48 protein-coding genes, 7 tRNA genes and 1 pseudogene are annotated in these 53,833 nt (G+C 40.2%); 39 read left to right on the forward strand and 17 right to left on the reverse strand.

What is annotated here, in order from left to right; all coding sequences use genetic code 11:
* Positions 1-835: 835 nt before the first annotated feature.
* Positions 836-1,066: a YdcH family protein gene (locus tag I6852_RS05400; protein WP_021173158.1), complete on the reverse strand. Its 231-nt coding sequence runs from the start codon at positions 1,064-1,066 to the stop codon at positions 836-838.
* A 119-nt stretch (positions 1,067-1,185) separates the two neighbouring features.
* On the opposite strand from I6852_RS05400, the gene alaS reads away from it, so the two are divergent.
* From alaS to I6852_RS05420, 4 genes are all read left to right on the forward strand, one after another.
* Positions 1,186-3,729 carry an alanine--tRNA ligase gene (alaS, locus tag I6852_RS05405; RefSeq protein WP_197292038.1) on the forward strand — a complete coding sequence of 848 codons (2,544 nt, stop codon included), beginning with the start codon at positions 1,186-1,188 and terminating at the stop codon, positions 3,727-3,729.
* 1 nt (position 3,730) lies between these two features.
* Positions 3,731-4,303, forward strand: a complete 573-nt coding sequence (gene maf / locus I6852_RS05410; protein WP_197292037.1) for a septum formation inhibitor Maf — start codon at positions 3,731-3,733, stop codon at positions 4,301-4,303.
* A gap of 113 nt (positions 4,304-4,416) precedes the next feature.
* On the forward strand, positions 4,417-4,893 hold the full coding sequence (locus I6852_RS05415; protein ID WP_000929921.1) for a hypothetical protein: 477 nt from the start codon (positions 4,417-4,419) through the stop codon (positions 4,891-4,893).
* Positions 4,894-5,038: 145 nt separating this feature from the next.
* Positions 5,039-5,296, forward strand: coding sequence for a hypothetical protein (locus tag I6852_RS05420; protein ID WP_197292036.1), 258 nt, complete (start codon positions 5,039-5,041; stop codon positions 5,294-5,296).
* A 78-nt stretch (positions 5,297-5,374) separates the two neighbouring features.
* Here the strand turns inward: I6852_RS05420 and I6852_RS05425 are convergent, their stop codons facing one another.
* The 6 genes and pseudogenes from I6852_RS05425 to I6852_RS08005 all read right to left on the reverse strand — a co-directional run bounded on the left by I6852_RS05425 (position 5,375) and on the right by I6852_RS08005 (position 10,724).
* On the reverse strand, positions 5,375-6,379 hold the full coding sequence (locus I6852_RS05425; RefSeq protein WP_000534792.1) for a formamidase: 1,005 nt from the start codon (positions 6,377-6,379) through the stop codon (positions 5,375-5,377).
* 164 nt (positions 6,380-6,543) lie between these two features.
* Entirely contained in the window at positions 6,544-7,671 is a 1,128-nt protein-coding gene (carA, locus tag I6852_RS05430; RefSeq protein ID WP_197292035.1) for a glutamine-hydrolyzing carbamoyl-phosphate synthase small subunit, read from the reverse strand.
* Positions 7,671-8,222, reverse strand: coding sequence for a DUF507 family protein (locus I6852_RS05435; RefSeq protein WP_001237438.1), 552 nt, complete (start codon positions 8,220-8,222; stop codon positions 7,671-7,673). Before I6852_RS05435 ends, carA begins: the two co-directional genes overlap by 1 nt.
* Positions 8,223-8,300: 78 nt before the next feature.
* Complete coding sequence (locus I6852_RS05440) at positions 8,301-9,548, reverse strand: glycosyltransferase family 39 protein (protein ID WP_197292034.1); 1,248 nt, start codon at positions 9,546-9,548, stop codon at positions 8,301-8,303.
* A gap of 3 nt (positions 9,549-9,551) precedes the next feature.
* Complete coding sequence (locus tag I6852_RS05445) at positions 9,552-10,448, reverse strand: DMT family transporter (RefSeq protein WP_197292033.1); 897 nt, start codon at positions 10,446-10,448, stop codon at positions 9,552-9,554.
* A gap of 55 nt (positions 10,449-10,503) precedes the next feature.
* Positions 10,504-10,724: pseudogene (locus I6852_RS08005) on the reverse strand (hypothetical protein).
* 122 nt (positions 10,725-10,846) lie between these two features.
* On the opposite strand from I6852_RS08005, the gene I6852_RS05450 reads away from it, so the two are divergent.
* The gene (locus I6852_RS05450; protein ID WP_139543756.1) at positions 10,847-11,308 is read left to right on the forward strand and encodes a hypothetical protein; all 462 of its coding nucleotides are present in this window, start codon (positions 10,847-10,849) and stop codon (positions 11,306-11,308) included.
* Positions 11,309-11,335: 27 nt separating this feature from the next.
* On the opposite strand, the gene folP is transcribed toward I6852_RS05450, so the two are convergent.
* From folP to I6852_RS05480, 6 genes are all read right to left on the reverse strand, one after another.
* On the reverse strand, positions 11,336-12,478 hold the full coding sequence (gene folP / locus I6852_RS05455) for a dihydropteroate synthase (RefSeq protein ID WP_197292032.1): 1,143 nt from the start codon (positions 12,476-12,478) through the stop codon (positions 11,336-11,338).
* Positions 12,475-13,131: a DNA polymerase III subunit delta' gene (locus I6852_RS05460; protein ID WP_079357580.1), complete on the reverse strand. Its 657-nt coding sequence runs from the start codon at positions 13,129-13,131 to the stop codon at positions 12,475-12,477. Before I6852_RS05460 ends, folP begins: the two co-directional genes overlap by 4 nt.
* Positions 13,128-13,670, reverse strand: coding sequence for a HobA family DNA replication regulator (locus I6852_RS05465; protein WP_000788233.1), 543 nt, complete (start codon positions 13,668-13,670; stop codon positions 13,128-13,130). Before I6852_RS05465 ends, I6852_RS05460 begins: the two co-directional genes overlap by 4 nt.
* Positions 13,667-14,884 (reverse strand): aspartate kinase, encoded by a 1,218-nt coding sequence (locus I6852_RS05470; protein ID WP_197292031.1) that lies wholly within the window; start codon positions 14,882-14,884, stop codon positions 13,667-13,669. The genes I6852_RS05465 and I6852_RS05470 overlap by 4 nt, the downstream gene beginning before the upstream one ends.
* Before the next feature lies 1 nt (position 14,885).
* Positions 14,886-15,353, reverse strand: coding sequence for an RNA pyrophosphohydrolase (locus I6852_RS05475; protein WP_000902569.1), 468 nt, complete (start codon positions 15,351-15,353; stop codon positions 14,886-14,888).
* 160 nt (positions 15,354-15,513) lie between these two features.
* The gene (locus tag I6852_RS05480) at positions 15,514-15,804 is read right to left on the reverse strand and encodes a c-type cytochrome (protein WP_127961171.1); all 291 of its coding nucleotides are present in this window, start codon (positions 15,802-15,804) and stop codon (positions 15,514-15,516) included.
* 94 nt (positions 15,805-15,898) lie between these two features.
* Here I6852_RS05480 and hemW point away from each other — a divergent pair, with 94 nt between their 5' ends.
* Entirely contained in the window at positions 15,899-16,936 is a 1,038-nt protein-coding gene (gene hemW, locus I6852_RS05485; RefSeq protein ID WP_197292039.1) for a radical SAM family heme chaperone HemW, read from the forward strand.
* A gap of 45 nt (positions 16,937-16,981) precedes the next feature.
* Here hemW and crcB read toward each other — a convergent pair whose 3' ends face one another.
* The 3 genes from crcB to I6852_RS05500 are packed head-to-tail and all read right to left on the reverse strand — an operon-like array spanning position 16,982 to position 18,442.
* Positions 16,982-17,374, reverse strand: a complete 393-nt coding sequence (crcB, locus tag I6852_RS05490; RefSeq protein ID WP_197292030.1) for a fluoride efflux transporter CrcB — start codon at positions 17,372-17,374, stop codon at positions 16,982-16,984.
* A gap of 46 nt (positions 17,375-17,420) precedes the next feature.
* Entirely contained in the window at positions 17,421-18,101 is a 681-nt protein-coding gene (locus I6852_RS05495; RefSeq protein WP_197292029.1) for a uroporphyrinogen-III synthase, read from the reverse strand.
* Between the two features lie 2 nt (positions 18,102-18,103).
* Positions 18,104-18,442, reverse strand: a complete 339-nt coding sequence (locus I6852_RS05500; protein ID WP_079297608.1) for a rhodanese-like domain-containing protein — start codon at positions 18,440-18,442, stop codon at positions 18,104-18,106.
* Between the two features lie 71 nt (positions 18,443-18,513).
* On the opposite strand from I6852_RS05500, the gene I6852_RS05505 reads away from it, so the two are divergent.
* The 15 genes from I6852_RS05505 to I6852_RS05575 all read left to right on the forward strand — a co-directional run bounded on the left by I6852_RS05505 (position 18,514) and on the right by I6852_RS05575 (position 34,061).
* Positions 18,514-21,354 carry an FAD-binding and (Fe-S)-binding domain-containing protein gene (locus tag I6852_RS05505; protein WP_197292028.1) on the forward strand — a complete coding sequence of 947 codons (2,841 nt, stop codon included), beginning with the start codon at positions 18,514-18,516 and terminating at the stop codon, positions 21,352-21,354.
* Between the two features lie 39 nt (positions 21,355-21,393).
* The gene (locus tag I6852_RS05510) at positions 21,394-22,098 is read left to right on the forward strand and encodes a di-trans,poly-cis-decaprenylcistransferase (RefSeq protein ID WP_197292027.1); all 705 of its coding nucleotides are present in this window, start codon (positions 21,394-21,396) and stop codon (positions 22,096-22,098) included.
* Entirely contained in the window at positions 22,092-22,778 is a 687-nt protein-coding gene (locus tag I6852_RS05515; protein WP_079355360.1) for an ABC transporter ATP-binding protein, read from the forward strand. Before I6852_RS05510 ends, I6852_RS05515 begins: the two co-directional genes overlap by 7 nt.
* Before the next feature lie 313 nt (positions 22,779-23,091).
* A complete protein-coding gene (gene purD, locus I6852_RS05520; RefSeq protein ID WP_197292074.1) occupies positions 23,092-24,366 on the forward strand; it encodes a phosphoribosylamine--glycine ligase in 1,275 nt (424 codons plus the stop codon).
* Between the two features lie 48 nt (positions 24,367-24,414).
* Entirely contained in the window at positions 24,415-24,894 is a 480-nt protein-coding gene (locus I6852_RS05525) for an RDD family protein (RefSeq protein WP_001257439.1), read from the forward strand.
* Position 24,895: 1 nt separating this feature from the next.
* On the forward strand, positions 24,896-27,157 hold the full coding sequence (locus I6852_RS05530; protein WP_197292975.1) for an LPS-assembly protein LptD: 2,262 nt from the start codon (positions 24,896-24,898) through the stop codon (positions 27,155-27,157).
* A 14-nt stretch (positions 27,158-27,171) separates the two neighbouring features.
* Complete coding sequence (locus I6852_RS05535) at positions 27,172-27,876, forward strand: phosphoribosyltransferase (protein ID WP_197292012.1); 705 nt, start codon at positions 27,172-27,174, stop codon at positions 27,874-27,876.
* A gap of 2 nt (positions 27,877-27,878) precedes the next feature.
* Positions 27,879-29,945 carry a polyribonucleotide nucleotidyltransferase gene (locus tag I6852_RS05540; protein ID WP_197292011.1) on the forward strand — a complete coding sequence of 689 codons (2,067 nt, stop codon included), beginning with the start codon at positions 27,879-27,881 and terminating at the stop codon, positions 29,943-29,945.
* Positions 29,946-30,077: 132 nt separating this feature from the next.
* Positions 30,078-30,395 carry a F0F1 ATP synthase subunit C gene (locus I6852_RS05545; protein ID WP_000669961.1) on the forward strand — a complete coding sequence of 106 codons (318 nt, stop codon included), beginning with the start codon at positions 30,078-30,080 and terminating at the stop codon, positions 30,393-30,395.
* Positions 30,396-30,468: 73 nt separating this feature from the next.
* A tRNA-Leu gene (locus I6852_RS05550) sits at positions 30,469-30,555 on the forward strand.
* 53 nt (positions 30,556-30,608) lie between these two features.
* Positions 30,609-30,695, forward strand: a tRNA-Leu gene (locus I6852_RS05555).
* 288 nt (positions 30,696-30,983) lie between these two features.
* Positions 30,984-31,499 carry a serine O-acetyltransferase gene (cysE, locus tag I6852_RS05560; protein WP_000886351.1) on the forward strand — a complete coding sequence of 172 codons (516 nt, stop codon included), beginning with the start codon at positions 30,984-30,986 and terminating at the stop codon, positions 31,497-31,499.
* A 91-nt stretch (positions 31,500-31,590) separates the two neighbouring features.
* On the forward strand, positions 31,591-32,292 hold the full coding sequence (locus I6852_RS05565) for an HNH endonuclease (protein WP_197292010.1): 702 nt from the start codon (positions 31,591-31,593) through the stop codon (positions 32,290-32,292).
* A gap of 8 nt (positions 32,293-32,300) precedes the next feature.
* The gene (locus I6852_RS05570; RefSeq protein ID WP_197292009.1) at positions 32,301-33,290 is read left to right on the forward strand and encodes a DNA adenine methylase; all 990 of its coding nucleotides are present in this window, start codon (positions 32,301-32,303) and stop codon (positions 33,288-33,290) included.
* Between the two features lie 102 nt (positions 33,291-33,392).
* Positions 33,393-34,061 (forward strand): HAD family hydrolase, encoded by a 669-nt coding sequence (locus I6852_RS05575; RefSeq protein ID WP_197292008.1) that lies wholly within the window; start codon positions 33,393-33,395, stop codon positions 34,059-34,061.
* Between the two features lie 10 nt (positions 34,062-34,071).
* Here I6852_RS05575 and I6852_RS05580 read toward each other — a convergent pair whose 3' ends face one another.
* The gene (locus I6852_RS05580) at positions 34,072-35,808 is read right to left on the reverse strand and encodes an ABC transporter ATP-binding protein/permease (RefSeq protein WP_197292007.1); all 1,737 of its coding nucleotides are present in this window, start codon (positions 35,806-35,808) and stop codon (positions 34,072-34,074) included.
* A 186-nt stretch (positions 35,809-35,994) separates the two neighbouring features.
* Here I6852_RS05580 and I6852_RS05585 point away from each other — a divergent pair.
* The 18 genes from I6852_RS05585 to I6852_RS05670 form a co-directional block, all read left to right on the forward strand.
* A tRNA-Thr gene (locus I6852_RS05585) sits at positions 35,995-36,070 on the forward strand.
* Between the two features lie 27 nt (positions 36,071-36,097).
* Positions 36,098-36,182 (forward strand) — tRNA-Tyr (locus I6852_RS05590).
* A 16-nt stretch (positions 36,183-36,198) separates the two neighbouring features.
* Positions 36,199-36,275: transfer RNA gene (locus I6852_RS05595), tRNA-Gly, on the forward strand.
* Between the two features lie 30 nt (positions 36,276-36,305).
* A tRNA-Thr gene (locus I6852_RS05600) sits at positions 36,306-36,380 on the forward strand.
* Between the two features lie 126 nt (positions 36,381-36,506).
* Positions 36,507-37,706, forward strand: coding sequence for an elongation factor Tu (gene tuf, locus I6852_RS05605; protein WP_001040574.1), 1,200 nt, complete (start codon positions 36,507-36,509; stop codon positions 37,704-37,706).
* 33 nt (positions 37,707-37,739) lie between these two features.
* Positions 37,740-37,898: a 50S ribosomal protein L33 gene (gene rpmG / locus I6852_RS05610; protein WP_000865159.1), complete on the forward strand. Its 159-nt coding sequence runs from the start codon at positions 37,740-37,742 to the stop codon at positions 37,896-37,898.
* A 39-nt stretch (positions 37,899-37,937) separates the two neighbouring features.
* Positions 37,938-38,013, forward strand: a tRNA-Trp gene (locus I6852_RS05615).
* Positions 38,014-38,153: 140 nt separating this feature from the next.
* Positions 38,154-38,333, forward strand: a complete 180-nt coding sequence (gene secE / locus I6852_RS05620) for a preprotein translocase subunit SecE (protein WP_000362130.1) — start codon at positions 38,154-38,156, stop codon at positions 38,331-38,333.
* Between the two features lie 29 nt (positions 38,334-38,362).
* A complete protein-coding gene (gene nusG, locus I6852_RS05625; protein ID WP_000384125.1) occupies positions 38,363-38,890 on the forward strand; it encodes a transcription termination/antitermination protein NusG in 528 nt (175 codons plus the stop codon).
* A gap of 17 nt (positions 38,891-38,907) precedes the next feature.
* Positions 38,908-39,333 (forward strand): 50S ribosomal protein L11, encoded by a 426-nt coding sequence (rplK, locus tag I6852_RS05630; RefSeq protein ID WP_001085997.1) that lies wholly within the window; start codon positions 38,908-38,910, stop codon positions 39,331-39,333.
* Positions 39,334-39,377: 44 nt separating this feature from the next.
* Positions 39,378-40,082 (forward strand): 50S ribosomal protein L1, encoded by a 705-nt coding sequence (gene rplA, locus I6852_RS05635; RefSeq protein WP_001085847.1) that lies wholly within the window; start codon positions 39,378-39,380, stop codon positions 40,080-40,082.
* A 110-nt stretch (positions 40,083-40,192) separates the two neighbouring features.
* Entirely contained in the window at positions 40,193-40,687 is a 495-nt protein-coding gene (gene rplJ / locus I6852_RS05640) for a 50S ribosomal protein L10 (protein ID WP_001171774.1), read from the forward strand.
* Positions 40,688-40,731: 44 nt separating this feature from the next.
* Positions 40,732-41,109 (forward strand): 50S ribosomal protein L7/L12, encoded by a 378-nt coding sequence (gene rplL / locus I6852_RS05645; RefSeq protein ID WP_001018228.1) that lies wholly within the window; start codon positions 40,732-40,734, stop codon positions 41,107-41,109.
* Between the two features lie 218 nt (positions 41,110-41,327).
* Positions 41,328-50,000, forward strand: coding sequence for a DNA-directed RNA polymerase subunit beta/beta' (locus tag I6852_RS05650; RefSeq protein ID WP_197292006.1), 8,673 nt, complete (start codon positions 41,328-41,330; stop codon positions 49,998-50,000).
* Between the two features lie 88 nt (positions 50,001-50,088).
* Positions 50,089-50,496: a 30S ribosomal protein S12 gene (gene rpsL / locus I6852_RS05655; RefSeq protein WP_001142321.1), complete on the forward strand. Its 408-nt coding sequence runs from the start codon at positions 50,089-50,091 to the stop codon at positions 50,494-50,496.
* A 15-nt stretch (positions 50,497-50,511) separates the two neighbouring features.
* On the forward strand, positions 50,512-50,979 hold the full coding sequence (gene rpsG, locus I6852_RS05660) for a 30S ribosomal protein S7 (RefSeq protein WP_001254355.1): 468 nt from the start codon (positions 50,512-50,514) through the stop codon (positions 50,977-50,979).
* Between the two features lie 11 nt (positions 50,980-50,990).
* Complete coding sequence (gene fusA, locus I6852_RS05665; protein WP_000101828.1) at positions 50,991-53,069, forward strand: elongation factor G; 2,079 nt, start codon at positions 50,991-50,993, stop codon at positions 53,067-53,069.
* Positions 53,070-53,610: 541 nt separating this feature from the next.
* On the forward strand, positions 53,611-53,833 hold a 223-nt coding region (locus I6852_RS05670; protein ID WP_180415472.1), incomplete at its 3' end, for a flagellar protein.

Here is a 53,833-nt window from a genome sequence, read left to right on the forward strand (position 1 = left end):
TACCGCAGGCTTTATAGCGTGTATTTGAATTACGTGTTCGCTTATTGACGTTTAGCTCTTTGTGAAACTTCTTTTTTTAACCCTCTTTTTTGGGGGTTTGTTTTAAACTCTTTTTTTGGAGGGGTTTAATTTTTTTGAAGCCTTTGTTTTTGAATTCTCTTTTTAATGGGTTTCTTTTTTAAACTCTTTCTTTTTTAAACTCTTTTTTTTTAAACTCCTTTTTTCTTTGAACCCCCTTTGTTTTTTAAACTCCCTTTTTAAACTCTCTTTGTTTTGAAACTCCCTTTTTTTGGGGGTTTGATGAAAAATCCTTTTTCTTTTGAACCCCCTCTCTTAAATCCTCTTTTTTTTAGGGGGGTTGATGAAAAATCTTTTTTAGTATTTTTTATAACCAATGATAAAAGAGCTTGCCAAAAGCAAGCGATAATTTTAAAAATGAAAAAATCCTTTTAGCGTTTTTAGTGATTATTTAGTAGAAAACTTGACGCTACTTTAAGCGATAATCTCTTAAAAAGCGCTTCTTTAGGGGGGTTTAGTGGGGTTAAAAGGGTGAGAATGGTTTCAAATACTCCCTATCCATTTAATAAAATAAAATAAAACTTTAATAAAATAAGTTTTACAACAAAATGAGAGCTAAAACGATAAAACAAAGTTTCAAAACCCCATTTTTAAAATGATGTAAAGAACATTAAAATTAATAAAGCTTATGGTGGGAACGAAGCTGAAAACAACCTACCGCTTCAATTCAAAACCAAAGCGTTAAGTGCTAACCAAGCGACAAGTTAAAATACTCTTTAAAAGCGTTTTAGCGTGTTTTCACAAAGATGACTAAACCTTAAGCACGTTCAGATTTTTGCTTTTCTCTATACTCTATGATCATGCCGTGGATTTCATCTTTTAATTTTAATTTTTGTTTTTTCATGTGGCTGACTTCAGCGTCGCTAGCGTTTTGTTGCTCGGCGGTTTTGATGTCGTCATCAAGCTGGTTGTGTTTCTCAAAAATCTTATCAAAATGCGGATTATTCGCTTTTAACACGCTGATTTCGTCTCTAAATTCATGGAACATGGTTTTCTCCTTTAAGTTTGGATGTTTAAAGTATAATAAACTATCTTTTTAAAAAAATAACTTAAAAGAGCTATAAAATAGCCTTAAAATGCACGATAAAACAACAAAAGGGAATACCCATGGACATTCGCAACGAATTTTTACAATTTTTTAAAAATAAAGGGCATGAGATTTATCCCAGCATGCCTTTAGTGCCTAATGACGCCACCTTGCTTTTTACCAATGCCGGCATGGTGCAATTTAAAGATATTTTTACCGGTATAGTGCCGCGCCCTAGCATCCCTAGAGCGACAAGCTCGCAATTGTGCATGCGCGCAGGCGGCAAGCATAACGATTTAGAAAATGTCGGCTATACCGCAAGGCACCACACGCTTTTTGAAATGCTAGGGAATTTCTCTTTTGGGGATTATTTCAAAGAAGAAGCGATCTTGTTTGCGTGGGAATTTGTAACCAAAAATTTAGGGTTTAAGCCTAAAGATTTATACATCAGCGTGCATGAAAAAGACGATGAAGCCGTTAAGCTATGGGAAAAGTTTGTGCCTGTTGACAGGATTAAAAAAATGGGCGATAAAGATAATTTCTGGCAAATGGGCGATAGCGGGCCTTGCGGGCCTTGCAGCGAAATCTACATTGATCAAGGCGAAAAGCACTTTAAGGGGAGCGAGGATTATTTTGGGGGCGAGGGCGATAGGTTTTTAGAAATTTGGAATTTGGTGTTCATGCAATACGAACGCTCTAGTAATGGCGTTTTATCCCCCTTGCCAAAGCCTAGCATTGATACAGGCATGGGATTAGAAAGGGTGCAAGCGCTATTAGAACATAAGCTCAATAATTTTGATTCTTCATTATTTGCGCCTTTAATGGCAGAAATCAGCGATCTTACAAGCTTAGATTATGCGAGCGAATTTAAACCAAGCTTTAGGGTAGTGGCCGATCACGCAAGGGCGGTGGCGTTCTTGCTCGCTCAAGGGGTGCATTTCAATAAGGAAGGTCGTGGCTATGTTCTAAGGCGCATTTTAAGGCGAGCCTTAAGGCATGGGTATTTAATGGGCTTGAAAGAAGCGTTTTTATACAAAGTCGTGGGCGTGGTGTGCGAGCAATTTTCTAACACGCATGCGTATTTGAAAGAGTCTAAAGAAATGGTAATGAAAGAGTGCTTTGAAGAAGAAGAGCGCTTTTTAGAGACTTTGGAATCTGGCATGGAATTGTTTAACTTGTCTTTAAAGCATTTGAATGAAAATAAGATTTTTGATGGCAAGATCGCTTTCAAGCTTTATGACACCTTTGGTTTTCCTTTGGATTTAACAAACGACATGTTAAGAAGTCATGGGGCGTGCGCGGATATGCAAGGCTTTGAAAATTGCATGCAAGAGCAAGTGAAACGCTCTAAAGCTTCATGGAAAGGCAAACAAAATAACGCCGATTTTAGCGCTATTTTAAACGCTTATGCGCCTAATGAATTTGTGGGGCATGAAACGACGGAATGTCCTGCTAAAGTTTTAGGGTTTTTTGATAGCGATTTTAAAGAAATAACAGAAGCAAACCCTAACCAAGAAATCTGGGTGTTGCTAGAAAAAACCCCTTTTTATGCAGAAGGTGGGGGGGCTATAGGCGATAGGGGCGCGCTTTTAAAAGATAATGAAGAAGCGGCTTTGGTGCTAGATACAAAAAACTTTTTTGGGCTTAATTTTTCGCTCCTTGAAATCAAAAAAGCGCTAAAAAAAGGCGATCAAGTGATCGCACAAGTGAGCGATGAACGCTTAGAAATCGCCAAACACCATAGCGCGACGCATTTATTGCAGAGCGCTTTAAGAGAAGTTTTAGGCTCGCATGTGAGTCAAGCAGGGAGTTTGGTGGAATCCAAACGATTGCGCTTTGATTTCTCGCACCCTAAAGCGCTCAATGATGAAGAGCTAGAAAAAGTAGAAGATTTGGTTAATGCTCAAATTTTCAAGCACCTAAATAGCCAGGTGGAGCATATGCCTTTAAATCAGGCCAAAGATAAGGGAGCGTTAGCGTTATTTAGTGAAAAATACGCTGAAAATGTGCGGGTGGTGAGCTTTAAAGAAGCGTCCATTGAATTGTGTGGGGGCATTCATGTGGAAAATACTGGGCTTATTGGGGGGTTTAGGATCCTTAAAGAAAGCGGGGTGAGTAGTGGGGTCAGACGCATTGAAGCGGTGTGCGGGAAGGCCTTTTACCAACTGGCTAAAGAAGAAAGTAAAGAGCTTAAAAACGCTAAGATTTTATTGAAAAATAACGATGTCATAGCCGGCATCAACAAACTTAAAGAGAGCGCGAAAAACAGCCAAAAAGCCCCCGTTTCTATGGATTTACCGGTTGAAAAAATCCATGGCGTGAGTTTGGTGGTGGGCGTCGTGGAGCAAGGCGACATTAAAGAAATGATTGACCGATTGAAAAGTAAGCATGAAAGATTGCTCGCTATGGTGTTTAAACAAGAAAACGAGCGAATCACTCTCGCATGCGGGGTGAAAAACGCCCCCATAAAAGCGAACGCATGGGCTAATGAAGTGGCGCAAATTTTAGGGGGCAAAGGGGGCGGGAGAGATGATTTTGCGAGCGCTGGGGGCAAGGATATTGAAAATTTGCAAGCGGCGCTCAATTTAGCGAAAAATACCGCTCTTAAAGCTTTAGAGGGATAGCATGGAGCTTATTTTAGGCTCTCAATCCAGCGCTAGGGCGAATCTTTTAAAAGAGCATGGGATTAAGTTTGAACAAAAAGCGCTCTATTTTGATGAAGAAAGCCTAAAAACCACAGACCCTAGGGAGTTTGTCTATTTGGCGTGCAAGGGGAAATTGGAAAAAGCTAAAGAGTTACTTGCGAATAATTGCGTTATCGTGGTGGCTGATAGCGTGGTGAGCGTGGGTAATCGCATGCAACGAAAAGCTCAAAACAAGCGAGAAGCCCTTGAATTTTTAAAACGCCAAAATGGCAATGAAATAGAGGTTTTAACCTGCTCGGCATTGATTTCTCCTAAACTAGAATGGTTGGATCTATCGGTTTTTAGAGCGCGTTTAAAGGCGTTTGATCCTAGCGAGGTAGAAAAATATTTAGAGAGCGGCTTGTGGCAAGAAAGCGCGGGCTGTGTGCGTTTAGAGGACTTTCATAAGCCCTATATTAAAAACTCAAGCGAGAATTTAAGCGTGGGGTTGGGGCTGAATGTGGAAGGCTTGTTAGGGGCACTAAAATTAGGGGCTAAAATTGCATCGTTATAAACGCTATTATTTTATTTTAAAACACTCAACAATACTATTTTCTAGCCAACCCCCCCTTGACAAACAAAAAAAACGATACACTCCAGCATTTGATGTTTAAAGGGTTTCTCGCATTGGCGCATTTTATTTTTTCTGTTGCGGTGGTGCTTTTATGGTTGGTTGCGTGGGGAATATATCTCTTTTCTGGGAAGAGCTTCAAAAGAGAGATGGAAGAGATAGAAAATTCTGATCCCAATCAAAACAATCCTTTCATTACTGCTGCTATGGGTATTGGAGGTGCGGCTATCAGTATTTTTTTCCCAGATACCAAACCAATCGTTGATGGCGTCAAGCCGTTGGCTGAGAAAGGTTTGCAAGAGGCGTTTAGAAAAGACAAGCTCACAGAAGGGCAAAAAATTTCAATCTCTAGCTTAAGATTTTTGTCGTTATTTTGCATCGTTGTTGAAGCAATGATAGGCTTGTGTCTCATTTGGGGTTTCAATGGGCGGTCTTTTTGGAAAGTAACGGGTTATTTTCTTCTTTATGTGTTTTTTTGCTCCGCTTCAACATTTCCAAGTATACCTATTAATGGTATATTAGATGACCGATAATTGGCTTATGATAAAAAGCAATGTTTTTAGGCTTATCACTAAAAGATAAGCGTTAAAAACACTCTATCTAACTGATAAACCCCCTTGACAAACAAAAAAAGCGATATAATACAACATTTGATGTTTAAGGAGTTGTCATGGGGTCTTGGTCTCGTATTCTTTTATCAATCTTGGTGGTTGTTTTGGGATTAGCGCTTACTACCATGCTCATAAATTGGCATGTTTAGCGGGAATGATCTATTGTGGCTATGGCATTATTACAGATTTTAGCACTCTATCAGCCGCAATGGGGTGGTGGTCTTTATCAAAAATAACATGGTTTTGCATAGGTTATATCGCTTTATGGGGGCTTACGCTTTTTATGGGTTTTTTTACATGTTCTACAATGGAAGACTATTCGTAAAAATTGATTGAAAAAATTAAAATAGGGGGACGCTAGAACCTTTAAAAACAGGTTCTAGCAAAAATACAAGGTTAGGGATTATTTCCCAAAACGCCCACCGGTGGTAGGGTAGCCATAAATAGAGCCATCTTTGATTTTCATGTGATCTTCCCAAGGCAATTTGTATTTACCGGCGGCTAAGTCTTTGATGTAGGTTAAGCCTGCATCATGTTCTCCGCCCGGTTTAGCCACATACCCTCTATGGCCTAGGTTGTAAATGTTGTTTTCTAAGCCCCAACTTAAGCGAGCGTTGTCTGCCATTTTAGGATAGATTTCCCCGGTTACAATCTCCCAAGGGTTGCGGTGCCCTTGAACGAGAGTCGTGCCATCAAAGTTACAGATTTGCCCCTCACCAAAGTAGTAAAAGACATTGTCATAGCCGGCTAAATTCACGCTCACGGTATACATCAAATTGTGCCACGCGTTGGAGCGGTTGGTCAAAATCCATTGATCATTGACTTGAGTGCTATAGCCTGAAATGCGGATATACACATTGCACCCTTTATAGGCCGCTTCTCTAGCGAGCTCTGGAATCATGCCGTCATGGCAAATGCACACGGCTAATTTTGATCCGCCCGGACCCTCGCACACAGGCATTCCTAAATCCCCAGGATACCATGGCTCAATAGGATTCCATGGGAATAGCTTGCGGTATTTTAAAATGATTTTACCTTGCGGATCAATGATAATGGCAGTGTTGTAGGGGTTTTTGTTAGAATCAGGATTGCGTTCCATGATTGAAAAAACACCATAAACTTTCGCCTCTTTACACGCTTGAGCGTATAGCTCTGTCTCTTTACCCGGGACATCTAATAAAAACTCTTCGCTAAGCCACTTAGCGGTATTCAAACCTTGCGTGCTATACTCAGGGAAAATGATAAGCTCCACTCCCGGATACCCCGCTTTAGTCGCATGCAAGGTTCTGATAATGCTTTCAATATTGTGATCAATATCCTTACGGCTATTGACAATTGGCACAGGAAACTGAATGGCTGCCACTAAAAACCCTTCAATAGGTTTGCCCATACTACCGATACTTCCCATAATAACTCCTTCTAAAAAGTTTTGTCGCAATAACAATAACAATTATTGCGAGAGAATACTATTGCAAGAGAACTAATTTAGAGTAAATGCGAGATTTTTTGATAAAAAGATTTAAATCTATTTTTAAAGCGCTTTTCAGCCTCTATAGATGTTGCTTTAAACCCTTAAAAATCCTTTAACAATTCCACAAATTCTTTAAAAATATAATGGCTCTCTTTGGGGCCGGGGCTGCTTTCTGGGTGGTGCTGGACAGAAATAATGGGAGCGTTTTTATAGCGCACGCCCTCAATGGTGTTGTCAAAAAGGTTGCGGTGCGTGATGATAGCGATTTCTTCAATTTCTTCAGGGACGCAATAGTTGTGGTTTTGTGCAGTGATTTCCACGGCGTTTGTTTTTAGGTTTTTAACCGGGTGGTTGCTCCCATGATGGCCAAATTTGAGTTTGTAAGTGGGGTAGCCTTGCGCGATAGAGAGCAATTGATGCCCTAAGCAAATGCCAAACATGGGGATTTTAGCGTCAATGAGTTGTTTGATCTCGCCAATTTCTTGCTGCAAACTCAAAGGATCGCCCGGCCCGTTAGAGAGAAAAATCCCGCTAATTTCTTTTTTTTCATAGGCCTTAATCAGATCGTTAGCCTTAGTGTGGTGCGGGTAAATAAGGGCTTTTAACCCCACATTTTGAAGCTCGTTTAAAATATTGCCCTTAGCTCCAAAGTCTAACACAGCGATAATTTTATGGGAGGTTTTTTCATCAAAAGGCTTGTAATCTAGGGTTTTGAAATCAAAAGTAGCACGTTGGTGCGTGATGATTTTTGGCGTGGAAACGCTAGACACTAAGGGGGAGTGAGAAATTTTAGGGGCGTTTTTTAAAATTTTTTCAAGCTTGTTTTTGTCATGCTCTATCGTGGAAGCTATTATCATCAAGCACCCATGGTGTCGTAAGGTTTTAATCAAACTCCTGGTATCAACGCCACAAATCCCTAAAACGCCGCGCTCTTTCAAATAAGCACTCAAGCTAGAATCCGCCCTTGAGTTAGAAAAAAATTCGTTGTAATGGCGCGCTAAAACCCCTGCGCATGAAAAAAAGGATTCATCATCTTTAGAATTAGCGCCCACAACCCCAATTTCAGGCATGCTAAAAACCACAAATTGCCCCTTATAGCTAGGGTCGCTGATGACTTCTTGATAGCCGCTCATAGAAGTGTTAAAAACAAGCTCGCCCACTTGCGTGCCGCTAGCCCCAAAACTTTGAGCCTGTAAAAAAAGCCCGTTTTCTAAATAAAGAGAGACCATTATAAAAAGCCCTTGCGCCTTAATTCTTCTTCATAGAGCCTTTCAAACACCAACTCGTATTCATCGCTCCCTACGGGCAGTTTGCGTTTGTAATGCTTGATTTTTTCATGCACTTCATTTTCAATGCTTTCATACGCTTTAGAATAGGTGTCAATGGATTTGTAAATCAAATTTCTTATCAAATTTTCAGACACGCTAAACATGATCAAATCTTCATCTAAGATTTTATTCAAAATCTGGTGCGACAAATCGTTGCACCTTTCTTCCCAAAACAAATGAAAGCCCTCTTTTTGAGCGATCTGTCTTTTAATCATCCAAAAAAGCTGCCTTTCATCCATCCGCATGAATTCTATCTCATCGGTGTTTTCTTCTAAAAGCTCTCTGGCTTGCTCATCTATGGCGTTTTCTTTTTTAACGCTTTTTTCCAAAATCCCCTCTATCAATTCGCACAATAATTCTCTAGGGGCTTTTAATTCTAATAGTTTTGAATGGATAAAGTCGTTGGCAATCTTATGGCTTATGTGGGTGATATGGGTTAGTTTGAGTCTCATGATTTTTCTCGCGTATTTTATTTATTTTTAGAGTGTATTTTATCGTTTTTTAGATAAAACGCTTTTTAAAGAATTAATTTAATGGCGCACCAAACTATAGGATTGTAGAATTTTATCAGCGTAGATGATTGTAATATCCGGGCGTTTTTTAGAAATTTTAGTGTTAATGAGCCTTAACCTCCCCCCCTCTTTAATGCCATAGAATTGGAGCCTTAAAGCGAGTTGTTTATCGTTAGTGCGGATTTGATGGATTCCCCTTAATTGCAAGGCTGTAGCGACTTCTTTGGCTAAGAAATGCCGATTCAATAATTTTTCATTAGCACCAGAAATTTTACTCCCCCATAAAAAAAGCGTTTCAGTGAGCATTAAAAGATACAAACTAAAAACGCGCAAATAATACTGCCCCCTGAATTCCTTTAAACGCACCCTAAGGCTATTTAAAACGCTTTTAACAAACAAAGGCAAACCGATTAACGCTAAGGGGGCGAAAGTTCTTAAATCTATCTCTTGGCGCATGCTCAAAAGCAAAGGGAAAAGCCAACCGCTCGCGCTCATAAAGGCTAGTAACGATGGCTTTTTATCCAAAAGGGCTTTATAGAGCGTATAAGGGTAGTAGAGGAACAATAAGGGCGAATACAAAAGCATGAGTTCTAAGCAAGTGTCTATAAAATACCCGCTAGGCAAGCCTTTATTAAAATCCCCACTAAAAAGAGCGGTATTCACAATTAAAACCACCAAAGCAAAGATCGCGCTCTTAAAACAGTGTTTTCTTAAAGCGTAGGCAAAAACCCCTAGTAAAAGCGGGATAAACGCGCCGTCTAAAAACGCGCAAGCGCTAAGGGTGAAATAAGGGATTCTTTGGGTTTTGATATACAAATAGCTAACCAAAAGCCCAAGGCTTAACACCAACACGCTTTTAGCCAATAAAATCGCAAAGAGATTCACTCCAGGCAATAAAGCGTAAGTCAATACCACATAAAGGGCGTCTTTAGGCTTTTTTAAGATCTTTCGCCCTATAAAATAAAATAAAAACATGTTAATGAGATGAGCGATCAAAAAAGGCAATCTCAAAGCCAAATCGTTTTGGCCTAAAATAGCGGTGCTTTTTTGAGCGATTTGAACAAACCATGCGCTGCTATAAAAAAAGTCTTTCGCTTCATTGTAGCTGATAGAAATTTCTTTACTCATCAACAGCCCCAAAGCCAGGACTAAAAAAACCATGATGATAAAGACTAAATCGCTTAAATCAAAGCTCCTTGTTTTTTTCTCTGGATAAATAAAATAGCGGAAATATAACAGAGCGCTTTGTAAGGGGCTTAGTTGCATGGCTTAAATTTTTTTTAATTCTTTTAAAAGAGCGGGCAAGGCAATGAGTAAGCCTGAACATAAAATCAAAGCCACCCCTAAAGAGCTTTTAAGATCCAAAAATTTATCGCCTAAATACAGCCCAAACAACAGCCCCCAAACAATGCGGGTGTATTCAATGGGGGCAATGATCCCAGCAGGAGCGTTCATGTAAGCATAAGTTAAGAAATACTGCCCTAAAGTCCCGCTAATCCCTATTAAAGAAATCCACAAAATGTCTTCTTTTCTAGGAATATGAATGCCTGTGGATAAAAAAGGAATATCAATGAACATGCCTATTAATCCAAGAAGGCTCATGCCAAAAGCGAACGCTAAAATCACGGCTTGCTTGTCGTAATATTCCCTCAAATCCCTTAAAGTGATATACGCCAAAGACACAAAGATCCCGCTCAATATTCCCATAATAATTTCAACCGGCCCCACATTTTCCACGCTAGGATCGGAGATCAGCACCACCCCCACTAGCCCGATGCATGCAGAAATTAACGCGCTTCTTTTGAGCTTTTCTTTCAAAAGAAAAGGGGAAAGAAGCACCGTATAAATAGGCGCGCATTGCGAAAAAGCCGTCGCTGTAGCGAGTGAAATTTTTTCAATATTATAAAAAAACGCTAGCATGGCTAAGCCCCCCACAACGACCCTAAAAGCGAGCTTTTTAAAACCGCCTTGTTTGTAACTCTTCAAGCGGTAGGGTTTGAAAGGATAAATAAATAAGAGTAAGAGCGTCATGGTAATGGAGCGGTAAAACACGTTTTCCATAGGGGAAAAATAATCCGCTGTGATTTTAACAAACGCGCTCATGATCCCAAAGCATAAATTCGCCAAGAGTATCATTGAAACGCCAAACAAAATGGTATTACGCATGCCTTTTACCCATTAGATTAAAGATTTTTAGGGTAGTTTAACCTAAAATCTCTAATTAAGACTTAAAGTTTTTAAGCTCTAAAAGCATAAAAGTTGCATTGATTGATAAAATCATGCTATAACAATGTTCTAGGAGTTTTACCTTTTGTTTTATCTAGAATCATTCTAGAAGCTTCAGCATTTCAAACTCCTTATAGAAATATGAAAACATAAAAACACGAATCCTTTTTGAAAATAAACTCCTAGACCCTTTTTAAAGGGTTTGAACGCCACTATTAGAAAACTCTTTTAAGCTTTTTAAATCCCTTGTTTTGTTAAAACCCCATGCTAGAGGATTATCTCATTAGGGAATGAATTTTGCTTAATATCAGCGTAAAATTCAATTATAGGAAATTCGCATGGCTGTTTCTTCTATCAATCAGTTTGATTCTAACCTCTATGGGCTTTTAAACGCTAAAAGCGCTCCTAAAGAAGACCTAGCTCCTATTGAAAGCGCAGAAAAAATAGAGCGAGAAAAAAAGGACGCTCCAACAGAAAACCTCCCCTTTAACCCTGACAAGCGAGAGACTTACGGCTTTTTGGTTTTAGAATTGATGAGCGATAGAGAGTATGAGGCTTTTTTAAGGGCTACGGCCGGAATGGATGAGAGCCAAAAACGCCTTGCCGCTCAGTCGCTCTATAGTTTGACGGATTTTTATAACGGGAAATTCTCTAAAGAAGTAGAAAACGCCCCCAAGCAACCGGTGAATGGCTTGCACAAAAAAGCCTTTCAAACCTTTAACGCCACTAACCATAACGATTTTTTGCAACGCTACCAAAACGCTTACAACAACCCTTCAACGATGGATGTTACCCTTTAAAATGGGGTTAGGGTTGAGGCGCTTTTTTTAATCCGTTTCTTCCAAACTCTTAAACACCTTGATGAGATCGATATGCTCATCAATGTCATGCGCTCTTAAAATACTCGCTCCATTTTGCAGTGCCATTAAATGCAAACTCAAAGTGCCAGCGAGCCGGTCTTGAACTTCACGCCCGGTGATAAGCCCGATCGTGTTTTTACGGCTCGCTCCCACCAATAAGGGTTTTTTGAATTTGAGAAAGTGGCTTAAATGCTTGATTAAGGCTAAATTATGCTCTTTTAATTTAGCGAATCCAAACCCAATATCTAAAATAATATCTTGAAGCGCATATTTTTCTAAAACCTCTAGTTTTTCCTTAAAGAAGCGATCCATTTCATCAAATAAATTGTGGTAAAAAACATTTTCTTGCATGTCTTTGGGGGTTTTTTGAGTATGCATTAAAATGCAAGTGGGCTTGTAATCTTTTGCGACTTCTAGCATTTCAGCGCTATTAAAACCGCTCACATCATTAAGGATGGAAAAATAATGCTCTAAAGCCATTTGCGCGGTTGTGGCATGGTAGGTGTCTATGCTGAATTGAGCGCATTGGTAGAGTTTTTGGGATTTGATCTCTAATAAAATTTCTTTTAAGCGATCTTGCTCTGTTTTTGGATCAATGATTTCACTCTGCGGTCTTGAACTGGCCGCGCCTATATCAATGAGCGTGATACCCTTTTCTAGCCATTGATAGATTTCTTCAAGTGCTTTTTTACTATCAAACCGGCTCTTTTCATAGAAGCTATCCGGCGTGAGATTCAAGATTGCCATGATCTGTGGGGCGTTAGGCTTTTTGGCTTTGAGGTGGCTTTTTAATTCTTGCGCTAAATGTTTAAGCCCAAAGGGTTGGGAATGGCACTTAGTAATAAGGCGTTCTAATTGCTTAGCGCTCACAACCAACACCCCATCATAAAAAGGCTCTTTAGCTAAAATGCAATCTCTTGGCGTGGCAAAATCGCCCCCAACGCTGATGGCCTCTTGCTTTAAAATGAGCGTAGCGCTTAAGGGCAGATGCTGGATCTCAAAAACAAAGCTAACGCCTTTTTGATGCATACGATCTTGTGCGATCTTTTCTGGACCTATTTTTTGCAGAGCGTTTTTGAGCACATCAGGGTTAAGGCGTTTTACAATCATGGCGTTTTCTTTTTGGATAGAAGGCTTAAAAGCAAGGGTAAAAGATTGTAGCTGAGCTTGTAATAAGAGCTATTAGCCTTGATCGCTAAATCAAAGGCTTGCAATTCTTGCTCGTTTAAGGGGATCTTATGCCTATTAACGCTTTCTAACAGGCTTTCAATTTTTTCCCTCTGATTTTCTCTGGAATCAAAATTTTCTTTGTCTAAATTTTTTAAAAACGCATAAATATCTTTCAAATCCAGCCTTGATAAATCCAAATCCAAAGGTTTTAGGGGGATTTTTTGGCGTTTGTCTTCTTTGATTAGGCGGGATTTAATGGTGGCTAACACATGGTTTGGGCTTTTAGCGAACATGATAAAACAAACGTTATTTGGGGGTTCTTCTAAGATTTTTAAAAGCGCGTTTTGGGCTTCTACGCCATAACTGGGCGCGGCGATTAAAAAGGCGTTTAATTCGCTGTGTTTGAGATTGGCTTTGGATAGGACTTCTTTGGCATGTTCAATTTTAAAATCCTTGTTAAAAGTTTTGATCACCTTTTTGTCTTTTTCAATAATCTCCGTGTAGAATTTAATGTGGTGTTCAAAAAGGCTTGCAGTTTCTTCTAAACTCTCTTCAAGATTGTCCGTATAAATAAGGCGGTTGGAGTTTTTCACAGAGTAACCTTATTGTATAGTGCGCTAAAAAGCGCGTTTTCAAAGAGTTTGAAGAGTTGCAATAATTTATAATCTAGCAAGCTGTCATGCTCTTTTAAAAGCAAGCAATCTTCTTTAAGCTCTTCAAAAAGCCATAAAAAACTAGGGATTTTACTCAATAGTAAGGTTTTCAAGCCTTCATTTTCAATTTTCCCAACATGCCAAAACATGGGGTTTTGATAAGTCATCTCTATGGTGGCTAGAGAGAGATTCGCATCGTTTTTAGGGTAGAAAGAAGAAGCGTTAAAATCAATGACGGACAATAAGGGGCGCTCTTTTAAGTCTTTAGGGTTTAAGTTAGAAAGGATGTAGTTTAAAAACCAGTGCCTAGAAGAATCCGCACTTACTAATAACGATCCGCCATTAAGCACATGCGAGATGGTTTGTGCGATGAGTTTGGCATAGCTTGATCGCTCTAATTCCAGCCACCCGCTTTGTTGGGCGATAAACTCCCCTTGATCGCGCACAAATTCCTTGATCCAGTCGTAGAAATTTTTCATCGATCTAATTGATACACCGCATGCAAAGTTCTAACCGCTAATTCAGCGTATTTAATGTCAATCAAAACCGAAATTTTAATCTCGCTTGTAGAAATCATCATGATATTGATATTGTCTTTGGCTAGGGCTTTAAAAGCGATACTCGCTACCCCAGAATGCGACTTCATGCCCACGCCCACTATGGAAACTTTAGCGATATTTTCATCATAATCAATGGAATCCATTTGTGCTAAAAAAGGCTTTAAGGCTTGCTTGGTTTCTTCTATTTGGGTTTTAACGATCGTAAAATCCAAATCGGTTTTGCCGTCTCTGCCAATCGTTTGGACTATCATATCCACATTAATGCGATACTCCGCTAAAGCGCCAAAGATTTCAGCGGCAATGCCAGGCCGATCTTCCACGCCTTCCATGCTCACACGAGCCTGATTTTTATCCAATGCGATCCCACTCACTATAGGGGTTTCCATGCGTTCTCCTTTAAAGTCTTTTTCAGCCACAATGAGCGTGCCTTCGCTATGGTTAAACGAATTGCGAGTCACTAACTTCACGCTGAGTTTTTTGGCTAATTCCACCGAGCGGTTTAACAACACTTTAGCCCCCATAGAAGCCAGTTCAAGCATTTCATCATAGCTGATTTGCGCGATTTTTTGAGCCTTTTCTTCAATGCGCGGATCGGTGGTATAAACGCCATCCACATCCGTATAGATTTCACACAAATGCGCTTTTAAAGCCCCGGCCAAAGCGACCGCGCTCAAATCGCTCCCCCCACGCCCTAAAGTCGTTGTTTCGCCTTGAATATCAGCGCCTTGAAACCCAGCGATCACCACAATGTAGTTTTTTTCTAAAAGCTCTGTGATGCGTTGGGTGTCAATGGATTGGATCACGGCGTTTTGAAAATGCGAACTGGTTAAAATGCCCGCTTCTTTCCCGCTCAAGGAAATGGCTCTATGCCCATACCTCTCTAACGCCATGCTCAAAGCCGCGCTTGAAATCCATTCCCCCACGCTCACAATCCTGTCCATTTCTCGCTTGTTAGGGTTATGGCTAAAATTCTTGCCAAATTCTAAAAGCCTGTCGGTTTCGCCACTCATCGCCGAAACCACCACCACGACTTGATGCCCTAATTTAACGCTTTCTAAAACCCTTTGGGCGACATTGTGGATCCTTTCTATGCTGCCCATGCTCGTGCCGCCGTATTTTTGAACGATTAACACCCTATAAATACCCCTCTTTTCTAAAATAAGCGATGACTTGGCGGTACACCTGACGCTTAAAGGGAACGATTTTTTTAAGCAAATCCTTAAGATGAATGAATTGATAAGCCCTAAATTCTGGCGTGTGTTTGTTCAAATCAATGTTGTTCGCATGCTTTAGGCGCACTAAAAAATAGCGTTGTTTTTGCCCATCAAATGAATAGAATTTATGCTCCATGTTGCTTGGGAAATCATAGGCGATCCATCTGGGGTATTGCGCTAAAATCTCTATTTCATTCGTGCCAATTTCTTCTAATAATTCTCTATAAAGCGCTTCTAAAGGGGTCTCTCCCTCATCAATGCCCCCTTGGGGGAACTGCCACGCCCCTTCAATATCTATGCGCTCAGCGATAAAAACTTCGCATGCGTTAGGGTAGTCTGGCGACATGATAATGGCCGCAACATTAGGACGATATTTTTTATGTAGCATAGGTCTTTATTTTAGCTCTTTCTTGTTTGATTAAGATGGTATTATAGTGTATGCTGGCTTTAAGTAGGGTTAAGAATGCCATTAAAATCAAAAATTAAGAAAAAAGGGCTTGAAACCCATTTTAATAGCGCCCAAATAGCGCTACTAAAATTGAGAGAATTTATTTGAGAGTGGGGATGTATTTGGCTAAAGCTTTGATGTCTTCATCGCTTAATTTTTTAGCCTGCGCGGTCATGATAGGATTCTTGTTGGCACCGCTTTTAAAATCCATAAGATCTTTTTCAATTTCCGCTTCAGTCATCATGTTGACGATTTTGCTTTTGCCTAAAGCTTTCTTTTCAAACTTAACCCCATGGCAAGCGGCACAACTTTTTGCAAGGGCTTTAACATCGGTTGCCATTAAAGCGTTTGCGAACGCCAAAACGCCTAAAGCCATAATAACCTTTTTCATCGTTTGTCTCCTTGACTACCAAAATGATCTTAAAATGATACAATTACAAGTTTAAGTTTTGCTTAAAAATGAAGTGAAAATGAGAGAAATAAATATGATTTTATACATTCATATCCCTTTTTGTGAAAATAAATGCGGTTATTGCGCTTTCAATTCCTATGAAAACAAGCATGGGCTAAAAGAAGAATACACTCAAGCGCTATGCCTGGATTTAAAGCATGCCTTAAGCCAAACTGACGAACCAATTGAAAGTATTTTTATTGGCGGTGGCACGCCTAACACTTTGAGCGTGAAAGCTTTTGAAAGAATTTTTGAAAGCATTCATCAACATGCGTGCTTGAGCTTGGATTGTGAGATCACCACTGAAGCTAACCCCGAATTGATTTCTAAAGCTTGGTGTCAAGGCTTAAAAGATTTAGGGATCAACCGCTTGAGTTTAGGGGTGCAAAGTTTTAGGGAGGATAAATTATTGTTTTTAGAGCGCCAACATTCCAAAAATATCGCTCCCGTGATAGAAACTATTTTAAAAAGCGGGATTGAAAATATCAGCATTGATTTGATTTATAACACCCCATTAGACAATGAAAGCTCTTTAAAAGAAGAACTAAAACTCGCTAAAGAACTCCCCATCAACCACTTGAGCGCTTACGCTTTGAGCGTTGAAAAAAACACGAATTTAGAAAAAAACGCCAAAAAACCCTCATGCGTGGATTTTGACAATGTGGTGAGAGAGGCTTTAGAGGGCTTTTCTTTCAAGCAATACGAAGTGTCTAATTACGCTAGAGATTATCAAGTCAAACACAACTTAGCTTACTGGGGGGCTAAAGATTATTTAGGGTGTGGGGCTGGGGCTGTAGGTTGCGTGGCGAATGAGCGTTTTTTTGCGAAAAAACTCATAGAAAACTACATCAAAGACCCGTTAAAACGCCAAGTTGAGACGCTTAGCGAACAAGACAAGCGCTTAGAAAAGCTGTTTTTAGGCTTAAGATGCGTGCTGGGGGTTGAGCTTAGTTTCTTAGATGAAAATAAAGTAAAGTTTTTGATTGAAGAGAATAAGGCTTTCATTAAAAATAACCGATTGGTAGCGAGCGATTTTTTCATGGCCGATGAAATGGCTTTGTGGCTGTTGTAAGGCTCTGCTTTAATCAAGCGTTAATAAAACGCTAAAAAGCGTTTTTTAATTAATGCCTACAAAATTTTTAGCCAAAAACCAACCAATGGCTACCCCAATAAGCCCTAAAATGTTAGTGCCTAAGGCATAGGAAACGGCTTCAATATATTGGGATTTTTGCAAGAGTTTTAAAGTGTCTAGCCCATAAGAAGAAAAGGTCGTAAAACCCCCTAAAACCCCAGTTATAAAGAAAATCCCAAAATCATCACCAAAAACTTTTTTAGCGGCCAAATGCCCCATAAAGCCGATGACAAAACACCCTATGAGATTCACGCTAAAAGTCCCTAAAGGGAAACTTTCAAACATTAAAAATTTACTGGGCATCACTTTGCCCACAAAATACCTTAACGAACTCCCTATAGCCCCTCCTAAAGCGGCCCATAAAAAGACAAGATTCATGCATCATCCTTTAAAAATCAATAGAGAGCATTATAATAAGATGTTTTTAATATTCCTTAATCCTCAAATTTAAAGCCAGTTCTAAACACGCTTCTAAGGAAGGCTTTTGGGCAATATAGCTTGGAATGCCTTTCTCTTGTAAATAAGAAGCGGTCGTGTTGCCAATGCTGATAGCGGTGTAATTTTCTAAAAATTCAAAATAGCGCAAAAAGGCTTTTGCATGGCTTATAGCGGTAAAAATAAGAACGCTCTTTTCTTTGGGTTTTAGGGCGTTTTGTTCGCTTAAAGTCAAATGTTTGAGCTTGTTTTCATAAACAACGGCTTGTTGGAAATTGATGCCATGCTCTAAAAGAATGGTGTCTAAAGAAGAGGCAATTTCTTTTGCCCTGAGATACAAAACGCTTTTTTTTTCCAATAAAGGAAGGATTTCTTTGGCGAACTCTTTGCCATGGGCTTTTTCCCCTATAAAGGCGACTTTAAAATGGTGATCTTGTAGAGTTTTGGCGGTGGGTTCGCTCAAAGCGTAAGCAGGAATGTTTTGTAACATTTTGAGCTTGGGGCTGTTTTTTAGGGTTTCTAACAAGGAAAACACCGCATTTTTAGAAGTGAAAATCAGGGCGTTAAAAGGGGTTAAATCCAATTCTAAAGGATAGTAGTGCAATTCGTTTAAAATGAGAGTCTTATAAGGGGCGATTCTTTGAGAATGCACCCATACAATCTCCCTCATGCCTAGTTTTTCTTATTGCTCAAAGAGGTATCATCATAGACCATTCTAAAGCCGTATTTTTCAAAATCATAGACATTGCCCTCTAAATAATAGGGCGTATAGCCTAATTCATGCATGCTTTTAGCCGCATCTAAAGCCCTGCGACCAGCCCTGCAATGGAGCAACACTTTTTTATCTTTGTGTTGGGCTAAAAAATCAGCGAGCTTTTCTTGGTCATTGACGCTAATGAGCGTAGCGTTAGGCAAATGCAATTCTTCATATTCGTCCAATTCGCGCACATCTACGACAATAAAATCATTGAAATTGACTTCTTCTAAACTGATTGCATAATCTTCAAGCATGTTTATCCTTAATTTTTAAAGTAAGGTTATGTTACAATGATTTGATAAATAGGAATGTTTAAGGAGTGCGTGTGGAAGAAAATTATCATGCTTTTTTTACCGAAGCGAGCGGGTTTTTAAACGAGCGGATCTTTAAGGATTATTTACGCCGTTTGGCTTATGGCATTGATGCGTCATGTTATCGTTATATCCCTAAAATAGTCGTTTGGGTGAAAAGTGAAGAAGAAGTCCAAAAGCTTTGTGTTTTAGCCAAAAAGCATGGCGTTACATTGACTTTTAGAGCGGCTGGGAGTTCCTTATCAGGGCAAGCGAGCTGTGATGGGGTGCTAGTTATGGTTACGCATTTTTTCAAAGACGCTAAAATTTTAAATAACGCTACAAGCATCCAGCTCTCATGCGGAGTCATAGGAAGCAACGCGAACGCTTTATTAAAACCTTATCATAAAAAAATAGGCCCAGATCCCGCTACGATAAACACCGCTATGATAGGAGGGATTGTTGCCAATAACGCTAGCGGGATGTGTTGCGGGGTGGAGCAAAACAGCTACAAAACCCTAAAATCCTTAAGAGTGATCTTATCTGATGGCACTCTTTTAGACACCGCCAATCAAAAGAGCGTTGAGGGTTTCAAAAACGCGCGCAAAGATTTGATTGAAGGGGTTTTAAACTTAAGAAAAGAGATTTTAAAAGATAAAGAATTGCATGCTTTAATTAAGAAAAAATACGAGATCAAAAACACCACCGGCTATAGCTTAAACGCTCTCATTGATTTTGAAGATCCTATTGAAATCATTAGCCATTTATTCATAGGCTCTGAGGGGACTTTAGGCTTTATTTCAAGCGTGGGATTAGAATGCGTGAAAGACTACGCTTATAAAACTTGCGCGTTATTGTTTTATGAAAATTTAGAGCGATGCGCCAAAGCCGCTCAAATTTTAGCCGCCTTAAAAGCCAAACAGCCTGAAACGATTTCTTCAGCAGAGCTTATGGATTATGCGTCCTTAAAAAGCGTGAAAGGTTTGGAGGGCATGCCTAGCGTGGTTTTAGAAATCAAAGAGCCTAACGCATGCTTACTCATTCAAAGCGAAAGCGATGATCCTTTAATTTTGGAAAACAACATGCAAACGATTTTAAACGCTTTGAATGCGATACCGGTCGTTTTAGATTCTCAAATCAGCAGTGATCCTACTATTTATCAATCGTGGTGGAAGATCAGAAAAGGCATTTTCCCTATCGCAGCGTCTCAAAGAAAAAGCCAAAGCTCTGTGATCATTGAAGACGTGTGCTTCAGTCAAGAAAATTTTGTAGAGGGGGCAAAAGCGATTGAAGGGCTTTTAAAAAAACATGGCTTTAAGGATAATGGCATTATTTTTGGGCATGCCTTAAGCGGGAATTTGCACTTTGTCGTTACGCCGATTTTAGAAAATGAAACTGAAAGAAAAGCGTTTGAAAATTTAGTTTCTGACATGTTTTTAATGGTGAGCGAAAGCTCTGGCTCTATTAAAGCCGAACATGGCACAGGCAGGATGGTAGCCCCCTTTGTGGAAATGGAGTGGGGGGAAAAAGCCTATAAAATTCACAAACAAATCAAAGAATTGTTTGATCCTAACGGCATTTTAAACCCTGATGTGATCATCACAAACGATAAAGAAATCCACACTAAAAATTTAAAGAGCATTCACCCTATTGAAGAGCATTTGGACATGTGCATGGAATGCGGGTTTTGTGAAAGGGTTTGCCCTAGCAAAGATTTATCTTTAACGCCACGACAACGAATCGTTATCCACAGAGAGATAGAGCGTTTAAAAGAAAGGGTAAGCCATGGTCATAATGAAGATCAGGTTTTATTAGATGAGCTTTTAAAAGAGTCTGAATATTTAGCACACGCCACTTGTGCGGTGTGCCATATGTGTTCTACCCTATGCCCTTTAGAAATTGATACCGGGAGCATCGCTTTAAATTATTATCAAAAGAACCCTAAAGGCGAAAAGATCGCTTCAAAGATCCTTAATCACATGCAAACAACCACAAGCGCGGCTCGTTTTTCTTTAAAAAGTGCTTTCGTGGTTCAAAAACTCATAGGCTCTCACAACTTAGTGAGCCTGACTAAAGGGATTAAAAAATTCATCAAGCCCTTCCCTAAAGCCTTTCATTACATGCCCAAAAACAACGCCTATCCTTTAGAAAATAAAACGCACAAGAGCGAAGAAAAAGTCATTTATTTCAGCACCTGCATCAACCGCTCGTTCGCTCCATCAACCAAAATGGCGGATAAAAGATGCATTCAAGAAGTGTTTGAATCCTTATGCCAAAAAGCCAAAGTTTCGGTAATGTATCCTAATGGATTGGATGCGCTTTGTTGCGGGAAAGCCTTCATCAATTACACCGACTTAACCAAACAAAACAATGAAAAAAACCATGCGATTTTTTTACAATTAAGCGATAACGGCAAGATACCGATTGTTTTAGACCATAGCGCATGTTCGACGCATTTTATCAAGCAAATGAAAGCTTATAAGGATTTGAAAGTCTATGATTTGAGCGTCTATATTGAAGAAGTTCTAAGCCCTAAATTAAAATTCAACCCCATTAACGAAGACATAGGGTTATACACGATGTGCGCTTTAAAGTTAGAAAATAAAGAAGAATTGTTATTGAGTTTGGCTAAAAAATGCACTTTGGGCGAGATTGTCATCCATAAAGAGACGGGTTGTTGCGGCTTTGCGGGGAATAAGGGCTTTTTTACCCCTGAATTGAACGAGAGCGCTTTAAACGGCTTTCAAGCGTTTTACCAATCCTATGATCTTAAAAGGGGTTTTTCCACTTCTAGCACTTGCGAAATCGGTTTGAGTGAAAAAACCCGATTTTCTTGGCAGCATATCGCTTATTTAGTGGATGCTTGCACGCTTTAAATGGTGTATGATAAAGAATTTCTTTAAAGGGTAAAGGCATTGGATAACACTCTCAAACATCTTGCCATTATTATGGATGGTAATGGCAGGTGGGCTAAATTAAAGAATAAAGCTAGGGCTTATGGGCATAAAAAAGGCGTAAAAACCCTTAAAGACATCACGATCTGGTGCGCTAATCATAAGTTAGAATGCTTGACTTTATACGCTTTTTCTACGGAAAATTGGAAACGCCCTAAAAGTGAAGTGGATTTTTTAATGAAAATGCTTAAAAAATACCTTAAAGATGAGCGATCCACTTACTTGGATAATAACATACGCTTCAGAGCGATAGGGGATTTAGAGGGCTTTTCTAAAGAACTGAGAGATACGATCTTGCAGCTTGAAAACGATACTGGGCATTTTAAGGATTTTACGCAAGTTTTAGCCCTCAATTACGGATCTAAAAACGAGCTTTCAAGAGCCTTTAAAAGCTTGCTAGAAAGCCCGCCTAGCAATATAAGCCTTTTAGAAAGTTTAGAAAATGAAATTTCTAATCGTTTAGACACGCGCGATTTGCCGGAAGTGGATTTATTGTTACGAACGGGGGGGGAAATGCGCTTGTCTAATTTTTTATTGTGGCAGTCCAGCTATGCGGAATTGTTTTTCACGCCGATTTTATGGCCTGATTTCACCCCCAAAGATTTAGAAAATATCATTAGCGATTTTTACAAAAGGGTGCGCAAATTCGGGGAATTAAAATGCTAGTAGAAATAGAGAATTTGACTAAAACCTATGGGAGTTTAAAAGCGTTAGACAATATCAATTTGAAACTACCCAAACAGCAATTTATAGGGCTTTTAGGCCCTAATGGAGCGGGTAAAACCACTCTGTTAAAAATTTTAGCCGGATTGAATTTGAACTATCAAGGGGAAGTGAAAATTTTAAATCAAAAGATCGGCATAGAAACTAAAAAAAGCGTGGCGTTTTTAAGCGATGGCGATTTTTTAGATCCTAAATTAACGCCTTTAAAAGCGATCGCTTTTTACAAGGATTTTTTCAGCGATTTTGATGAATCAAAAGCCCTAAATTTACTGAAACGCTTCAGCGTGCCTTTAAAAAGAGAGTTCAAAGCCCTTTCAAAAGGCATGAGGGAAAAATTGCAGCTGATTTTAACCCTATCACGAAACGCTTCTTTGTATCTTTTTGATGAGCCGGTGGCTGGGATTGACCCTATTGCAAGAGAAGAGATTTTTGAACTCATCGCTAGTGAGTTTAGCCAAAACGCAAGCTTGTTAGTCTCTACGCATTTGGTGGTGGATGTGGAAAAGTATTTAGACAGCGCGATTTTTTTAAAAGAAGCCAAAGTAGTGGCTTTTGGGGATGTGGGGGAATTAAAAAAAGGGTATAGCAGTTTGGAAAGAGCGTATAAAGAAAGGTTGAAATAAATCAGTCAGTTTCTCTTAAAGCGCCTAAACGCCAATTAAAACTATCATGGATCGCTTGAATATTTTTGCATGGAATTTCTTTAAAATTTAAGTATAATTGTAAGCATCGCCTGGGTGATTTGCGTTTCTTATTTGATGGCAAGTTCGTTGAAAAAATAAGTTAGGCTAAGGTAGTGGTTTTTGTGTGATGGCATTTTTTAAATCTGCCCCTAAGAAGATCCTCCTAGCCTTATTAGTGTAGGTTTGTTGAACTTATGCACATGTAAAAGTAGCGGTCATCTGGGTTGAAAAACAACCACATTTTAGGGAAGACATGAAAGATAACAATAACTATAATGTTTTAATTGTGGGGAATAAGGGGCGAGAGTATGCTTTGGCTCAAAGGCTTCAGCAAGATGAGCGAGTGAATGCTTTGTATTTTTGTTTGGGTAATGGTGGCACTCAAGATTTAGGCGAGAATCTGGAATGCGAACATTACGAGCATATCGTGGAATTGGCCCTGAAAAAACAGATCCATTTAGCTATCATTTCAGAAGAAGAGCTTTTGGTTTTAGGGCTTACAGAGATGCTAGAAAAAGCGGGGATTTTAGTGTTTGGGGCTTCTAAAGAAGCGGCGAAATTAGAGGCTTCCAAAAGCTACATGAAAGCTTTTGTTAAAGAATGCGGTATCAAAAGCACGTCTTACTTTGAAACAAACGACTTAAAAGAGGCCCTCAATTACATTCAAAACGCTTCTTTCCCCTTAGTGATTAAGGCGTTGAATAAAAACACAAGCATTGTCCATCATCAAGAAGAAGCGTTAAAAATCCTTGAAGACGCTTTAAAACAAAGCAATGAGCCTGTGATCATAGAGCCTTTTTTAGAGGGGTTTGAGCTTTCAGTTACAGCGCTCATAGCCAATGATGATTTTATCTTGTTGCCCTTTTGCCAAAACTACAAACGCTTATTAGAGGGGGATAATGGGGTCAATACAGGGGGTATGGGGGCCATCGCTCCTGCAAACTTTTTCTCTAATGAATTAGAAGAGAAAATAAAAAATCATATCTTTAAACCCACTTTAGAGAAACTTCAAGCTGACAACACGCCTTTTAAAGGGGTTTTACTCGCTGAAATTGTAATCATAGAAGAAAAGGGCGTTTTAGAGCCGTATTTATTGGATTTTAGCGTGCGTTTTAAAGACATTGAATGCCAGACGATTTTACCCCTTGTAGAAAATCCGCTATTAGATTTGTTTTTAGCCACAGCCAAAGGGGAATTGCATTCTCTTGAATTGGTGTTTTCTAAGGAATTTGTGATGAGTGTGGCGCTTGTTTCTAGGAATTACCCCACTAGCTCTTCGCCCAAACAAACCCTTTATATTGATCCGGTTGATGAAAAAAAGGGCCATTTGATTTTAGGGGAGGTGGAGCAGGATAATGGCGTGTTTGAAAGCAGTGGGGGGAGGGTGATCTTTGCCATTGGTAGGGGAAAATCGTTATTAGAAGCCAGAAACCATGCTTACGAGATCGCTCAAAAGGTGCATTTTGAAGGCATGTTTTATCGCAAGGACATTGGTTTTAAGGTATTGGATTTGAAAGAATATTCTTAAAGGTTAAAGTTTAAGACAAACCAAAGAGTTTGTCTTGTTTGTTTCTGAATGCGCTCTCCAAATTTAGAAAAAGAAGAAACTGAAATCATAGAAACACTCCTTATGCGTGAAAAAATGCGTTTATGCCCCTTGTATTGGCGCATCTTAGCGTTTTTAACCGATAGTTTATTGGTGGCGTTTTTATTGAGCGATCTTTTAAGGGCATGCGCTTTTTTACATTCTTTATATTGGCTGACTAACCCCATTTATTACAGTGCGTTTGTTGTGATGGGTTTTATCATCTTGTATGGCGTTTATGAAATCTTTTTTGTGTGTTTGTGCAAGATGAGTTTGGCTAAACTGGTTTTTAGGATTAAGATCATTGATATTTATTTAGCGGATTGCCCCAGTAGGGCTATTTTATTGAAGCGTTTAGGGTTAAAAATCGTGGTTTTTCTATGCCCCTTTTTATGGTTTGTGGTGTTTAAAAACCCCTATCATAGGGCGTGGCATGAAGAAAAAAGCAAAAGTCTTTTGGTGTTGTTTTAAAATGGTTCGTTGGCTGTATTTGGCGGTCTTTTTTTTGTTGAGCGTATTAGACGCTAAAGAAATCGCTATGCAACGATTTGACAAACAAAACCATAAGATTTTTGAAATCCTTGCGGATAAAGTGAGCGCTAAAGACAATGTGATAACCGCCTCAGGGAATGCGATCCTATTGAATTATGACGTGTATATTCTAGCGGATAAGGTGCGTTATGACACCAAGACTAAAGAAGCGTTATTAGAAGGCAATATCAAGGTTTATAGGGGCGAGGGTTTGCTCGTTAAAACCGATTATGTGAAATTGAGTTTGAACGAAAAATATGAGATCATTTTCCCCTTTTATGTCCAAGACAGCGTGAGCGGGATTTGGGTGAGCGCGGATATTGCTAGCGGGAAGGATCAAAAATATAAGATTAAAAACATGAGCGCTTCAGGGTGCAGCATTGATAACCCCATTTGGCATGTCAATGCGACTTCAGGCTCATTTAACATGCAAAAATCGCATTTGTCAATGTGGAATCCTAAGATCTATGTCGGCGATATTCCTGTATTGTATTTGCCTTATATTTTCATGTCCACGAGCAACAAGCGCACCACTGGGTTTTTATACCCTGAGTTTGGCACTTCCAACTTAGACGGCTTTATTTATTTGCAACCCTTTTATTTAGCCCCCAAAAACTCATGGGATATGACCTTTACCCCACAAATCCGCTATAAAAGGGGTTTTGGCTTGAATTTTGAAGCACGCTACATCAACTCTAAAGACGACAGGTTTTTATTCAATGCGCGCTATTTTAGGAATTACACCCAATACGTCAAACGCTATGATTTGAGGAATCAAAATATCTATGGTTTTGAATTTTTAAGCTCCAGTAGGGACACTTTACAAAAATACTTCCATCTTAAGTCTAATATTGACAACGGGCATTACATTGACTTTTTATACATGAACGATTTGGACTATGTGCGTTTTGAAAAGGTCAATAAGCGCATCACAGACGCCACGCACATGTCTAGGGCGAATTACTATTTGCAAACAGAAAACAATTATTACGGCTTGAATATCAAGTATTTTTTAAACCTGAATAAAATTAACAATAACCGCACTTTCCAATCTGTCCCTAATTTGCAATACCATAAATATTTAAATTCTTTGTATTTTAGGAATTTATTGTATTCAGTGGATTACCAGTTTAGAAACACCGCAAGAGAGATTGGCTATGGCTATGTGCAAAACGCTTTGAATGTGCCGGTGGGCTTGCAATTTTCTTTGTTTAAAAAGTATTTGTCTATAGGGCTTTGGAACGATCTCCAACTATCTAATGTGGCTTTAATGCAATCTAAAAATTCCTTCGTGCCTACGATCCCTAATGAATCAAGAGAATTTGGAAATTTTGTGTCTTCGAATTTTTCCATGTATGTGAATACGGATTTAGCCAGAGAATACAACAAGCTTTTCCACACGATCCAACTGGAAGCGATTTTCAACATCCCTTATTACACCTTTAAGAATGGCTTATTTTCTCAAAACATGTATGCTTTAAGCACGCAAGCCTTAAACAGCTACACTTCGCCTTTATTGAGAGATTACGATTATCAAGGGCACTTGTATGACTCCGTGTGGAATCCTAATAGCATTTTACCTAGCGATGCGAGCAATAAGACGGTGAATTTAACCCTAACGCAATACCTTTATGGCTTAGGGGGGCAAGAGTTGTTGTATTTTAAGATATCGCAACTCATCAATCTTGACGATAAAGTTTCGCCCTTTAAAATGCCCCTAGAAAGCAAGATCGGGTTTTCGCCCTTAACGGGATTAAACATCTTTGGGAATGTCTTTTATTCGTTTTATCAAAACCGCCTAGAAGAAATCTCTGTGAACGCCAATTACCAACGCAAATTTTTAAGCTTTAACCTCTCTTATTTTTTAAGGAACAATTTTAGCAGTGGGATTAACAGCATTGTAGAAAATCCTGCGGATTATTTAAAGGCGGGTTTTAGCAACGACTTTGGCTATTTTTCCATGAGCGCGGATGTGGGTTATGATATTAGAAATAATGTGGTTTTAAATTGGAATGTGGGGATTTATAAAAAAATCCGTTGTTTTGGGATTGGCTTTCAATTCGTCAACCAACGACGCCCTATCCTCACCGGTGATCCCAACCAACCTATAAGAGTGTTTGAAAATAACTATGTTAAGCTAGAATTAGACTTTTCACCGATCACTAAAACCAATGTAACTTACCGCTCTTTACAGCGTAAGTAAGAAAAGGAACAGATTTGAATACGGACTTTAGCCATATCACCGATATAGAGGGCATGCGTTTTATCAATGAAGAAGACGCTTTAAACAAACTGATTAATGAAATCCACACGCGCCACATTGATTTAAAAGATTCCATCATGATCGCTTTGAGTTTTAACGCCTTGTATTTAGCTCACGCTTTAGCGCAAAAATTTGGAGCGACTTATGATATACTTTTTTTAGAACCTATCCTAGCCCCTTTAAACTCAAAATGCGAGATCGCTTTAGTGAGTGAAAGCATGGATATAGTGATGAATGAAAGTTTGATCAATTCCTTTGACATCACTTTAGACTATGTTTATGGGGAAGCCAAGCGGGCTTATGAAGAAGACATTTTGTCTCACATCTATCAGTATCGCAAAGGCAATGCGATCAAAAGCTTAAAAGATAAAAATATTTTTATCGTAGATAGGGGGATTGAAACCGGGTTTAGAGCAGGGTTAGGCGTGCAAACTTGTTTGAAAAAAGAATGCCAAGACATTTATATTTTAACCCCCATTCTCGCGCAAAATGTCGCTCAAGGCTTAGAAAGTTTGTGCGATGGGGTGATTAGCGTGTACCGCCCTGAATGTTTTGTCTCTGTGGAGCATCATTATAAAGAACTCAAGCGATTAAGCAATGAAGAAATTGAAAAATACTTGGGCGCTAACAACGCGCCCAATTTAAAAAAGGAACATTAAATATGGATTTTATCACCATCAATTCTAGTAACAAAACCGAAGAGTTCGCTCTCAAACAGGTGGCCAAACAAGCCACCAGCTCTCTAATGTATCGCTTAGGAAAAACCCTTATTTTAGCGAGCGTGTGCATAGAAAGAGAGCCTGTGAGTGAAGATTTTTTGCCTTTAGTGGTGCAGTTTTTAGAAAAATCGTATGCAGCCGGTAAAATCCCAGGCGGTTTTGTTAAAAGAGAAGGCAGGGCGCAAGATTTTGAAATCTTAACCTCTAGGCTCATAGATAGGACCTTACGCCCTTTATTCCCTAAAGATTACCGCTACCCTACCCAGATCACTTTAATGGTTTTAAGCCATGATATTGAAAACGATTTGCAAGTCTCTGCTTTAAACGCCGCTTCAGCCGCTCTCTTTTTGGCCCATATCGCTCCCATTAAAAGCGTGAGCGCTTGCAGGATCGCTAGGGTGGATAACGGATTTATCATTAACCCTAACACAAGCCTTTTGAATCAATCCAGTTTAGATTTGTTCGTGTCCGGCACAAAAGAGAGTTTGAACATGATAGAAATGCGATCTTTGGGGCAACAATTAAACGCTTTAGAAGAGCCTTTAATGTTAAAAGCTTTAGAATTGGCTCAAAAAAGTTTGAAAGAAACCTGCACGCTTTATGAAGAGGTTTTCACGTCTCACCAAAACGAGCTGCTTTTTAAAGAAAGCCAAGGAATAATTTTTAATGAAAGGCTGTTAGATTTATTGAAAAACCAGTATTTTGATGAAATCATCAAAGGCATTGAAAGTTCTGCTTTGAGCGAGCGAGAAAATGTTTTCAATGAAATTGCTAAAAAAATCAGCGAAGCCCACTCAGAATTCAGTTTAGAAGAAATTGAATTGTCTTTAGAAAAAGTGAAAAAAACTGAGATAAGGCGCATGATTATTCAAGATAAAATCCGCCCGGATAAGCGCGCGTTAGAAGAAGTGCGGCCCATTTTGATAGAGAGCGATTTGCTCCCTATGGCGCACAGCTCCATTTTATTCACTAGGGGGCAAACTCAAAGCTTAGTGGTAGGGGTTTTAGGCACGGATAATGACGCTCAAACCCATGAGAATTTGGAGCATAAAGCCCCTATCAAAGAGCGCTTCATGTTCCATTATAATTTCCCTCCTTTTTGCGTGGGTGAAGCGAGCTCTATTGGCGCGGCTTCAAGGCGCGAATTAGGGCATGGGAATTTAGCTAAAAGAGCCTTAGAAACGAGCATTAAAAATAAAGAGCAGGTGATACGATTGGTTTCTGAGATTTTAGAAAGCAATGGTTCAAGCTCAATGGCGAGCGTGTGCGCAGGGTCTTTAGCCCTTTATGCAAGCGGTGTGGAAATTTACGATTTAGTCGCTGGGGTGGCTATGGGCATGGTGAGCGAAGGGCAAGATCACGCCATTTTAAGCGATATTAGCGGATTAGAAGACGCCGAAGGCGATATGGATTTTAAGATTGCTGGGAATTTAGAAGGCATTACGGCTATGCAAATGGATACCAAAATGAGCGGTATCAAGCTAGAAATTTTATACCAAGCCTTACTCCAAGCCAAAGAAGCGCGAGAACATATTTTAAAAATCATGCATGAAGCGAAAGAAAAGATTGTGATCAATTTTTCCCATTTGCCCACAACGGAGATTTTTAATGTCGCGCCAGATAAAATTGTAGAAATTATCGGTCAAGGGGGGCGTGTGATTAAAGAGATAGTGGAAAAGTTTGAGGTTAAAATTGATTTGAATAAACCGAGCGGTGAAGTGAAAATCATGGGGAATAAAGAGCGCGTTTTAAAGACTAAGGAATTTATTTTAAACTACTTGCATTCTTTAGATCAAGAATTGGAGCGATACGCTATTGATGAGGTGTTAGAAGCTCAAGTGAAACGAATCGTGGATTTTGGGGCGTTTTTAAGCTTGCCTAAGGGGGGCGAAGGCTTGTTAAGAAAACAAAACATGGACAGGTGTCAAGTGGTTTTAAAAGAAGGCGATAGTATCAGGTGTAGGGTGATTAGCTTCAATAAGGGTAAAATCGCTTTGGATTTGGCTTAAAATTTTTAAAAAGCGTTTTTAAAAGAGATTTTAAGCAAATTTAGATTAAAATGAGTCCTTGCTTGTATTTTTGAAAGTAGAGGAACGATTCGAAATGAAAATCAAGCCTAATTTTTGAAACGGAGTGTGAAAATGAAATTTTTAGCGTTATTTTTTCTGGCTTTAGCGGGCGTTGCTTTCGCTCATGATGGTGGCATGGGTGGGATGGATATGATTAAATCCTATTCCATCTTAGGGGCGATGATCGGTCTAGGGATTGCCGCTTTTGGTGGGGCGATAGGTATGGGGAATGCGGCCGCAGCGACCATTACAGGCACAGCGAGAAACCCAGGAGTGGGCGGTAAATTGCTCACAACCATGTTCGTGGCCATGGCGATGATTGAAGCGCAAGTGATTTATACTCTAGTGTTTGCCATTATCGCTATTTATAGTAACCCATTCTTAAGTTAAGGGTTTTTGATGAGCTAAATTATTGCTTAAAAAGCATGATTTAGCTATAATATTTGCTTATTTTGAATTTTTAGCACTGGTGGTGGAATTGGTAGACACGCCATCTTGAGGGGGTGGTGGGAGCAATCTCGTGCGAGTTCGAGTCTCGCCCAGTGCACCATTAAGTTTTTTTAAGGAATAAGTGGGTATAATCTCACTCTTTGCTCTATACACGCCGAAGTGGTGGAATTGGTAGACACGCTAGACTCAAAATCTGGTGGGAGCAATCCCGTGTCGGTTCGAGTCCGACCTTCGGCACCATTAATAGTAATCTTTTTCAATCTGCTTTTTATCTTTTCGTTTAAAATAGTTTTATTCCAAATAAATGCCAAATCAATGATGGATTAGCGGGTTTTTTTAAGTCTTTTTAAAGGGTTGTTTAAGCGAACTTTTGAATGAATTAAAAGAGAGAGCGTTTTTACTCCATTTAAAGGAGCGTGAGTTTGGGTATAATGACAAGAAAAATTTGTATCAAGTTTTATTGGAATAGATGAGAAAAATCTGCTTAAGTTATGTTGATCCAAATACATTCCAATTGGAGATTTTATAATGTTGGATTTGTCTTATAGCTTGGAGCGTGTCTTACAAGAAGACCCGGCAGCTAGGAATAAGTGGGAGGTTCTCTTGCTTTATCCGGGCATTCATGCGCTGCTTTGTTACCGCCTAGCGCATGCGTTGCACAAGCGGAGGTTTTACTTCATTGCTCGCGCGCTTTCTCAGTTAGCGCGCTTTATCACTGGGATAGAAATCCACCCGGGCGCTAAGATTGGAAGGGGGCTTTTTATCGATCATGGCATGGGTGTGGTGATTGGCGAGACCACAGAGATTGGAGATGATGTTACCATTTATCATGGCGTAACTCTGGGTGGCACGGGCAAGTTTAAGGGCAAGCGCCACCCTACTTTAGGCAATCGTGTGGTAGTGGGGGCAGGGGCTAAGGTCTTGGGCGCGATTTGCGTGGGCGATGATGTGAGAATTGGAGCTAATGCGGTGGTGCTTTCAGATTTACCCACGGGTTCTACGGCTGTAGGCTCTAAAGCCAAAACCATCACAAAGGATCGTTAATTTTAGACAAGCGGTTGGAGTTTGCGCCATGCGGGTTGTTTTGAGATAAATTGATTAGATTTTATGAAATTTTATAGAAAGGATTTTAAAGATGAGTAAAAGTAAAAAAGAGCTATTTTTAGAGCTTGCACAACCTGATGAAAATGGGGTGAGTCGTTGGGTAAGCGTTACAGAATTTGTAGGAAAATATCAAGGATTATTTGGGGTGGGTGTTCCAGGTAGTAATGGAGGGACTTGGTGTAGGGATAACTCAGCTTTGGCTAAAGAATTTAAATTGGAAAAAGCCTATAGAAAAGCACAAGGAAACCCTATTGATAGAATACGCTTGAATGGCTATAATACCGAATGCGTTTTTAACCAAAATATCCGTCAAGACATTAAAAATCACTATAAGCAACAATGTTGCGCGATGTGCGGTGCGCGTGGCAACTCTGAAAACACTCAAATAGAGGTGGATCATAAAGACGGCCGCAAAAATGATCCAAGAGTTTCTGATTTAAACGCACAGACTTTTGATGATTTTCAGGCTTTATGTAAAGCTTGTAATGACAAGAAACGCCAGATTTGTAAAGAATGCAAAGAAAGTGGCTATAGATTTGATGCAAGAAAAATTCCTGGCAATCATTATCCTTTCTACGATGGGGAGGCTGAATATGATGGCTGTGTGGGTTGCTATCAATATGACCCCATACAATACAGGAAAACTTGCAATGATAGGATATACAATGAAGGGTATCAAAAAGGCTATGGTGATGGGTATCAAAATGGATACCATCAAAAAACTACTTTATAGCGGTTGCAATGAACTACATCGGCTCTAAATACAAGCTCATTCCCTTTATTAAGGAAAATATCCATGCGGTTGTAGGGGACAACCTTTCTGGTGCGATTTTTTGTGATCTATTCGCTGGGACGGGCATTGTGGGGCGCGCGTTTAAAAAGGCTGTCCATAAAATCATCGCTAATGACTTGGAATATTATAGCTTTGTTTTGAATCAAAATTATATCGGCAACATTCAAGAAATCCCTAATAAAGAAGAGCTTATTGACAGGATTAATAGCGTTGCTTTAAAAAAAGGCTTTATTTATTCGCATTATTCTTTAGGGGGGAGTTCAAGGCAGTATTTTAGCGAAACTAACGCTCAAAAAATTGATGCGATGCGTTTGAAAATTGAAGAGCTTAAGCTTTCTCAAAACATTGATAATCATGCGTATTATTTTTTGCTCGCATCGCTATTAGAAAGCGCGGACAAGGTAGCTAACACCGCTTCAGTTTATGGGGCTTTTTTAAAACGCCTTAAAAAAAGCGCTCAAAAAGAACTCATTTTAAAAGGCGCTGATTTTGATTTGAGTTCAAACGCCAATGAAGTGTATCAGCAAGACGCTAGCGAGTTGATTGAAAAGATTTCAGGGGATATTTTGTATTTAGACCCTCCTTATAATGCGAGGCAATACGGGGCGAATTACCATTTATTAAACACGATTGCCGCTTATACGCCCTTTGCTCCAAAAGGCAAAACCGGCTTGCCCAGTTACCAGAAATCATCGTTTTGCTCCCGTGCTAAAATCTTAAACGCTTTTGAAAAATTAATCAAAACAGCACGATTCAAATACATCTTTTTAAGCTATAACAATGAAGGGCTTATGAGTGAAACAGAGATTAGAAATATTTTAAAAAAATACGGCGCTTACTCCTTGATGACCAAAACCTACATGCGTTTTAAAGCGGATAACAAACGCGCCCACAAAGCCGCACACACCAAAGAGTGTTTGCATATTCTTATCAAATAAGAGTCAAGATAGCCCAACCTTTAAATGGAAAAAATAATCGCTTAAATATCGCTTGAATAAGGTAAAATGAAACCAAAATAAGCCTATAAAAAAGGGGAAATCATGGCGCTTGAAGTGGTTTTATGGGATTTTGATGGCGTGATTTTTGACAGCATGCATTTAAAATATGAAGGGTTTAAGGCGTTGTTTCAAAAGCATGGCAACAAGAATCAAGAGAGTTTAAAACAATTTGAAGTTTATCATTATCAAAGCGGGGGGATTTCAAGGAATGAAAAAATCCAATATTTTTATAACGAGATTTTAAAAACCCCTATCGCTCAAGAAGAAGTGGGTGCATTAGCCCTAGAGTTTGGCACTATTATAGAACAAAAGCTTTTTGATAGGGGGCATTTGAATAGCGAAGTGATGGCGTTTATTGATAACCATTATAAAAATCATGTTTTCCATATCGCTTCAGCGGCCTTGCATAGCGAATTGCAGGTGTTGTGCGAGTTTTTAGGGATTACTAAGTATTTTAGGAGCGTTGAAGGGAGTCCGCCCAATAAACCCAAGATTATCGCTAATATCATTCAAAAATATGCCTATAACCCAAGCCGCATGCTAATGATAGGCGATAGCGTCAATGACTATGAAAGTGCTAAGGCTAATAAAGTGGCGTTTTTGGGTTACAACAGTAAGGTTTTGAAAAATTTAGTGGGTCAAAACGGCTATCAAGGGAAGTATTTGGAGAGCTTTAAGGGGTTTGATTTACAAAACTTCAAGCAAGAATAAAGCCAGCTGATTAGTCAAGATTGTCTTTGTGTTGGCTCATGTCAATGATGACTTCACAGCGTTCAATCGTGCTTAAGCGGTGGGCGATAACGATTAGAGTTTTATTTTTAGCGATTTGATAGATTTCATCCATGATTTTACTCTCGGTTTCATTGTCTAGGGCTGAAGTGGCTTCATCTAAAACCAAAATTTCTGGGTTATCGTATAAGGCTCTTGCGATGCCTATGCGTTGTTTTTGACCGCCGCTAAGCTTAGCGCCCCCTTCGCCCACTTGGGTTTTAAGGCCCTCATGCTCGCATAAAAAATCATAGATATGAGCCATTTTACACACCTTAATCAGGCGTTTTTCATCAATCGCGCTCCCAAAAGCGATGTTATCCCCCACAGTGCCATCAAAAAGGTAAATATTTTGGGGGATATAGCCTATTTTTTTACGCCATGATCGTATATTTTCTTTGGTTAAAAGGGTGTTGTCAATAAAAATTTCCCCACTTTTAGGGTAGGTAAGCCCCATAATAATATCCGCTAGCGTGGATTTCCCGCACCCGCTATGACCTATAAGAGCGACTTTTTGACCTTTTTGAATGGTGAGATTAAAATTCTTTAAAACCGGGTGTTTTGACTTATAAGCGAACGAGATGTTTTGGAGAGTGATTTTTTTATTAAAGTCTAAAGGGACTAAATCCTCTTCAACGATGGTTTTAGTAAGGCTTTTAAAAACAATGTTAGTCGCAAGCTGGTTGTAAGCGATTTCATTATACTGATTCAAAACGCCAGTAACAGAAGGGAGCGTGCGATAAAGTGCTAAAGCATACATAGAAATGGTAGGGAGTACCATTTTAGCTTCGCCGTATTTGAATAAAATGTAAGCGACCGCTAAAATCAACAAACTAAAGCCCACCGTTTCTAATGAATACCTGGGGACTACTTGCAAAGTAGAATAAATAATCTCGGTGTCATGGGCTTTACGGCTATTTTCTCCAAAAAGCTTGTGGGCTTCTTCGTGGTTGTCTTTGAGTTTAGTGATTTTGAAATTGCTGAAAAATTTGGAAAAAACTTTAAGCGTTTGTGCCCTAGATTTTGCCGCTATCTCGCCCTTTTTTTGAATAAGAATGGTGATTTTTTTAGTGATAATAAAAATTTGTATAGAGATGATTAGAGTGAATATAAGCGTTAACTTCCAGTTAGTGATTAATAGCGTGGAATAGAAAAAAACGATCACGGTTAATTCGGTGAGTAGATTCAAAAAAGCGTTAAAGCTCATAAACATGCCATCCGCTTTATTATTGATAATATCTCTTAAAGAATCCAAGTTGTGGTTAAGGTGGGAGAGGTAGTTGCTTTTAATGTGCTGTAAAAAAAGTTGTTGCTTGATTTGATAAGCTTTTTTATTGGAAAAACGCCCTTTCAAATAAGTGAAAGACACCCCATAAAACATCCTGAACAAATAAATCCCCACCAAGCAAAAACTAAAGAAATACATAAGGCGAACGGGAGATGAAAAATGGAAAAAATCATAGACCATTTTCCAATCTTTATCGTCTAAAGCTCTGCTAGGATCGGAAGCGAGAGTGATAAAAGGCATTAGGAGGGTTAGGGACATCACTTCCACAAAAGAAGAAAAAACCGCCATCAACACAAGCAGGAAAAAAATCATTTTTTCCTTGAAAGTGATGAGCATGTAGATTTGCTTTAAAGAGCGTAAAAAGTATTTTAAAGTAGAAATTTTATGTTTTTTTTTCGCCATAATTTAAGTGTCCATAAATTCTTTTATATGTAATAAGCTTTGAGCTGTGTTAAGCCAAATTGAGCTAGATTATAGCTAAATTTTAACCATGCTCTGTGCCATACAAATAATTTAGCTTTCTGTCACCATTTCTTGACAAGTCAAGTATAAAACTGCTATAATCCCAAGTCTTTGATTATTTTAGTTGCTGGCTTAGCTCAGTTGGTAGAGCAGCTGCCTTGTAAGCAGCAGGTCGGGGGTTCAAGTCCCTTAGCCAGCTCCAGTTAAAATGTTATTTTGTAAAGTTTTTGGTGAGATACTCAAGTGGCCAACGAGGGCAGACTGTAAATCTGCTGACTATGTCTTCCGTGGTTCGAATCCACGTCTCACCACCATGTTTGTTTTATAGATGCGGGAATAGCTCAGTTGGCTAGAGCATCAGCCTTCCAAGCTGAGGGTCGCGGGTTCGAGTCCCGTTTCCCGCTCCATTTTTAGGATAACATTTTAGTTTTTGAGACGCCTATATAGCTCAGAGGCAGAGCACTTCCTTGGTAAGGAAGAGGTCGGCGGTTCAATTCCGCTTATAGGCTCCAGTTTATAACCTCTTGAATGGCGATAAGACAAAAATGTCTTAAATTTTGTAGTAGCATTTAGGAATACTTAGGGTTTTGTTTAGTATAATTCTAAAATCCATTTCAAAAAATTAAGGAGAAATACAAATGGCAAAAGAAAAGTTTAATAGAACTAAGCCGCATGTTAATATTGGAACCATTGGGCATGTAGACCATGGTAAAACGACTTTGAGTGCAGCGATTTCAGCGGTGCTTTCTTTGAAAGGTCTTGCAGAAATGAAAGACTATGATAATATTGATAACGCCCCTGAAGAAAAAGAAAGAGGGATCACTATCGCTACTTCTCACATTGAATATGAAACTGAAAACAGACACTATGCGCATGTGGATTGCCCAGGACATGCTGACTATGTAAAAAACATGATCACCGGTGCGGCGCAAATGGACGGAGCGATTTTAGTTGTTTCTGCAGCTGATGGTCCTATGCCTCAAACTAGAGAGCATATCTTATTGTCTCGTCAAGTAGGTGTGCCTCACATCGTTGTTTTCTTAAACAAACAAGACATGGTAGATGACCAAGAATTGTTAGAGCTTGTGGAAATGGAAGTGCGCGAGTTGTTGAGCGCGTATGAATTCCCTGGCGATGACACTCCTATCATAGCGGGTTCAGCTTTGAGAGCTTTAGAAGAAGCAAAGGCTGGTAATGTGGGTGAATGGGGTGAAAAAGTGCTTAAACTTATGGCTGAAGTGGATGCCTATATCCCTACTCCAGAAAGAGACACTGAAAAAACTTTCTTGATGCCGGTTGAAGACGTGTTCTCTATTGCGGGTAGAGGGACTGTGGTTACAGGTAGGATTGAAAGAGGCGTGGTGAAAGTAGGCGATGAAGTGGAAATCGTTGGTATCAGACCTACACAAAAAACGACTGTAACCGGTGTAGAAATGTTTAGGAAAGAGTTGGAAAAAGGTGAAGCCGGCGATAATGTGGGCGTGCTTTTGAGAGGAACTAAAAAAGAAGAAGTAGAACGCGGTATGGTTCTATGCAAACCAGGTTCTATCACTCCGCACAAGAAATTTGAGGGAGAAATTTATGTCCTTTCTAAAGAAGAAGGCGGGAGACACACTCCATTTTTCACCAACTACCGCCCGCAATTCTATGTGCGCACGACTGATGTGACTGGCTCTATCACCCTTCCTGAAGGCGTAGAAATGGTTATGCCTGGCGATAATGTGAAAATCACTGTAGAATTGATTAGCCCTGTTGCGTTAGAGTTGGGAACTAAATTTGCGATTCGTGAAGGCGGTAGGACCGTTGGTGCTGGTGTTGTGAGCAATATTATTGAATAATATTAGCAAAAAGAGTTACCATAAAGGGTCATTATGAAAGTTAAAATAGGGTTGAAGTGTTCTGATTGTGAAGATATCAATTACAGCACAACCAAGAACGCTAAAACTAACACTGAAAAACTGGAGCTTAAGAAGTTCTGCCCAAGGGAAAACAAACACACTCTTCATAAAGAAATCAAATTGAAGAGCTAGTTCTTTCTTTTGTGTTGTGATTTAAAAGGAGGGGAGGTTAGGTCAGTAGCTCCAATGGTAGAGCGTCGGTCTCCAAAACCGGTTGTTGGGGGTTCGAGTCCCTCCTGGCCTGCCATCTACTAATTTATTCTATCAAATTTATGTTTCAATTGGGTTGTTTTTTAAGTTTTTTAATTTTAGTTTAAGCTATTTTGGATAAAATTGAAAATTCTTTTAATTAAATGTATAAGTTTAAAGTGAGGGCAACAAGAGACTATGGATAAATGGCTCATGCAATACAGATTGGCTAGAGAAGAGCTTTCTAAAGTGATATTTCCCATTAAAGAGCAGATACGCAACGCACTTGTTTCTGTTTTAGTGGTGGTGAGTGCTATCACGCTATTTTTAGCTTTGTTGGATTTTTCTCTAGGGGCTTTTGTCTCTAGTGTTTTATAGGTTGGTGGCTTTAAATAAGGAGAATGATAATGGATTGGTATGCCATACAAACTTATTCAGGGAGCGAGCAGTCCGTTAAGAAAGCGATTGAGAATTTAGCGAATGACCATGATATAAGAGATAGGATACAAGAGATCATTGTGCCTACTGAAGATATTATAGAGGTTTCTAAAAAAAGCAAGACAAAGGTAACGGAACGAAGCCTTTATCCTGGATATGTGTTTATTAAGGTGGATTTAGATACGGTTTTGTGGCATAAGATACAATCTTTGCCAAGAGTGAGCCGTTTTATTGGAGAAAACAAAAAGCCAACCCCATTGAGTGAAGCGGATATTGGGCATATTTTAGAAAAAATGAATAACCGGGCAGCCCCCAAGCCCAAAATCTTTTTTGAGCAAGGCGAAGTGGTACGCGTGGTGGAAGGCCCTTTTGCAAACTTTACCGCTACGGTAGAAGAGTATGATGTGGAGCATCGTAAGCTCAAGCTCAATGTTTCTATTTTTGGTAGGAACACTCCAATAGAGATTTTGCATTCGCAAGTGGAAAAAATTATATAACTTTTTAAGGAGAAAACATGGCTAAAAAAGTAGTCGGAGAAATCAAACTTCAAATCCCTGCCGGTAAGGCAAACCCTTCACCTCCCGTAGGGCCAGCATTGGGTCAAAGAGGGGTTAATATCATGGAGTTTTGTAAGGCTTTTAACGAAAGAACTAAAGACATGGGGAGTTTTAATATCCCGGTCATTATCACAGTTTATCAAGATAAGAGTTTCACTTTTATCACTAAAAAGCCCCCAGTAACGGATTTGATCAAAAAAGCTTCTGGGGTTGAAAAAGGTTCTGACAACCCGCTTAAAAATAAGATCGCAAAGCTCACCCACAAGCAAGTGGAAGAGATCGCACAATTGAAAATGGAAGATTTAAACACAAGCACCATGGAAGCGGCCAAAAAAATCGTTATGGGCAGCGCTAGGAGCATGGGCGTAGAAGTTGTGGATTGATTGGGTTTTGTTGGAATTGAAAGAAATTTTTAAGGATTAGAATCGTGGCAAAAAAAGTATTTAAAAGATTGGAAAAACTTTTTTCTAAAATTCAAAACGATAAAGCGTATGGCGTAGAGCAAGGCGTAGAGGTGGTTAAATCTCTCGCTTCAGCCAAATTTGATGAAACCGTGGAAGTAGCGTTAAGACTAGGGGTTGATCCAAGGCATGCGGACCAAATGGTGCGCGGTGCGGTGGTGCTTCCTCATGGAACAGGGAAAAAAGTAAGGGTGGCTGTTTTTGCAAAAGACATTAAGCAAGATGAAGCCAAGAACGCTGGGGCTGATGTCGTTGGCGGAGACGATTTGGCTGAAGAAATCAAAAATGGTCGTATTGATTTTGACATGGTGATCGCAACGCCTGATATGATGGCGGTTGTCGGTAAAGTGGGTAGGATTTTAGGCCCTAAGGGTTTGATGCCAAACCCTAAAACCGGAACCGTTACGATGGATATTGCTAAAGCGGTTACTAACGCTAAAAGCGGTCAAGTGAATTTCAGGGTGGATAAAAAGGGCAATGTTCATGCCCCTATTGGCAAAGCGAGTTTTCCTGAAGAAAAAATCAAAGAAAACATGCTTGAGTTGGTGAAAACGATCAACCGCCTAAAACCCAGTAGCGCGAAAGGCAAGTATATTAGAAACGCCGCTCTTTCGCTTACCATGTCGCCTTCAGTGAGTTTGGACGCACAGGAATTGATGGATATTAAATAGCGTTAGGGGAGTTTTTAATCTTAGGCTGAAGATCGTAAGAGCTAAAAAGCTTAAAATTTCTTTTTTAAAAAGATAATCTTGCAGAGGTCTAGTCTAGAAAGGAGGAAAAGATGCAAAAACAACATCAAAGGCAGCATAAAGTAGAGCTAGTCGCTAACTTAAAGTCGCAATTTGTAGATGCCAAAGCCCTTTTAATTTGCGATTATAAGGGTCTTAGCGTGAAAAAGTTGGAAGCTTTAAGGAATAAGGCTCGCAATCAAGGCATTAAAGTGCAAGTGATTAAGAACACTCTCGCTCATATTGCCATGAAAGAGGCTGGCTATTCTGATTTGGATTTGAAAGAAACCAATGTGTTTTTGTGGGGCGGTGATCAAATCGCTCTCTCTAAACTCGTGTTTGATTTCCAAAAAGAGCATAAAGATCACTTTGTGTTGAAAGCGGGCTTGTTTGATAAAGAAAGCGTTAGCGTAGCTCATGTGGAAGCGGTTTCAAAACTCCCAAGCAAAGAAGAGCTTATGGGAATGTTGCTTTCTGTTTGGACGGCTCCGGCACGTTATTTTGTGACCGGTTTAGACAATTTGCGTAAAGCGAAAGAAGAAAACTAAGAGCCTATGATGGCTTTAATTAAAAAAATTTGAAGGATTGGATTATGGCAATTTCAAAAGAAGAAGTGTTAGAATATATTGGTTCATTGAGCGTTTTAGAGCTTTCTGAATTGGTTAAAATGTTTGAGGAAAAATTTGGCGTGAGTGCGACTCCAACGGTCGTAGCGGGTGCGGCTGTAGCTGGCGGTGCAGCGGCTGAGAGCGAAGAAAAAACCGAATTTAATGTGATTTTGGCCGATAGCGGTGCTGAAAAAATTAAGGTGATTAAAGTGGTTCGTGAAATCACTGGACTTGGCCTGAAAGAAGCTAAAGATGCTACCGAAAAAACCCCTCATGTGCTTAAAGAGGGCGTGAATAAAGAAGAAGCTGAAACCATCAAGAAGAAACTTGAAGAAGTAGGCGCTAAGGTTGAAGTCAAGTAAGACTTAAAAACAGAAAGGCCTTTGCGCCTTTCTCTGCTCTAGCGTGGCAGATTTTGCTCCATGATTTTGTTTGTGAGCGTGTGGCCTAAAGTGGTTAGTATTGCAGGTGGGTTTGGTGTTTTTATCATGGATGGTTCTAAAGTTTAAAGATCCTTTTGCAATGCTTACTTGAATTAATGCATTAAATAACTCAAAATTTTTGATCAAAGGCTTGAAATATGTCAAAAAAAATTCCCCTAAAAAACCGCTTGAGAGCTGATTTTACAAAAACCCCGACAGATTTAGAAGTTCCTAATTTATTATTATTACAACGAGACAGCTATGATTCTTTCTTGTATTCCAAAGATGGCAAAGAGAGCGGGATTGAAAAGGTTTTTAAATCCATTTTCCCTATCCAAGATGAGCATAACCGCATCACTTTAGAATACGCAGGTTGCGAATTTGGCAAGTCTAAATACACTGTTAGAGAAGCGATGGAGAGGGGCATTACCTACTCTATCCCTCTCAAAATTAAAGTGCGCTTGATCTTGTGGGAAAAAGACACCAAAAGTGGCGAAAAGAACGGCATCAAAGATATTAAAGAACAAAGCATTTTCATTCGTGAGATCCCTTTGATGACAGAACGCACTTCATTTATTATTAATGGGGTGGAGCGCGTGGTGGTCAATCAGCTCCACAGAAGCCCCGGTGTGATTTTTAAAGAAGAGGAGTCTAGCACTTCTTTAAACAAGCTCATTTACATAGGGCAAATCATCCCTGATAGGGGTTCGTGGCTGTATTTTGAATACGATTCTAAAGATGTTTTGTATGCTCGTATCAACAAACGCCGTAAAGTGCCTGTTACTATTTTATTCAGGGCGATGGATTATCAAAAACAAGACATCATCAAAATGTTCTATCCGCTTGTTAAAGTGCGTTATGAAAACGATAAATATTTGATCCCATTTGCTTCATTAGACGCCAATCAAAGAATGGAATTTGACTTGAAAGATCCTCAAGGCAAGATCATTCTTTTAGCAGGAAAAAAGCTCACTTCAAGAAAGATTAAAGAGCTTAAAGAAAACCATCTAGAATGGGTGGAATACCCTATGGATATTTTACTTAATCGTCATTTAGCTGAGCCTATTATGGTAGGGAAAGAAGTCTTATTGGACATGCTCACTCAGCTAGATAAAAACAGATTAGAAAAAATCCACGATTTAGGCGTGCAAGAATTTGTGATCATCAACGATCTAGCGTTAGGGCATGACGCTTCCATTATCCATTCTTTTTTGGCCGATTATGAGTCTTTGAAATTACTCAAGCAAACCGAAAAAATTGATGATGAAAACGCTCTAGCGGCGATTCGTATCCATAAGGTTATGAAACCAGGCGATCCCGTTACGACTGAAGTGGCTAAGCAGTTTGTCAAAAAACTTTTCTTTGATCCAGAACGCTATGATTTGACCATGGTGGGGCGCATGAAAATGAATCACAAGTTAGGCTTGCATGTGCCTGATTACATCACGACTTTAACGCATGAAGATATTATCACCACCGTTAAATACCTCATGAAAATCAAAAACAATCAGGGCAAGATTGATGATAGGGATCACTTGGGCAATCGTAGGATCAGAGCGGTAGGGGAACTATTGGCCAATGAATTGCATTCAGGCTTAGTGAAAATGCAAAAAACCATTAAAGACAAGCTCACTACCATGAGCGGGGCTTTTGATTCGCTCATGCCCCATGACTTGGTTAATTCTAAAATGATCACCAGCACCATCATGGAATTTTTCATGGGCGGTCAGCTCTCGCAATTTATGGATCAAACTAACCCCTTGAGTGAGGTTACGCACAAGCGCCGCCTTTCAGCGCTCGGTGAAGGGGGGTTGGTGAAAGACAGGGTAGGGTTTGAAGCCAGGGATGTGCACCCCACGCATTATGGCCGAATTTGTCCCATTGAGACCCCAGAAGGTCAAAATATCGGCCTGATCAACACCCTTTCCACTTTTACAAGAGTGAATGATTTAGGCTTTATTGAAGCTCCTTATAAAAAGGTTGTGGATGGCAAGGTAGTGGGTGAGACGATTTATTTGACCGCTATTCAAGAAGACAGCCACATCATCGCTCCCGCAAGCACCCTTATTGATGAAGAGGGTAATATTTTAGGCGATTTGATTGAAACGCGCGTGGAAGGCGAAATCGTTTTAAACGAAAAGAGTAAAGTTACCTTAATGGATTTAAGCTCTAGCATGCTAGTAGGGGTCGCCGCATCGCTCATTCCTTTCTTAGAGCATGATGACGCCAACCGCGCCTTAATGGGGACTAACATGCAGCGCCAAGCCGTGCCTTTGTTAAGAAGCGACGCTCCCATTGTAGGCACAGGGATTGAAAAAATTATCGCTAGGGATTCTTGGGGAGCGATCAAAGCCAATCGTGTAGGCGTTGTAGAAAAAATTGATTCTAAAAACATTTACATTTTAGGCGAAGGCAAAGAAGAGGCCTATATTGATGCGTATTCTTTGCAAAAAAACTTACGCACCAACCAAAACACCAGTTTCAATCAAGTCCCTATCGTTAAGGTGGGCGATAAAGTGGAAGCCGGGCAAATCATCGCTGATGGCCCTAGCATGGATAGAGGCGAGTTAGCGTTAGGGAAAAATGTGCGCGTGGCGTTCATGCCTTGGAATGGCTATAACTTTGAAGACGCGATCGTGGTGAGTGAGCGCATCACTAAAGATGATATTTTCACTTCCACCCACATTTATGAAAAAGAAGTGGATGCTAGGGAGCTTAAGCATGGTGTGGAAGAATTTACCGCTGATATTCCTGATGTGAAAGAAGAAGCGCTCGCTCATCTTGATGAAAGCGGGATCGTTAAAGTCGGCACTTATGTGAGCGCTGGCATGATTTTAGTGGGCAAGACTTCTCCTAAAGGCGAGATTAAAAGCACGCCTGAAGAGCGGCTCTTAAGGGCTATTTTTGGGGATAAAGCTGGGCATGTGGTCAATAAGAGTTTGTATTGTCCCCCCAGTTTGGAAGGCACGGTGATTGATGTGAAAGTCTTCACTAAAAAAGGCTATGAGAAGGATGCGCGGGTTTTGAGCGCGTATGAAGAAGAAAAATCCAAGCTTGATATGGAGCATTTTGACCGCTTGACCATGCTCAATAGAGAAGAATTGTTGCGCGTTAGCTCGCTCCTTTCTCAAGCGATTTTAGAAGAGCCTTTCAGCCATAACGGCAAGGATTATAAAGAAGGCGATCAAATCCCTAAAGAAGAAATCGCTTCAATCAACCGCTTCACTTTGGCTAGTTTAGTCAAAAAGTATTCTAAAGAAGTGCAAAACCACTATGAAATCACTAAAAACAATTTCTTAGAGCAAAAGAAAGTTTTGGGTGAAGAGCATGAAGAAAAGCTTTCTATTTTAGAAAAAGACGATATTTTGCCTAATGGCGTGATCAAAAAAGTCAAGCTCTATATCGCTACAAAACGAAAGCTTAAAGTGGGCGATAAAATGGCAGGAAGGCATGGGAATAAAGGGATTGTGTCTAATATCGTGCCGGTTGCGGATATGCCTTATACCGCTGATGGCGAGCCTGTGGATATTGTCTTAAACCCTTTAGGCGTGCCAAGCCGCATGAACATCGGGCAGATTTTAGAAATGCATTTAGGCTTAGTGGGGAAAGAGTTTGGGAAACAAATCGCTCGCATGCTAGAGGATAAAACCAAAGATTTTGCCAAAGAATTACGCTCTAAAATGCTAGAAATCGCTAACGCCATTAATGAAAAAGACCCCTTGACAATCCATGTGCTTGAGAATTGCTCTGATGAAGAGCTTTTGGAATACGCCAAAGATTGGAGCAAGGGCGTTAAGATGGCTATCCCTGTGTTTGAAGGCATCTCGCAAGAAAAATTTTATAAGCTATTTGAATTAGCCAAGATCGCTATGGATGGCAAAATGGATCTGTATGACGGGCGCACAGGCGAGAAAATGAGGGAGCGCGTGAATGTGGGCTACATGTATATGATCAAACTCCACCACTTAGTGGATGAAAAAGTCCATGCCAGAAGCACAGGCCCTTATAGCTTAGTAACGCACCAGCCTGTTGGGGGTAAAGCGCTCTTTGGGGGTCAAAGGTTTGGGGAAATGGAAGTATGGGCGCTAGAAGCTTATGGCGCAGCGCACACTCTAAAAGAAATGCTTACCATTAAATCCGATGATATTAGAGGCAGGGAGAACGCTTATAGGGCTATCGCTAAAGGTGAGCAAGTGGGCGAGAGTGAAATCCCTGAGACTTTCTATGTCTTGACTAAAGAATTGCAATCGCTCGCTTTGGATATTAATATTTTTGGGGACGATGTGGATGAGGATGGAGCGCCTAAACCCATTGTCATTAAAGAAGATGACAGGCCTAAAGACTTTAGCTCTTTCCAGCTCACTCTAGCCAGCCCTGAAAAAATCCATTCTTGGAGTTATGGGGAAGTTAAAAAGCCAGAAACGATCAATTATCGCACTCTAAAACCTGAACGGGACGGCTTGTTTTGCATGAAAATCTTTGGCCCTACTAAAGATTATGAATGCTTGTGCGGTAAATACAAAAAGCCTCGCTTCAAAGACATTGGTACATGCGAAAAATGCGGCGTGGCGATCACGCACTCCAAAGTCAGGCGTTTTAGAATGGGGCATATTGAATTGGCCACTCCTGTAGCGCACATCTGGTATGTCAATTCCTTACCTAGCCGTATCGGCACGCTTTTAGGCGTTAAGATGAAAGATTTAGAGCGCGTGTTGTATTATGAGGCTTATATCGTTAAAGAGCCAGGCGAAGCCGCTTATGACAATGAAGGCACTAAGCTTGTGATGAAATACGATATTTTGAATGAAGAGCAGTATCAAAATATCTCACGAAGATACGAAGACAGGGGCTTTGTGGCGCAAATGGGCGGCGAAGCGATCAAGGATTTGTTAGAAGAAATTGATTTGATCACCTTATTGCAGAGTTTGAAAGAAGAAGTGAAAGACACTAATTCGGATGCGAAAAAGAAAAAACTCATTAAGCGTTTGAAAGTGGTAGAAAGCTTTTTAAATTCTGGTAACAGGCCTGAATGGATGATGCTCACGGTTTTACCGGTATTGCCACCGGATTTAAGGCCTTTAGTCGCTCTAGATGGCGGGAAGTTTGCAGTCAGCGATGTGAATGAATTGTATCGTCGTGTCATCAATCGTAACCAACGCTTGAAACGCCTAATGGAGCTTGGGGCGCCAGAAATCATTGTGCGCAACGAAAAAAGGATGTTGCAAGAAGCCGTGGATGTGCTTTTTGATAACGGCCGCAGCACCAATGCGGTTAAAGGGGCTAACAAACGCCCTTTAAAATCGCTCAGCGAGATCATTAAAGGCAAGCAAGGGCGTTTCAGGCAAAACCTTTTAGGTAAGCGCGTGGATTTTTCAGGCAGAAGCGTGATTGTGGTTGGGCCTAATCTTAAAATGGATGAATGCGGGTTGCCTAAAAACATGGCGTTAGAACTCTTCAAACCGCATTTGTTATCCAAGCTTGAAGAGAGAGGCTATGCCACCACGCTCAAACAAGCTAAACGCATGATTGAACAAAAAAGCAATGAAGTGTGGGAGTGCTTGCAAGAAATCACAGAGGGGTATCCGGTGTTACTCAACCGCGCTCCTACCTTGCACAAGCAATCCATTCAAGCGTTCCATCCAAAGCTGATTGACGGCAAAGCGATCCAGTTGCACCCGTTAGTGTGTTCAGCGTTTAACGCCGATTTTGACGGGGACCAAATGGCAGTGCATGTGCCTTTAAGCCAGGAAGCGATCGCTGAATGCAAGGTGCTGATGTTAAGCTCTATGAATATCCTTCTGCCCGCTAGCGGTAAAGCCGTAGCCATTCCTAGCCAGGATATGGTTTTAGGGCTTTATTATCTTTCTTTAGAAAAGAGCGGGGTCAAGGGCGAGCATAAGCTTTTTTCTAGCGTGAATGAAATCATCACCGCTATTGACACGAAAGAATTAGACATCCACGCAAAGATTAGGGTTTTAGATCAAGGGAATATTATCGCTACGAGTGCGGGGCGCATGATCATTAAGTCTATTTTGCCTGATTTTATCCCTACGGATTTGTGGAACAGACCCATGAAGAAAAAAGATATTGGCGTGCTTGTGGATTATGTGCATAAAGTCGGCGGTATCGGCATTACTGCAACCTTTTTGGATAATTTAAAAACGCTTGGCTTTAGGTATGCGACTAAGGCTGGTATTTCTATCTCTATGGAAGATATTATCACGCCAAAAGACAAGCAAAAAATGGTGGAAAAAGCCAAAGTAGAGGTTAAAAAAATCCAGCAACAATACGATCAAGGGTTGCTTACTGACCAAGAGCGTTACAATAAGATCATTGACACTTGGACTGAAGTCAATGACAAAATGAGTAAAGAAATGATGACCGCTATCGCAAAAGATAAAGAGGGCTTTAACTCTATTTATATGATGGCAGATAGCGGCGCAAGGGGTAGTGCGGCACAAATCCGTCAGCTTTCAGCGATGAGGGGTCTTATGACAAAGCCGGACGGCAGTATCATTGAAACGCCCATTATTTCTAACTTTAAAGAGGGGTTGAATGTCTTAGAATACTTTAACTCCACGCATGGCGCTAGAAAGGGCTTAGCGGATACAGCGCTAAAAACCGCCAATGCAGGGTATTTGACAAGAAAACTCATTGACGTTTCGCAAAATGTCAAGGTGGTGTCTGATGATTGCGGCACGCATGAAGGGATTGAAATCACGGATATTGCAGTAGGGAGTGAATTGATTGAACCTTTAGAAGAGCGTATTTTTGGGCGTGTTTTATTAGAAGATGTGATCGATCCCATTACGAATGAAATCTTGCTTTATGCGGACACTTTGATTGATGAAGAGGGCGCTAAAAAGGTGGTTGAAGCCGGGATTAAATCCATTACGATCCGCACCCCAGTAACTTGTAAAGCGCCAAAGGGCGTGTGCGCGAAATGCTATGGCTTGAATTTAGGCGAAGGCAAGATGAGTTATCCGGGTGAAGCGGTGGGCGTGGTAGCCGCACAATCTATTGGGGAGCCTGGAACGCAGCTCACTTTAAGGACTTTCCATGTGGGCGGGACAGCGAGCAGGAGTCAGGATGAGCGTGAAATCGTGGCGAGCAAAGAAGGTTTTGTGCGTTTTTATAACCTTAGGACTTACACGAATAAAGAGGGTAAAAACATTATCGCTAACCGCCGTAACGCTTCTATTTTAGTGGTAGAGCCTAAGATTAAAGCGCCTTTTGATGGGGAATTACGCATTGAAACGGTTTATGAAGAAGTCGTTGTGAGCGTGAAAAATGGCGATCAAGAAGCTAAATTCGTTTTAAGAAGAAGCGATATTGTCAAGCCGAGCGAATTAGCCGGCGTTGGCGGTAAGATTGAAGGGAAAGTGTATTTGCCTTATGCTAACGGGCATAAGGTGCATAAGGGGGGAAGTATCGCTGATATTATCCAAGAGGGCTGGAATGTGCCTAATCGCATCCCTTATGCGAGCGAATTGCTGGTCAAGGATAATGACCCTATTGCACAAGATGTGTATGCCAAAGAAAAAGGGGCAATCAAATACTATGTTTTAGAGGCTAACCATTTAGAGCGCACCCATGGAGTCAAAAAGGGCGATATGGTGAGCGAAAAAGGCTTGTTTGCGGTAGTAGCTGATGATAATGGTAGGGAAGCCGCTCGCCATTATATCGCTAGGGGTTCTGAGATCTTGATTGATGATAATAGTGAAGTGAGTGCTAATAGCGTGATTTCTAAACCCACGACTAACACTTTCAAAACGATCGCCACATGGGATCCTTACAACACCCCTATCATTGCGGACTTTAAGGGTAAGGTGAGTTTTGTGGATATTATCGCAGGGGTTACGGTCGCTGAAAAAGAAGACGAAAATACCGGTATCACAAGCCTAGTGGTGAATGATTACATCCCAAGCGGGTACAAACCAAGCTTGTTTTTAGAGGGGGCTAATGGCGAAGAAGCGCGTTATTTCCTAGAGCCAAAAACTTCTATCGCTATTAGCGATGGCTCTAGCGTGGAGCAGGCTGAAGTGTTAGCAAAAATCCCTAAAGCGACCGTTAAATCCAGGGATATTACCGGAGGTCTCCCGAGGGTTTCGGAACTCTTTGAAGCGAGAAAGCCTAAACCTAAAGATGTGGCGATCCTTTCTGAGGTTGATGGGATTGTGAGTTTTGGTAAATCTATCCGTAATAAAGAACACATCATCGTAACTTCCAAAGATGGTCGTCTCACAGATTATTTTGTGGATAAGGGCAAGCAAATTTTAGTGCATGCCGATGAATTTGTGCATGCGGGAGAGGCGATGACAGATGGAGTGGTTTCAAGCCATGATATTTTGAGGATCAGCGGCGAAAAAGAGCTTTATAAATACATTGTGAGCGAGGTCCAGCAAGTGTATCGCAGGCAGGGGGTAAGCATTGCAGACAAACACATTGAAATCATTGTGTCTCAAATGTTAAGGCAGGTGCGTATTTTAGACAGCGGGGATAGCAAGTTTATTGAAGGGGATTTAGTCAGTAAAAAACTCTTCAAAGAAGAAAACGCTCGTGTGATCGCTTTAAAAGGCGAGCCAGCGATTGCTGAACCGGTGCTTTTAGGGATCACCAGAGCGGCTATTGGGAGCGATAGCATCATTTCAGCGGCCTCTTTCCAAGAAACGACTAAGGTTTTAACAGAAGCCAGTATTGCGATGAAAAAAGACTTTTTAGAGGATTTGAAAGAGAATGTGGTGTTGGGGAGGATGATCCCTGTGGGAACAGGCATGTATAAGAATAAAAAAATCGTGTTGAGAGCGCTTGAGGATAACTCTAAATTTTGATATAAAAAATCGGTTAAGATTTTTAAAAGAAAAATTAGGGTAAAATGGGGGAACTTTTAGTTTTAAATTTTTAGAATAAGGAAGAATAGTGCCTACTATCAATCAGTTGATTAGAAAAGAAAGGAAAAAGGTGGTTAAAAAAACGAAATCACCTGCATTAGTGGAATGCCCTCAAAGAAGAGGGGTTTGTACTAGGGTTTATACGACTACCCCCAAAAAGCCTAACTCGGCTTTAAGAAAGGTCGCTAAGGTCCGTTTGACCAGTAAATTTGAAGTGATCAGTTATATCCCTGGTGAAGGGCATAACTTGCAAGAGCACTCCATTGTGTTAGTGCGCGGGGGTAGGGTTAAGGATTTACCCGGTGTGAAATACCACATTGTTCGTGGCGCTTTAGACACTGCAGGGGTCAATAAAAGAACGGTTTCACGCTCTAAGTATGGGACTAAAAAAGCTAAAGCGACCGACAAGAAAGCAACCGACAACAAGAAAAAATAAGAGGAAAACAAAAGCATGAGAAGAAGAAAAGCACCCGTTAGGGAGGTTTTGGGCGATCCTGTTTATGGGAACAAGGTGGTAACGAAGTTTATCAATAAAATGATGTTCGATGGCAAGAAAAGCGTAGCGGAAAAAATCATCTACAAAGCTTTTAATAAGATTGAAGAAAAAAGCGGTGAAAAAGGGATTGAAGTGTTTGAAAAAGCCCTAGAAAGAGTGCGTCCTTTAGTGGAAGTGCGCAGCAGAAGAGTGGGTGGGGCTACCTATCAAGTGCCGGTAGAAGTGAGGGCGAGCCGCCAGCAGTCGCTATCTATCCGTTGGATTTTAGAAGCGACCAGAAAACGCAATGAAAGGATGATGGTGGATAGATTGGCTAACGAGCTTATGGATGCGGCTAACGATAAGGGTGCGGCTTTTAAGAAAAAAGAAGATGTGCATAAAATGGCAGAAGCGAATAAAGCGTTCGCGCACTATCGCTGGTAATTGGAGTTAGAATGGCTAGAAAAACCCCATTAAATAGGATCAGGAATATCGGTATCGCCGCTCACATTGATGCCGGGAAAACCACCACTTCTGAAAGGATTTTATTCTATACAGGCGTGAGCCATAAGATTGGCGAAGTGCATGACGGCGCGGCGACAATGGATTGGATGGAGCAAGAAAAAGAAAGAGGGATCACTATCACTTCTGCGGCAACGACTTGTTTTTGGAAGGATCACCAAATCAATTTGATTGACACTCCAGGGCATGTGGATTTCACTATTGAAGTGGAACGATCCATGCGCGTGCTAGATGGCGCGGTTTCGGTGTTTTGCTCGGTTGGGGGCGTGCAGCCTCAAAGCGAGACCGTGTGGCGTCAAGCGAATAAATACGGCGTGCCTAGGATTGTTTTTGTCAATAAAATGGATAGGATTGGGGCGAATTTCTATAATGTAGAAAACCAGATTAAGCTTCGCTTGAAAGCTAATCCTGTGCCTATTAATATCCCTATTGGGGCTGAAGACACTTTCATTGGCGTGATTGATTTAGTCCAAATGAAAGCGATCGTTTGGAACAATGAAACCATGGGAGCTAAATACGATGTGGAAGAAATCCCTAGCGATTTGTTAGAAAAGGCTAAACAATACCGAGAAAAGCTTGTAGAAGCCGTAGCCGAGCAAGATGAAGCCTTGATGGAAAAGTATTTAGGCGGTGAAGAATTGAGTATTGAAGAAATCAAAAAAGGCATTAAAACAGGTTGTTTGAACATGAGTCTTGTCCCTATGCTTTGTGGTTCTTCTTTTAAAAATAAAGGCGTGCAGACTTTATTAGACGCAGTCATTGATTACTTGCCAGCGCCTACGGAGGTTGTGGATATTAAGGGGATTGATCCAAAAACTGAAGAAGAGGTTTTTGTGAAATCCAGCGATGATGGCGAGTTTGCCGGTTTGGCGTTTAAAATCATGACGGATCCTTTTGTGGGCCAACTCACTTTTGTGCGCGTGTATCGTGGCAATCTAGAGTCCGGTAGCTATGTGTATAACTCCACCAAAGACAAAAAAGAGCGCGTGGGAAGACTCCTTAAAATGCATTCCAACAAGAGAGAAGACATTAAAGAAGTTTATGCGGGCGAGATTTGCGCGTTTGTGGGCTTAAAAGACACGCTAACTGGGGACACGCTTTGCGATGAAAAGAATGCGGTTGTTTTAGAAAGGATGGAATTTCCTGAGCCAGTCATTCACATCGCTGTAGAGCCTAAAACGAAAGCAGACCAAGAAAAAATGGGCGTAGCGTTAGGCAAGCTTGCTGAAGAAGATCCAAGCTTTAGGGTGATGACTCAAGAAGAAACCGGGCAAACCCTTATTGGTGGCATGGGTGAATTGCACCTAGAAATCATCGTGGATAGGTTGAAAAGAGAATTTAAGGTGGAAGCTGAAATCGGTCAGCCGCAAGTCGCCTTTAGAGAGACTATCCGCTCAAGCGTGAGCAAAGAGCATAAATACGCTAAGCAAAGCGGTGGTCGTGGGCAATACGGGCATGTGTTTATCAAGCTTGAGCCTAAAGAGCCTGGCAGTGGGTATGAATTCGTGAATGAAATTTCAGGGGGCGTGATCCCTAAAGAATATATCCCTGCGGTGGATAAGGGTATCCAAGAAGCGATGCAAAATGGCGTTTTGGCGGGCTATCCGGTGGTGGATTTTAAAGTTACCCTTTATGATGGGAGCTACCATGATGTGGATTCTTCGGAAATGGCGTTTAAAATCGCTGGCTCTATGGCGTTTAAAGAAGCGAGTCGTGCGGCTAACCCGGTGTTACTAGAGCCTATGATGAAAGTGGAAGTGGAAGTCCCTGAAGAATACATGGGAGATGTGATTGGCGATCTGAATAGGAGAAGAGGGCAAATCAATTCTATGGACGACCGATTAGGCTTGAAAATCGTGAACGCTTTTGTGCCGTTGGTGGAAATGTTTGGTTATTCTACGGATTTACGATCAGCCACTCAAGGGCGTGGGACTTACTCTATGGAGTTTGATCATTATGGTGAAGTGCCTAGCAATATCGCTAAGGAAATTGTAGAAAAACGCAAAGGCTGATTTAATTATAACGCTCTCTTATTTTTAGGGGGTGTTATAGGTGCTGTTTAAATTTTTTCTCTTTTGGGTTTAAAAAAACTTTTTGAGTGTTTTTATCTCTTTTAATGACCTTTTTTAGTTTGCTATAAATTGTTTTGTGGCTCTCTTGTCAAATAGGAGTAATTAAAACTTTTTAATTTTTTTAAAAATGGGGTTTTGGTTGCTTTGTTTAATCGTTTTAGATTTTATTTCATGGTGGAATTCGTTTTCTTAAGGGGTTAGGGGGTGTTTTGTAGCAATGCTCTTTAAAAATCCCCTAATTCATAGACCGCCTTACAATAAATTCCGCTTGACTAACAACAAGCTTTTTTGTCTTCAATCTTAAAAAACGCTTTTGAGCGTTTTTATTTTTTAAGAAAAATGGCTGATTGCTCCCAGGCGTTTTTTATATAACAAAACGCAATCTGCAAATTTCTTTAGTGAAAATCCTATTGGTTTCTATTCATTTACTTTTGAGAAATATAATTCCCTCGCTTTTAAAATCATCATAAGGAGTTTTCGTATGAAAAAGCAAATCTTGACAGGTGTTTTATTATCAGTTTTGGCTGTGAGTTCTGCATACGCTCACAAAGATAAAAAAGACGCCAAAAAACCTGAGTTAAGCTCTCAATTAGTGGCTCACAAAGATAAAAAAGACGCCAAAAAACCTGAGTTAAGCTCTCAATTAGTGGCTCACAAAGATAAAAAAGACGCCAAAAAACCTGAGTTAAGCTCTCAATTAGTGG

It is taken from the genome of Helicobacter pylori (genome assembly GCF_015904775.1).
GTDB lineage: Bacteria > Campylobacterota > Campylobacteria > Campylobacterales > Helicobacteraceae > Helicobacter > Helicobacter pylori_DM.

Excerpts from the sequence above, each read along its gene's own strand:
- secE (WP_000362130.1), top strand. The coding sequence starts at position 38,154 with ATGGATAAATGGCTCATGCAATACAGATTGGCTAGAGAAGAGCTTTCT.
- I6852_RS05400 (WP_021173158.1), bottom strand. The coding sequence starts at position 1,066 with ATGTTCCATGAATTTAGAGACGAAATCAGCGTGTTAAAAGCGAATAAT.
- I6852_RS05565 (WP_197292010.1), top strand. The coding sequence starts at position 31,591 with ATGAGTAAAAGTAAAAAAGAGCTATTTTTAGAGCTTGCACAACCTGAT.
- I6852_RS05580 (WP_197292007.1), bottom strand. The coding sequence starts at position 35,808 with ATGGCGAAAAAAAAACATAAAATTTCTACTTTAAAATACTTTTTACGC.
- I6852_RS05525 (WP_001257439.1), top strand. The coding sequence starts at position 24,415 with ATGCGCTCTCCAAATTTAGAAAAAGAAGAAACTGAAATCATAGAAACA.
- I6852_RS05465 (WP_000788233.1), bottom strand. The coding sequence starts at position 13,670 with ATGAAAAATTTCTACGACTGGATCAAGGAATTTGTGCGCGATCAAGGG.
- I6852_RS05530 (WP_197292975.1), top strand. The coding sequence starts at position 24,896 with ATGGTTCGTTGGCTGTATTTGGCGGTCTTTTTTTTGTTGAGCGTATTA.
- I6852_RS05545 (WP_000669961.1), top strand. The coding sequence starts at position 30,078 with ATGAAATTTTTAGCGTTATTTTTTCTGGCTTTAGCGGGCGTTGCTTTC.
- nusG (WP_000384125.1), top strand. The coding sequence starts at position 38,363 with ATGGATTGGTATGCCATACAAACTTATTCAGGGAGCGAGCAGTCCGTT.
- maf (WP_197292037.1), top strand. The coding sequence starts at position 3,731 with ATGGAGCTTATTTTAGGCTCTCAATCCAGCGCTAGGGCGAATCTTTTA.
- I6852_RS05515 (WP_079355360.1), top strand. The coding sequence starts at position 22,092 with ATGCTAGTAGAAATAGAGAATTTGACTAAAACCTATGGGAGTTTAAAA.
- crcB (WP_197292030.1), bottom strand. The coding sequence starts at position 17,374 with ATGAATCTTGTCTTTTTATGGGCCGCTTTAGGAGGGGCTATAGGGAGT.
- I6852_RS05540 (WP_197292011.1), top strand. The coding sequence starts at position 27,879 with ATGGATTTTATCACCATCAATTCTAGTAACAAAACCGAAGAGTTCGCT.
- I6852_RS05425 (WP_000534792.1), bottom strand. The coding sequence starts at position 6,379 with ATGGGAAGTATCGGTAGTATGGGCAAACCTATTGAAGGGTTTTTAGTG.
- rpsG (WP_001254355.1), top strand. The coding sequence starts at position 50,512 with ATGAGAAGAAGAAAAGCACCCGTTAGGGAGGTTTTGGGCGATCCTGTT.
- hemW (WP_197292039.1), top strand. The coding sequence starts at position 15,899 with ATGATTTTATACATTCATATCCCTTTTTGTGAAAATAAATGCGGTTAT.
- rpmG (WP_000865159.1), top strand. The coding sequence starts at position 37,740 with ATGAAAGTTAAAATAGGGTTGAAGTGTTCTGATTGTGAAGATATCAAT.
- rplK (WP_001085997.1), top strand. The coding sequence starts at position 38,908 with ATGGCTAAAAAAGTAGTCGGAGAAATCAAACTTCAAATCCCTGCCGGT.
- I6852_RS05480 (WP_127961171.1), bottom strand. The coding sequence starts at position 15,804 with ATGAAAAAGGTTATTATGGCTTTAGGCGTTTTGGCGTTCGCAAACGCT.
- I6852_RS05435 (WP_001237438.1), bottom strand. The coding sequence starts at position 8,222 with ATGAGACTCAAACTAACCCATATCACCCACATAAGCCATAAGATTGCC.
- I6852_RS05500 (WP_079297608.1), bottom strand. The coding sequence starts at position 18,442 with ATGCTTGAAGATTATGCAATCAGTTTAGAAGAAGTCAATTTCAATGAT.
- rplJ (WP_001171774.1), top strand. The coding sequence starts at position 40,193 with ATGCAAAAACAACATCAAAGGCAGCATAAAGTAGAGCTAGTCGCTAAC.
- alaS (WP_197292038.1), top strand. The coding sequence starts at position 1,186 with ATGGACATTCGCAACGAATTTTTACAATTTTTTAAAAATAAAGGGCAT.
- folP (WP_197292032.1), bottom strand. The coding sequence starts at position 12,478 with ATGATTGTAAAACGCCTTAACCCTGATGTGCTCAAAAACGCTCTGCAA.
- I6852_RS05475 (WP_000902569.1), bottom strand. The coding sequence starts at position 15,353 with ATGCTACATAAAAAATATCGTCCTAATGTTGCGGCCATTATCATGTCG.
- I6852_RS05445 (WP_197292033.1), bottom strand. The coding sequence starts at position 10,448 with ATGCGTAATACCATTTTGTTTGGCGTTTCAATGATACTCTTGGCGAAT.
- I6852_RS05575 (WP_197292008.1), top strand. The coding sequence starts at position 33,393 with ATGGCGCTTGAAGTGGTTTTATGGGATTTTGATGGCGTGATTTTTGAC.
- cysE (WP_000886351.1), top strand. The coding sequence starts at position 30,984 with ATGTTGGATTTGTCTTATAGCTTGGAGCGTGTCTTACAAGAAGACCCG.
- tuf (WP_001040574.1), top strand. The coding sequence starts at position 36,507 with ATGGCAAAAGAAAAGTTTAATAGAACTAAGCCGCATGTTAATATTGGA.
- I6852_RS05450 (WP_139543756.1), top strand. The coding sequence starts at position 10,847 with ATGGCTGTTTCTTCTATCAATCAGTTTGATTCTAACCTCTATGGGCTT.
- I6852_RS05495 (WP_197292029.1), bottom strand. The coding sequence starts at position 18,101 with ATGAGGGAGATTGTATGGGTGCATTCTCAAAGAATCGCCCCTTATAAG.
- I6852_RS05650 (WP_197292006.1), top strand. The coding sequence starts at position 41,328 with ATGTCAAAAAAAATTCCCCTAAAAAACCGCTTGAGAGCTGATTTTACA.
- purD (WP_197292074.1), top strand. The coding sequence starts at position 23,092 with ATGAAAGATAACAATAACTATAATGTTTTAATTGTGGGGAATAAGGGG.
- fusA (WP_000101828.1), top strand. The coding sequence starts at position 50,991 with ATGGCTAGAAAAACCCCATTAAATAGGATCAGGAATATCGGTATCGCC.
- carA (WP_197292035.1), bottom strand. The coding sequence starts at position 7,671 with ATGGTCTCTCTTTATTTAGAAAACGGGCTTTTTTTACAGGCTCAAAGT.
- I6852_RS05570 (WP_197292009.1), top strand. The coding sequence starts at position 32,301 with ATGAACTACATCGGCTCTAAATACAAGCTCATTCCCTTTATTAAGGAA.
- rplL (WP_001018228.1), top strand. The coding sequence starts at position 40,732 with ATGGCAATTTCAAAAGAAGAAGTGTTAGAATATATTGGTTCATTGAGC.
- I6852_RS05440 (WP_197292034.1), bottom strand. The coding sequence starts at position 9,548 with ATGCAACTAAGCCCCTTACAAAGCGCTCTGTTATATTTCCGCTATTTT.